Source organism: Terrabacter sp. 2RAF25, assembly GCF_052115265.1.
GTDB lineage: Bacteria > Actinomycetota > Actinomycetes > Actinomycetales > Dermatophilaceae > Terrabacter.
The window spans coordinates 1-57,671 of sequence record NZ_JBFRGJ010000003.1; the positions used below are offsets into that span (position 1 = coordinate 1).

Here is a 57,671-nt window from a genome sequence, read left to right on the forward strand (position 1 = left end):
CTACCTCGGACTGGACGTCCTGGCCCGCTCCCGCATGAACCTCGTCCCCACCACCGAACCCGAGATCGGAGCCGATGACCTACCCGCCCTCACCGCGTAACCATCACCAAGAATCACGCAGCGCTACACCACCACCGGGGACTTGACCCCGCGGACATGCTTTCCCGTCGAGTCCGCTGCCAAACGTCCAGCCTGCCCGTCGCCGTTCAGGCGTGAAGACAAGAACGTCTCGGCTGTGAGCCATCGCCCCGTTCCAGTACGCGAGCTCTTCGCCTTCTACGACGACTGCGCGCGTCAGCTGAGCAGCTGAGGCCACAGCGCCTGCGCCGGGGGTTGTCGCCGCGAGCCGTGGCGGCCCCAGGTACACGACTTCATCGCGGCATGACCGGGGCGCACAGTCGCCCTCAACGCGCACACGCAGCGGCAAGAGATGGTCAAGGCGTCAGAGCTTCGGATGAACGCCCGCGTCGCGGGTTTCGCCGGGCTGGGGCACGTCGCGGCCGCGGTAGCCACGCGACGTGTGACGGCGAATCCCGTCTGTTTGGTCCCATCGTCGCGACAGCGCGACGCTTCCAGCGATACCCACAACGGACAGCGCGATCGACGCAGGCGTGGGCAGGATCCGCATGAACCAGTCCGTTACGGCGAACACCACTACCGGACCCGTGAGAAGTACCCATACGGCCTCCCAAACGGGGTGCGCACTGCGGAACTTCAACACGCGGTGATGGTACTTCCCGTCTTGCCAGCTCGCCGCTAGGCCGCGGCTTCGACATCCGGTCATCGGCAGATCCGGTAATCATCGAGCGTCCCGAAGTGGCCTCCCGCGGAAAGGCGCGAGACCCGCGTCTTTCCGCCGCAAACCGCGCCCCTTGAGCAGATAGATCTGGACGTCGTTGGGGTCGTAGTCGCGCCATCAGTGGCGAGCTGTGGCTTCGTCCCTATGGGCACGCCCCGCATGGGGCTGGCCAGCTCCGCTTCCGTGAGCGGTTGAGGCGGCGGGCCGTTTTTGAGAAGCGTCGATCACAGCCTCGGCACTGGTCTATGGTCACGCAGGAAACACACAGATGCGACACAGGGGACACCCATGAAGAACGTCAACATTGGTATGAAACTCGCTCAGGCTAGCGTCGCGCTCGCCGTCTGTCTTGGCACGGCCGCCTGCGGTAACTCCGCGCCGGCCAGCTCCGGGCTTCCTACGTCAAGCACCACCGCAGCCGCCACCCCAGCAGTCACGTACTCGACGACTCCCGCCGCGGCGGCGACGACCGAGGACATCACGGCCCAGGAGGCGGTCGCTGTCAAGACGCCTATGCCTGTGAGCGGCAAGGCGCCAAAGCAGGCAGACGCAGACAAGCTCTTTCTGATCGCGGCCGAGGCGCACATGGGTCCAGCCGGTGACGACCAGTTCATGTCACTGCGGGACTCGATCTGCGAGAAGCTCAGAGATGATCCGACTCCTTCGCGATACGCCGAACTCGTCGACGCCGTCTCGGGAACGGGTAGCGACGCACTGCCCGCAGAGGCGATCAAGTCCCTGATAAACGGATCGGTCATGTCAGCGTGCTGGGACGCGCGAGCGGCATTGCCTCCGAAGGAGGCGGCCGGCCTCCAAGAGATCGCCGCAGGCGGCCCCTCGTCCTCCATTAGCGAGGGGTCGTGGGAGGTCGGAACGGACATCAAGCCGGGCAAGTACCGGACCGACGGACGCGTCACCAACTGCTACTGGGCGATCACCCGCGGTGGATCCAACGGACAAGACATCATCGCCAACGACAACGTCAGCGGTGGGCGTCCAACCGTCACCCTGAAGAAGGGCCAGCAGTTCGAGTCCAACCGATGCGGGGACTGGAGCCTCGTCAAGTAACGCTCCCAGCGGTAACAGCGTTTCGTCACCGACGGTCCGCCCTTCCTACCTATTCCGTTCGAGCTTCCCTGCAGTTGCCTGCCGGAGCGCAACCACGCGCCCGCGTGGCTTCCGGGATCCACGCGTCACCGGTAGCTCCGCCAGCACCATGAGTTGGGCGACCGAGGGTATCGACAGCATCCGCGGTGCGATCCGCACGAACCATGATCACGAGGTATCTACAAGTGAAGTTGCCGGACCGCCGCGTGGCAATCGCCGCCATATTCCTGCTGGCGCTATCTGCGTGCGACTCAGGGCAGAAACCCACCATGCCGAGCGTCGTCGGCCGTCAACTCGACGTCGCATTACAGGACATCAAACTCGCCGGCTTCCAAGGCGACGTCGATGTCTCTGGGGGCGGTGTGCTGGGTGTCATCGACAAGTCAAATTGGAAGGTTTGCAAGCAAGATCCCGAGCCCGGCAAGCCCGTCACCGTGACGCCTCAGGTTTCGGTCGACCGCTCCTGCGAGGCAAAGACCCCGGCGTCAGTTACGTCCTCTCCTAATGCTTCAGTGGAGCCGAGCCCTGAGATGTCTGACAGCGGCTCTACGCCGAGCGAGCCGGCCAGTGAGGTGCCGCTGACGGCGAAGACCAGCCCAGAGTTCAAGCAACTGCTTCGTCTCACGGACCAGTGCAGCCCGTCTATCGCCGCATTCGCCGAGAAGTACGCCGGCAAGCCTGTCGCGTTCGACGGAAGCATCGTCGCGATGAACAACCACGGTAGCCACAAGACCCGCTACGACATTCTCGTGAACGCCGGGGATTTCAGCGCGACCAAGGCCATCCCGGGTCCCAACTTCCAGTTCCGAGACGTCAACGTCACTGGCGACCTGAACCTCTCTGGGCCGAATGTTCCCGACGTCATTGGGGTAGGCGACAACCTTCACGTCGTCGCTCAGGTCGACACCTTCGAATCCAACTCTTGCCTGTTCCTCTTGGAACCTGTGTCCACAGGAATGCGGTAGCTACGATCTCCGGCCCAACACCGGGCCAGTTTGGTGGCCGGTGTCCACCCACCGCGGACACCGGGGCCGTAGTTGAGTCCATAGCGTTGGTGTACGACGATCACGGTGAGCGTGTCCTACAGATGTAGGTGCGGTCACCGCTGTGATCCTTCGAGTGATCTCTCACAACCGACTCGAAGAAGGACACCGCGATGACCGCGAACCCCATTATTGACCCCGACGTCTTCCTGCACGAGCAGCTGGCCCAGGCCAGCCCGGATCTGATGCGAGAGCTGCTCGGCACGTTCATCAACGCCCTGCTGTCCGCGCAGGCCGACAGCGTGTGCGGCGCCGAGTACGGCACCCGGTCCCCGGACCGCACGAACAGCAGGAACGGGTACCGCCGCCGGGACCTCGACGCCCGCGCCGGCACGATCGACGTCGCGATCCCGAAGCTGCGCGAGGGGACCTTCTTCCCGGACTGGCTCCTCGAGCGGCACCGCCGGGCGGAGGCAGCCCTGACCACGGTCGTCGCGACCTGCTACCTGCTCGGCGTCAGCACCCGCCGGATGGACAAGCTGGTGCGCACCCTGGGGATCACCGGCCTGTCCAAGTCGCAGGTGTCGGTGATGGCCAAGGACCTCGACGAGCAGGTCGCCGCGTTCCGCACCCGCCCCCTGCACGAGGGGCCGTACACGTTCGTCGCCGCCGGCGCGTTGACGATGAAGGTCCGCGAGGCCGGCATGGTCGTCACGGTCGCGGTCATGGTCGCGACCGGCGTCAACGCTGACGGCTACCGCGAGGTCCTCGGGATTCACACGGCGACAACCGAATCGAGCGCCGGACGGCTCGGCTTCTTCCGGGACCTGACCGCCCGCGGCCTGACCAGTGCCGGGCCGGTCGCGCTCGTCACCAGTGATGCGCACGCCGGCTTGGTCGAGGCGATCGGGGCGACCCTGCCAGATGCGTCGTGGCAGCGGTGTCGGATCCACTACGCCGCGAAGCTCATGTCCGTGATCCCGAAGTCGCAGTGGGGCTGGGTCCGGGCGCTGTTGCACTCGGTGTACGACCAGCCGGACGCCGAGTCCGTGAACGCGCAGTTCGACCGGGTCCTCGAGGGCTTGTACGAGAAGCTCCCGCAGGTCGCGGAGCACCTGGAGCTGGCCCACGCCGACATCCTCGCGTTCACCGTGTTCCCGAAGGAGATCTGGCGCCAGATCTGGTCGAACAACCCGAACGAGCGCCTCAACCGGGAGATCCGCCGCCGCACCGACGTCGTCGGGATCTTTCCCAATCGTGAGGCCGTGATCCGGCTCGTCGGGGCGGTCCTGGCCGAGCAGCACGACGAGTGGGCCGAACAACGCCGTTACCTCGGCCTCGACGCCCTGAAGAACGCCCGAGTCGTCCTGTCGGCCCGCACCACCCAGGACCAGCCCGAGGAGGTGAACACCGACCTGATCGCCGGCGCCATCACCGCCCAACCGAACGACCCCGACGGATCACCGTCGTACACCACCGATGCGGACTTGACCGGGAGTTCTCCCTACGGGAGCACCAGCTCGCAGTGGCCTGGCTAGCGAGCAACCTGGGCAAGTTGCACCGGCTCCACTTCTGGCGCGACGGGGTGCGGGCCCTTTGAGAGAGCAAGATGCGTTTTCCCAATTGCGCGGAAAGCCCATATATGCGAGACCGCCGCACCTACGATCTGCTCGGCGGCACGAGACTCTCCACCAGCGCCCTCCGGTGCTCTTCTTGTGAGTCTCGCACGTGGCTCGCAGCCCGCCATTGACCTGCATTAGGACGGAAGGGGAATCACGAATGTCGGTGAAGTCGGAGGTCGTCGAGGCGTTGCGCGAGGCCGAGCATGAGAACAGCCGGTCGTGGTCGCTGCACGCGGCAAACCTCGCCCACGGCATTGAGAAGTCTGGAATCCCGGCCCTTCTTGGCGACATCAAAGAGGGAATGGCCACCCAAGGTCAGACACTGCGCTCGATTGAGGCAGAGTCGCGCCACCAGGCCAGCCTCATCGAGCGAACCAACTCGTCCATCGTCGCCCTGGCGGCCGTCAACGCTGCTGGCTTCGACGCAATCTGTCGGCAGCTCGGGGAGACGAACCAGTTGCTGTCGGGCATCGAGCAAATGCTCGCCAACCCTCTTTCGACGGCCGCGGCCGAGCGCTATCGCCGGGGAATTCACGCGCTGTCACAGGAATGGTTCGAGCCGGCTCTGAAGGAACTCGACGCGGCCATCGCCCAAGACCCCTTCCAGGCCTTGTCGCACTTCGCGCGCGGTCTGGCGCTCGGCTCCCTCGGCCGGGATAGGGATTCCATCGCCGCATTCAGGGACGCCATCCTCTACACCGGCAAGGACCCTGCGCTCCTACCGGTGCTCGCGGGCGCTGCGATTCTCGCCGGCCAAGTGGCGGACAAGCTCGGGGATCGTGGCGAGGCGCTGCGTCTGCTCGCCGTAGCGAAGGAGAAGACTCCGAACTGCGCCGAGGCGTGGTTGGCCTCCGCTCGACTGACAGGTTCGAGGGACGAGCTGCTGCGAGCGTTGACGATCGCACCGGAGCTCGCCGTGGTCGCCGTAGCGGGAAAGGTCCCGGATGCGGTCACTGTCGCCGAGCAGGTGGCCGCCGAGGGGCCAGTCGCCTCCATGCGCGCTGCGGTAGAAACCCTGCGCCCGGTGGGCCTCACGTTGCACCTGCCCGCATCGAACCCCGAAGCATTGACCTTCCACCGCTCCTGGCGAGACCAGCATCACCATGAGGCAGCCCGTCTCGCCGAAGAGGCCATCACTCGTGAGCAGCAACTCCACGCCCAGGCAAGGCTTGCCGAGACGACCGCCAGCACCTTCAAGGCCGCTACGTCACACGGGGCAGCAAGGAGTCTCCTGCGTCGCGTCGCACTACTCCTGCTGAGCGCGCTGGTCCTGGCCGCAGTCATCCAGTGGATGATGACGCACTCCGCACCCGCAGACACCCTGACCGCGGCAGCGCTGATCCCAGGGGGTGTCGCCGTTGCTTCCGGCGTGGGCGTCCTCATCTTTGGACTGGCCACATTGAGCGCACTGATGTCCACGATCAGCGAGTCGCTCAACAACGGAAAGGCGCAACGACGGGGCCACAAGCACCATCAGGCCTTGACTGCGACCGCCACGTCAGTCGCGGCTGAATGGGCTACCGCCCGCGCCAAAGCGGATGCAGCAATCGTGGGACGCGACCTGGCACGAAAGTCCATCCCGTCTCGCCTGCACCCCCTGACCACCACTCGTTAGGGCTGAGCGCACCGGCCTCCAAATGCCCCAGATCCGCCGTGCTCGCCCGTCTATGCGGTCACCGTATGGGGAATGCCGTCCCCGAACCTGAAGAAACGGCAGAAGAACCTGCGTCACATCGCCGCAAACGGACCTCGAATCCCAACGGCTCCTTTCCACACACGGTCATGCTTCCGAGCCGGTCGGGAAACGGTCTGGAGGCGATCCAGTGCAAGTGAGAGACGGCCCCCACTGCGGTGTTCTCGGCTCGCGTCACGACGCTGTTCCACGATCGCGTTCCCAGGCGGCCCGAGCGGCGGCCCGTCAAGATCACGCCTGCACTCGGACCTGACGGTCGATGCCAGCGGTCTGGCGCGCGCTCGATCGAGGGCGCAAGGTGCCTCCGCACGGGCGAACGGCATGGCGGTGAGAGGGAGCCGCTGTGGTCACGCGCGCCCCGGAAGGCAAGCGCTGCGTCGTCGAGTATCAAGACTGATCTCCGGCCGGCTGGCACACACCGGCGTCCCTGGATGCTCGGCGGCGGCAGCGCGTCGTCGGCACGAAGACAGCGACGAACGTCGCGAATGGCGAGCACACTGGACGCACGCCACGACTAGGCAACGGGTGGGAGCCACAACATGTCTACTGACCGGACCCGACAGGTCATGAACGACTACTTCCACGCGCTGCGAACCGGACAGTTCAAGCAGTTCTTCGGGGAAACCATCACGTGGACCACCCTCGAGGACAACTCGTGCGTTACCGGCGCTGACGCCGTCGAGGCCGCGATCAACGGCCTTCACGCCCGCATGTCAGACATGCAAACGCGTCAGCTCCTCATCGTCGACAACCTGGTCTGCCTCGAGGGCAGCTCCGCCGGCATCCGTCCGGACGAAGACCGCATCTGCTACTGCGTGACATATGAGCTGGACGGCGACCGGATTATCGCGATACGCGCATACGGCGCACTGGCTGCCCTGATGCCCAAGAGCCCGCAGCCGCCGAGATCTTGAAGCCATACGCAAGAAGCCGCAACCACCAGCACCTCAGCCCCGCACAATCCGCCACCTACGCGACGATCAGGCGCGTCACACCGCCGCTTCCGGGGCTCGTCAGCGTTACCGGATCCGCCGATAATGGGGCGTTGCACAGAGGTGTCACAGGCATGGCCTCCGGGCTCCACGGCTACTCCCCAGCCGACGACCCGGCGGGAGGAACATCAAAAGGGCCAACGCCGCGTACGCCCATCCGGCGACGGTTCGGCAGGTGCTGAAAGACTCAGGCCATGCTCAGCACGACAAGGATCACCATGCCACCGAAGCAGAGTCCCAGAACCGACCGGACAAGGCCGAACCCGGCCCCGTCCAGCTCGGCTCACTCGCCGGTTTTCGACCGTCCGAGGCGTGGGCTATGAGTGCGGGCGGAGGTCGCAGACCTCAGACCCGCGGGCGGGGACGCGGCTCTCGGCGGTCCCAGGACCTTCCCGTGCTCCCGCGCGACGGCCTCCGGGTCGTTCCCCTGGGTGGCTTGGGTGAGATCGGCCGCAACATGACGGTCTTCGAGCACGCCGGGCGGCTGCTCATCGTCGACTGCGGCGTGCTGTTCCCTGAGGAGCACCAGCCAGGTGTCGACGTGATCCTGCCGGACTTCTCCTGGCTCCGGGACCGCCTCGACAAGGTGGACGCGATCGTGCTCACGCACGGCCACGAGGATCACATCGGCGCCGTGCCCTACCTGCTGCGCGAGCGGGCGGACATTCCGGTCGTCGGCTCGCGTCTCACGCTCGCCTTCCTCGAGGCGAAGCTCAAGGAGCACCGGATCACCCCCGTCACCGTCAAGGTCAGCGAGGATGACCGGCGCACCTTCGGTCCGTTCGACTGCGAGTTCATCGCCGTCAACCATTCGATCCCCGACGGGCTCGCCGTCGCGATCCGCACCACGGCGGGTCTCGTGCTGCACACGGGCGACTTCAAGATGGACCAGTTCCCGCTCGACGGTCGAGTCACCGACCTGCGTGCGTTCGCTCGCCTCGGCGAGGAAGGCGTCGACCTCTTTCTCGTCGACTCGACGAACGCGGAGGTCCCCGGCTTCACTGTGTCAGAGGGCGAGCTCTCCCCCGCGATCGAAGCCGTGTTTCGGACGACGCCAGGTCGGGTCATCGTGTCCAGTTTCGCCAGCCACGTGCACCGCATCCAGCAGGTGCTCGACGCGGCCCGCGACCACGGACGGAAGGTGGCCTTCGTCGGCCGGTCGATGGTGCGCAACATGGGCATCGCCGCGGACCTCGGCTACCTGGACATCCCGCAGGGCCTGGTCATCGACCTCAAGCAGCTCGAGCGCCGGCCTGCGAACCAGATCGCCCTGATCTGCACGGGATCGCAAGGTGAGCCGCTCGCCGCCCTGTCGCGGATGGCCAACCGCGACCACCCCATCCGCGTCACCGAGGGCGACACCGTCCTACTCGCCAGCTCCCTCATCCCCGGCAACGAGAACGCCATCTACCGCGTGATCAACGAACTCACTCGGTGGGGCGCGAACGTCGTGCACAAAGGCAACGCCAAGGTGCACGTGTCCGGCCACGCCAGCGCCGGCGAGCTCGCCTACTGCTACAACATCGTCCAACCCTCCAGCGTGCTGCCCGTGCACGGGGAGTGGCGCCACCTGCGGGCCAACGCCGACATCGCCATCCGGACAGGCGTCGACCCCAAACGCGCCCTCATCGCCCACGACGGCGCCGTCATCGACCTCGTCGATGGCCAGGCGACGATCACCGGCACCGTCCCAGCCGGGCTCGTCTACGTCGACGCCATGACCGTCGGTGGCGCAACCGAGGAGTCGCTCCACGTGCGCCGCACCCTGGCCGAGGAAGGAGTCATCACAGTCGTCTGCATCGTCGATCCCGACACCGGCAAACTCACCGAGGAGCCCGACTACCTCGCCCACGGATTCGAACACGCCCCAGGCGACTTCGCCAAGGCCACACCCGCCATCCAGAAGGCACTCACCACCGCCACCAAGGAAAACATCGAGGACATCGAGCAGATCGAGGAACTCGTCCGCCAGGCAATGTCCAACTGGGCCTACCGACAAACCCGCCGCAGCCCCCTGATCATCCCAGTCATCGTCGATGCCTGAGCCTGGGCGGAACGTGCCGCTCAGTCGACCTGCCGATGACTGCGCGCGCCCTCGATAGGATTTCGGAGCCATGACCGATGAGGCTGAGGGGGACAAATGGCGGTTGACGAGCACGAAGGGGTGACCTTCGAAACCACGGTTAGAGCATTTGGCAACAACACGGGCATCACGGTGCCCGACGAGGTCATCGAGCAACTCGGGCGTGGGAGGCGGCCTCCGGTCTTGGTCACCGTGAACGGCTATGAGTACCGCAGCACGGTCGCCGTCATGGGTGGTCAGTACCTCATCGGTCTCAGTGCTGCCGTTCGCGGGGCCACGGGGTTGGGAGGCGGCGACCCGATTTCGGTGAACCTGAAAGTCACGGACACTCCACGCGATGTGGACGTCCCCGCCGACTTCGCAGGTGCAATGGAGGGTCAGGAATCAGTCCGCCAGTTCTTCGACGGCCTCCCGAACAGCTTGCAGCGGTACCACATCGACAACATCAACGGGGCCAAGACGCCGGAGACTCGTCAGCGACGCATCGACAAGGCGGTCGGCCTCTTCGTCGCCGGAAAGAAACGATAAGGCAGGCAGCGCCCGCTTCTGAGGACAAGGTGAGCGAGGTCCTCTTCTCCGATCTGGCCGGCCTGCATCCCACGCCATCCTGGCATCCGGTAGGTCGCGTCACACCGCCGCCTGACGGGCCAGGGCATCTCACGCATACTCCGGGGCGAGCGCTTGCCGCTCAGGCGTTTTGGTGCGAGCAGGTTGCCGCCGAGGGCGCGATGGGACAAACGCTACAGGTGGTCCAGTGCGCGAACCCGAGCCTGCCTTATGCGTCGCCCCAATCGGACGGATGTGTCCGATTGGCCGGCCCGCGGCCGTGAGCGGGGGTAGCCTTCGAGATGGCCGGGCGCCATGGATCGATGCCGATGGACTGCTCTGGACCGGCCGAGATGACCGTGCCCGTGGTGGGGGAAGGGGGGTCAACAAGCGTTCTGGCGCACCGGCGACTCCTCTTTCCTACCGATCAGAGGTACGCCATGAACAAAACCCGATGGCTCGCGACAGTCGGTGCCGTGGCCGTGGCGGCAGGTTCGCTGCTGACCCTGGGGTCGACCGCCAGCTCCGCCCAACCCTTTGGGTTCCAGAGTCTCAACTCCGTGCAGAAGCGGCATGTATCCGGCCTGCTCTCGTCAGAGCTCGACGTGGGCAACGCGGCCCGCCTGCGCGGCGCCGGGCCGGTGCGCGGCACCCCCAGAGTGCCCCAGCAGCCGGGACCGAACGGCTGCAAGGCGGCGCGCGGATCCAACCTCAAGGTCAACGCCAACTGCCTGAACCTCACCGACGCCGATCTGTCCGGGCGCGGCCAGGCCCAGAACGAGACGTGGATCGCCGTCGACCCCCAAGACTCATCCCGGGTCGTGGCCAGCTACAACGACTACCGCCGGGGTGACGGGACCTGTGGAGTCTCCTACTCCAGCAACGCCGGACGCACGTGGGCTGACAGCACGACGCCCAACGGCTTCGTCCGCGGAGACTTCGTCGGCAGCGCCAGGGAGTATTGGCAGGCAGGTGGGGACACCAGTGTCGCGTGGGACACCAAGGGCAACGTGTACTTGTCCTGCCAGGCGTTCAACCGCGGCAACCCGGTCTCGCCCAACCCGGACCAATCGAGCGCGTTCTACGTATTCCGCTCGACGGGCACCGGAGGCGCGTCGTTCAACTTCACTGGCCGAGCCGTGGCGACGCACGACGACACCCCCGGCGCCGGAGACTTCCTCCTCGACAAGCAGCTCCTGACCGTGGACAACCACGCGAGAAGCAGATTCGCCGACCGGGTGTACGTCACTTGGACCACGTTCGCCGCCGACGGCACCGGCTACATCTACGAGGCCTACTCCAAGGACTACGGCGAGTCGTTCTCGGCTCCGGTGCTCGTCAGCAGCAACAGCAGCCACTGTGGCAACACCTTCGGGCTGCCCACGCCTCGCGGCAACTGCAACGAGAACCAGGACTCGCAGCCGTTCACCGGACCCGACGGCACCCTCTACGTCGTCTACAACAACTTCAACAACGTCGTGACCGGCGCCGACAACCGCAACCAGGTGCTGCTGGCCAGGTCGACGGACGGTGGCGCGAGCTTCGCGGCGCCCGTGAAGGTGTCCGACTACTACGAGCTACCCGACTGCGACACCTACCAGGGCGCCGGCTCGGACCCGGGTCGGTCCTGCGTCGTCGAGAAGGGTTCGAGCCACAACTCGATCTTCCGCGCGAGCAACTACCCGATCGGTGGCGTGGACCCGACCGACTCCCACCGGGTCGTCGTGACCTTCGGTTCGTACATCAACCGCAGCTCGAACGAGTCCCGAGGCTGCACCCCAGCCGGGTTCGCCGCCGACGGCATCAACACCTACATCGGCGTCAAGGCCGGCGGGTGCAACAACGACATCGTCTACAGCACCTCCACCGATGGTGGAGCACACTTCTCCGGGGGGTCGATCGACCCGCGCCTGCTGCCGGTCGTCACCGACACCAGGCGGCAGAGCAGAACCGACCAGTTCTGGCAGGGCACGGCATTCACCCCCCGCGGGGTTCTCGTCGCGAGCTACTACGACCGCTCGTACGGTTCCGACAACTCCACCGGTTACTCGGACATCACCGTTTCCGCAACCCACGACCGGGTCAGCTTCGCGCACCGACGAGTGACCTCGTCGTCCATGCCCCCACCGACCCAGTTCGGCGGGGTGTTCATCGGCGACTACGCGGGCGTGGCCGTGGCCCGCAGCACGGCATACCCGCTCTGGGCTGACACCCGGACCGTCGACGAGTTCCTCTGCCCCGGCACGGGCACCCCGACGACGCCGCCGACCGTCTGCACCGGTTCGGCGCCGAATGCACCGGTCGCGAACGACCAGGACATCTACGTGGCGGCGGTGCGCATCCCGTAGACGATCCGTTGGCCGCCCTCGGGTGCCGCCGTCCGTGACGGGGCGCTCCTGAGAACACACACCGGAACGGATAAGCCGCAGGTCAAGGGCTCTTGACCTGCGGTTTCGGGTGTTGTCCAGGGGCGGCGTCGAACCGCCCACCTTCCGACTTCAGCGCCGCGCATGGCCGCAGGTCAAGTCAACAGTCGGCTCCTCAAACCGGCAGACCAGCATGGCGATGCTCATGACAGCGGGATGGTGACGCAGCAAGGCGTTGCGGTCGCTACCCAAACCTTCACCAGCCGATGATCTCAACCCATTTGCGTCGGCGCAGTTGAACCTCATGCGGCGATCCGTGAGTCGGGAAGGGTGCGTCACAACGCCGCCAGACGACCTGGCCATCCGCTCCGAAGCCTCACGTTCTTCGAGGGCGCCTCGGCCGTCCGCTCTCGGGTCTAGAGTCGCCCACGTGATCGACGTTCGCGACCAGGAGCTGCCTGAGGAACGCTCCGTTTGGAGCGCTGAAGCGGCAGCCGTTTGTGCTTCCCTCGCCGTTCTTCTGCTTGTATTCGGCAGCTACCTCGTGCTGGTTGCAGTGCTAGCGGATGGCGCCGATTGGTTCGCACGAGCCGCCTCGGCGGTCGCAGGAATGTGGCTGGCTGGTCGCGCGTATCGACAGGTACTTCGAATGCGAGGCTTCGCGCCGAGCGGTCTCGGCGTTCCGGTCCGTAAAGACCAGGGGACGACTGGGCCCTGACCCTGCCTGCGACGTCCGCGCGCAGCATCGCCGGCCAACCGTTAGCGGATCGAGCGTCGGCGAGTCGACATCGCGGACTCCGGAGCTGCAGAGGTCTGGCGCGGCTTGGCGGGTCTCGCTGCTCAGTAGCCGGGGAAGACCTTCCGGAGCTCGTCCAGCGTGACGTTGCCGGTCACGGTCACGCCGGCGGCGTGTTCGGGGCCGAGCCGCCCACTGAGCAGCCGCACCACGGCCTCCTGCGGACCCTCGAACGTGGCCGTCGAACGATCGACGGAGTCGGTCACGTTGACCGCGTCGGTGATCTCGAGTGCGCCGCCGGGGATCGCGAGGCGGACCTCCCGTTCGATCGCGTCCGCCTTTGCGGAGAACCCCAGCAGGAAGGCCAACGGCCCGCGAAAGAGCTCGACGAGCAGTTCGGCAGATTCCGGGTCCACGGTCGCCGACGGGTCGACTCCAACGCGCACGTCCCACGCATGGTTGGCAACTTCATTGAGCCGCATGCCGAGTGCGACCAACAGCGGCACTGGTTCGGGAAGGAAACCCAGGTCGATCATCAAGCCATCGCGCTGCTCGGTGCTGAGCGCCTCGATGGTGTCGAGGTACGCCTCGTCGTGTTTGACGAACTCGGCCGCCTGGTCGGCCGGGGAAGACGCGTTCCACCGTGCCCAGATCGCCTGGTTGTCCTCAACCTCGACCCGCTCGCCCGCGGCTTTCGCGATCGGCTTGCGGCCGATTTCCGCACCGCTGCCGATGTGCGAGAGCGCGTCCGCGAGGCTCCACTCCGACGCCCCACTGGGGTCCCTCAGATCCTCCTCGGACAAGGTCGCCACCAGCGCGGCGAGGGCGTTGTGGTTGACGCGCAGCGCCGCGACGGTGCGCTCGACATGTGTGGTCATGCCCAACGCAACCGCTCACACCACCGCATTCTTCCCGCGTCACCCCTGTGGGCGTCGCCGCCGGATGTGGCTGCTGCTCGGAGTCCGACACGGCTGGGACTGGATGAACAGCACAGGTGCGGCCGTGCGGCAGCGACGCCCGCCATCTCCGCGATCACCTTGCGGCCCACAACGATTGGCTTCGACGCGCGCAAAGGCCGCCCATGCGCATTCCGCGAGTTAGCTCGGCGTGGGCTTCTTCGACCTGGACCGCGACCGTCGAATGGGCGGCGTTGCCATCAGGGGTGTGCCCAACAGGATCAGCGAGCAGTCATCTCGACGACGCCCAAATGTGCGGAGCCCTTGGAGCTCGATTCGATTGGGTCTTTGCGCTCAGGTTTTGGCTTCAGAGGCCTGAAAGGGGATGAGTCGGCCGATACGCCGGGTTCTGTTCCGCACCCCCGTTACCAAGGGTGCGGCGACGGCCATCCATCTGGGCCGGCCATTGCTGACCGGCTCTAGCGTCCTACCCGCGCACTCGACCGGGCCGGCCTCCTCGGCACCCGAGGGCACCGTGCGTACGCTGTCTGGACTTGCTCCGGGTGGGGTTTACCGAGCCGCTCCAGTCACCTGGAACGCTGGTGGTCTCTTACACCACCGTTTCACCCTTACCGGCTGCCGAAGCTGCCGGCGGTCTGTTCTCTGTGGCACTGTCCCGCGGGTCACCCCGGGTGGCTGTTGGCCACCACCCTGCCCTGTGGAGCCCGGACGTTCCTCGGCAGGGCCGAAGCCCTGACGCGACCGCCTGGCCGACTCATCCGCGGACCAGCATAGGCCCGGCGTCGGCGGGCTCCCAACGCCCCACCGTCGGCGGGTCGGATCACCCACCACCCAGACCGTCCTTGCTCAGACGACGCGCCGGAACGCGAGCAGTGCCACGTCGTCATGCCGGTCGGGGTCGGTGACCGCCTCGGCCAGCTCGTGGAGCACGTCGTCGAGGTCGGTGTCGTCGTCGACATGGCAGAGCAGCTCCTCGGCGGCGGTCTGCAGCCGTTTGAGTCCGATGTCGATGCTCTCGCCGCGACGCTCGACGAGCCCGTCGGTGTAGAGCAGCAGGAGGTCACCGACCGTGAAGGGCACCCGCGCCGCCGGCCGCTGCACGATGCCGATGCCGTGGACCGGCGACCCCTCCTCGACGACGTAGCGGCTGGCCCCGTCGTGGAGCAGGAGCGGCGGCGGGTGGCCGGCGACGACCGTCGAGAGCTTGCCGTGGGCCGGGTCGAAGAGGGCGTATGCCGCGGATGCCATCGGTGTGGGCGGCTGGCTCGCCATCAGGCGGTCCATCGCCATGGCCAACGCGCTCGGCTCGGAATCCTGGGTCACGAGCACCCTTGTGGCGGAACGCATTCGAGAGCCGGCCACGGCGGCATCGACCCCTCGACCCATGACGTCGCCGACAAAGGCGAAGACCCGGTCGTCACCGAGCGTGCTGACGTCGAAGTAGTCGCCACCGACATCGGTGCGACCAGCTTGCCGGTAGACCATGCCGACCTGCCAGCCGGGCACGTCCGGCAGGTCCTGGGGCAGCAGGGTCGCCTGGAGCACGGATGCCACGCGCCGCGTCTGCGAGTAGAGGTCGGCGTTGTCGATCGCGAGCCCGGCGCGCCGGGCGAGGTCCTCGGCAAACGCAACGTCACCGGCGGTGTATCGGCGTCCCGACTCGGCAGCGACGAAGGTGAGCACCCCGATGACGCGCTCGTTGGCGCGAAGTGGCACCGACATCGCACTCTGCAGCCCCAGCTCACGCGCGACACGCAGATGCTCGTCGTCACGTGCCGTGGCGACGAGCATCTCGTCGGTGATCTCCTCGACCAGCATGCTCTTGCCGGTGCGCGCGACGTGCGCCGCACCGCCCGGGCGGTCCGGGTCGGGAGGCCACCGGGTCTCGAGGTCCTTGGCCATCTGCACCTTGGCCGGGTCGACGTGAGCCACCGCGAGCGTGCGGAGCACACCGTCGTCGATCATCTGCACCGAGCACCAGTCGGCGTGCGTGGGCACCGCGAGGGAGGCGACCTGGCGCAGGGTCTGCCGGTAGTCCAACGACTCGGCGAGGGCCTGCGAGGCGTCAGCGAGGAACTCGAGCCGGGCGGCGCGGTCCGCGCTCTCGGCCTCGGCCCGCAACCGGAGCATCGTCTGGGCGCACATGTCGGTCAGGAACTGGAGCACCGAGAGCTCGTCCGAGTCCAGCTGGCCGCGTTCACCGTCGAACCGGAAGCCGACGGCGCCCACGGCCTCGCCGCTGGTCGGCGACACGAGCGGCAGCGCCACCGTGAACCGCTCCGCGGCGTCCTCGAGATCGGGGTAGCGCGCGATCAGCTCGGCGGCCGTCGTGACGACCACGGGCCGCCGGGTGCGGACGGCATCGGTGATCGGCATCGGCATGCGGATGTCGAAGGACGACCACTGGCTCACCAGGTCCGGGGTCAGGCCGTGGGTGCCGATGGTCCGCAGCCGGTGACGCCCTTCTCGTACGGCGAGCACGGCACGGGAGGCGCCCATCACCGACGAGGCCCGTTCCGTGATGGCCTCGGTGAGATCGTCGAGCGTGACGGCACTCGCCAGGTCGGCGGCCATCCGTCCGAGCCCCATGAGCCGGGTGGCGAGGGTCGACGACGCCTCGTTGTCGCCGTCCCGCGCCGTCGCGTCCATGGCGTCATCCTGACACCACAAGTGGCCTGAAGTCCCACAGATGCTCCATGAGTGGCACGATGGCAATGTGGGAGGGCCGAAGCAGACCGGCGAGAGCGGGCTCAGTCACGTCGAGTTCGGTCCGGAGGACCTCCGGCTGGTGCGTGAGACCGTGCGCGCGGTGGCAGAGCAGCACGTGCCGGAACGGGCCAGCGACGCGATGCTGGCCGTGCACGAGCTCGCCGTCAACAGCATCATCCACGGCGGTGGCCACGGGGTGCTGCTCATCGACCAGACCGCCGACTCGCTCGTCTTCACGGTCGAGGACTCCGACGGCACGTCCTCGGTGCCTCGGGTCCGCGAGCCCGCTGGGCAGGCGACGAGCGGGCGCGGCCTCCTGATCGCGCAACGCCTCAGCGACCGTCTGACGATCGAGTCACCACCCGGTCGCACCCGCGTACGCCTGCACCTGAGGCTCGCCCCGGTCGCGGCCGGGCACGCACAGCACGCCTGATCGGCGTTCGGCAGCCCGGAGCGGGCGTCCACTCACCTGCCGCCTCGCCGGCGACCCCTGGCTCGCTCAGGCGAGCGCGGCTCCGTCGTTGGGCGACGCCTCGCCGAGCTCGGTGCTGATGTCGAGCACCTGACCGAGGTTCATCAGCTCCATCAGCCGAAGCGTGACCCCCGCGCACACCAGCCGCAGGTGGCCGCCCGCATCGCTCACCCGGTGGTAGAGCCCGATCAGCGCGCCGAGGCCGGACGAGTCGAGGAAGGTCACCTCGCGCAGGTCGATCACGACCTCCGAGCCGGCCGTGGCCCTCAGCTCGTCGAACACCCGGCGCGCGTCCGAGACGGTGTAGGTGTCGAGCTCCCCCGTCACGTGCGCCACGAGCACGCTGCCCCTGTCATCGACCGTCACGTCCACGGGCTCCCCCTCCTCGAACGACCACCACCGCCCACGTTAGGCCCCGCGGCCCCGCGCGAGAAGCGCAATCGGTATGCCGTATGCGTGTGTGCGCAATGTGATGACCGTCACGCCCGGTCCCGGGCGTCAACGAATCGGCCGCCTCGTTCGTCATGCCTTGGAGACGACGACGTCATCACCCGAACGAACGCAACCACCCAGGAACATGACGCAACCGTTGACAGCAGACCTGCCCCAGGCACGAACCAGACCCATTGGCGACACCGAGCCCGACCTGCGGGCGAGCAGCACGGCAACCGTCCTGCCCGACCCCGAGAGCGAGACCTTGAGCGAGACCGGCCCCTTGGGCGGTGCCGAGAGCGGAACCGAGTCCAGGTCCAAGCTGCTCGACCTCTCCCTGACCCAGCTGCTCGGCGGGTCCATGGCGGCCGCCACCGCGGCCGCGCTCGGCTCACGTCTCGGTGTGGTCGGGACGATTGCCGGAGCCGCCGTCCTCAGCGTCGTGTCCGCGATCGCCGGGACGATCTACACCAACTCCATGGCGCGGGCCAGGGAGGTCGTGGTGCTGGTGCGCTCGCGACGCGACGTCGCCCTCGGACGCCCGGGACTCACCCTTCCCGCACGGGTCCGTCAGGGGTGGACGCGACCCGACCGCGCCACGGCACGCCGTGCCCTCGCCACCACCGGCGCGGTCTTCGCCCTGGCTGCGGCCTTCCTCGCCGGACTCCAGCTCGCCACCGGCGCGCCGGTCACCGGCACGAACCTGGGTGGGCGCACGGCCGCCGGCGTGGTGGTCGACGGGTCGGCTGACTCGGCCGGCGGCGCCGCCGGCAGCCGGAAGACGGATGCCGTCGGGCGGGGGTCTGCGAACAGCTCTGGCACCACTGCGGGCGACGCCCACGGCACGGGCGTCGACTCCCCGACCTCCACCACGGTGTCGGGCACGCCCACGACCGCGGTGGCTGACACCCCGCCGTCGGTGGCGACCACACCCGAGCCGCCTCAGGCGACCCAGCCGGCGTCAGGCGTCACGACGCCGGTGTCCCCCGCAGCCGGCGACCCCACGGGAAGTAGCACCGGCGCCGCCGCCGGCGCACCGACTCCCGGATCGACACCCACTCCCTGAGGCCCGGGCGACAGACGGCCGTCCCGAGCCCCTCGCCTCTCAGACGATGGAGAGAGTGATCGTGCCGGTGGAGATGTCGGCCGCGTCGATGCGCACCGAAACGCGGTCACCGGCTTTGGCCGAGCCCGACGCCCGAGCCACGACGGCGTGGTCGGCGAGCTGCACGACGGCGCCCTTGTCGTTCTCCTCGACGACGACCCCGTCGACCGTCTGCCCGACGAACGGGAGCAGCTCGGCTGCCTCGACCGCATCGGTGCAGGCCCGCTCGACGCCGTTGGTGCGCCGGTCCGACGTCGCCATGATCTCGGGCAATGTCGGCAGGGCCTCGCGCACCCAGCTCGGGACCTCCTGGCCGGCCGACAGCGCCTCGCAGACGACGAGGCCGAAGCGGTCGACGAGCCGGCGCAGCGGTGCGGTGACGTGGGCGTACGCGTTGGCGACGGCGGCGTGCATCGGCTGGTCGGGCACAGCGCCGTCGAACGGTGTGTAGCCGGCCCCCCGGAACAGCGTCGTCGCCTCGTGGATGAGCGCGAGGTGTCGCGGGTTGGTGCGGTCGAGCGTGCGCAGGAACTCGCCGTACGCCATGCCGTCGGGCCACGGCACCCCGGCCGCGCTCGCCTGTCGGTGGAAGCGCTTGAGGTCGCGCGGGTCCGGAGAGGGCATCGTGCGCAGGACGCCGATCCTGCCCTTCAGCATGAGGTCGGCGGCCGCCATGCCGGTGAGCAGCGAGATCTGCGCGTTCCAGTCCTCCGCCGCGAGGACCGGGCGGAAGGAGATGTGGAACGTGCCGTCCGGGCCCTCCTCGACCTCCTGCTCCGGCATCGGCAGGCTCGCTCCCCCGCGCTTGCGCTCAAGGGCGATCCGCTTCTCGCCGACCTCCTTGAGCAGCATCAGGCACTCCTCGGCGCTGCCGACGTCGACATCCTTCTGCACCTGCTCGTAGTCGTAACGACGCACGCTCCTGACCATCGCCCGCGACACCTCGACAGCCGTGCCCTCGCCGTCGGCCGCCAGCCGGATGTCCCAGACGAAGGCCGGGCGCGCCTGGTCGGGCAGCAGGCTCGCGGCCCCCTCGCTGAGCTCACCCGGGTGCAGCTGAACCCGCTTGTCGGGGCAGTAGACGGTCTGGCCACGACGACGGGTCTCGGCGTCGACCGCGCCCCCGACCTTGACGAACGCGGGCACGTCGGCGATGGCGTAGCGCACCCGGTAGCCGTCGCCGTCACGCTCGATGCACATGGCCTGGTCGAGGTCCATCGACGTGGGCGGGTCGATGGTGATGAACGGCACCGAGGTCTCGTCGCGCTCCGGCAGGTCGGCGTTCTCAGCGGCTGCCTGTGCCTCGGCGATCACCTCCGGAGGGAACTCCTCGGGCACCTCGAGCTCGCGGCGCACGGCCACGAACCGGTCTGCGAGCTGCCGTGCCACGTCGCCGGGCTGCGTCGCCGGGCGGAAGACGATGTGTCGCTGGGCCATGGCGCCACCCTACGCACCGAAGCGGCGCGCACTCCGCGCGTCGCTGGACGTTTTGGGACTTTGGACCCCGGCTTCCCTAGGCTGACCCCCGTGCTCATCCTGCTCCCGCCGTCCGAGGGCAAGACCAGGCCCCGGCGGGGGTCCTCGCTCGATCTCGGCTCCCTGTCCTTCCCCCAGCTGACGCCGTTGCGCGAGGCCGTCGTCGACACGGTGGCGAGGCTGAGTGGTGAGCCCGACGCCGCGCGCATGCTCGAGCTGAACCCCAACCTCGTCGACGACATCGCCGGCAACACGCGCCTGCACAGCGCCCCGACGGCCACGGCCGCCCGCGTCTACACCGGCGTGCTCTACCAGGCCCTCGACGTCGACTCGCTCGACGCGGCCTCCAAACGGCGGGCGAACCGCTGGATCGTCGTCGTCTCCGCCCTCTTCGGCGCGCTGCGTCTCGGTGACCGCGTGCCGGCCTACCGGGTCAACATCTGCAGCACCCTCCCCGACGTCGGCTACCTCACGCACGAGTGGCGTCGCGAGCTACCTGCCGCGCTCGACGCGGAGGTGAAGCCGCGTGAGCTCATCGTCGACTGTCGGTCGAGCACGTACGCCTCCGTGTGGCGTCCGCGTGACGAGCGGGCGGCCCGTTGGGTGCAGATCACCGTGCCTGGCGCCTCGCACATGGCCAAGCACACGCGTGGCCTGGTCACCCGCGAGCTGGTCCAGGCGGAGGCGCCCCGCAGTCCCGAAGCCCTGGCCGAGCGCCTGTCGGAACGCTTCGAGGTCGCCCTCGCCCAGCCACCGCGTCCCGGCAAGCCGTGGCAGCTCGCCACCACGCCGAAGACCTGACGTGCTGCTCGACCTCGCCCAGCTCGTCGAGCGGGTGGCCCCGATCCTCGTCTTCCTTGTCGCGATCACCCTGGTGGCCGAGATCTGCGACCTCGCCGGGCTCTTCGACGTCGCGGCCCACTACGCGGCCCGTGTGGCCAGGGGCCACGTCATCGTGCTCTGGCTGCTCGTCGTCGTGCTGGCCGTGGCTGCCACCACGGTGCTCAGTCTCGACACGACAGCCGTCCTGCTCACCCCGGTCGCCATCACCGTCGCGCGGCAGGTCGGCGCTGCTCCCCTGCCCTTCGCGATGACGACCCTGTGGCTGGCCAACACGGCCTCCCTGCTGCTGCCCGTGTCGAACCTGACGAACCTGCTGGCGCTGCACCCGCTCGCGGCGCTCGACGTGCACACGCTGGGCTTCATCAGGCTGATGGCGGTGCCCGCCGTGACCGCGGTCGTCGCCACCGTGGCCGTGCTCTGGCTGCTCCACCGCCGTGAGCTGGGCGGCGCCTACGACACGCCACCGTTGGCCGAGCCGCACGACCGGCTCCTCACCCAGGTGGCCGGCGTGGTCTGCGGCCTCCTGGCCGTCACGTTCGTCGCCGGCGTGCAGCCCGCGCTGGCCTCGGCGCCGGCTGCGGGCGTCCTCGTCGCTGCCACCTACTGGCGCGCCCCCGAGCTGCTCCGCCGCATCCGTATGCCGTGGCTGACCGTCATCGGCATCTGCGTGCTCTTCCTCGTCGTCGACGCCGCCCTGAGGTTCGGGCTCGAGGCATGGCTCCGCACCGTCGTGGGCGCGGGCACCTCCGTCGGCGACCTCTTGCGCGTCAGCGGGCTGGGCGCCCTCACGGCCAACGGCATCAACAACCTGCCCGCCTACCTGGCCCTGGAGCCGACCGTGGCCGACTCCCCCACCCGTTTGGCGGCGCTGCTCGTCGGCGTCAACACGGGCCCGATCATCACCATGTGGGGCTCGGTGGCCACGCTTCTCTGGGCCCAGCGGTGTCGCTCGGCCGGACTCGAGGTCCCGGCCCGCCGCATCGCCGGCACCGGAGCGTTGTGCGCCGTCGTGGTCGTGGCCGCGACAACCCTCGCCCTCGCCGCGACGACCTGACCGAGCACCCCGGCATACGCCCTCGGACGTGCCTCGAGTGCTCACTTCCCGACGGCGAACGCGTTCGGCCGGCTCCGTCGATCAGCCGAGCGCACGGCTCAGGTCGTCGACGAGGTCGCGGACGTCCTCGAGCCCGACCGACACGCGCAGCACGCCGTCGGTGATGCCGACCGCAGCGCGTGCCTCCGGTGCGAGCCGGCGGTGCGTCGTCGTGGCCGGGTGCGTGATGAGCGACTTGGAGTCGCCCAGGTTGTTCGAGATGTCGATGACCTGAAGGGCGTTCATCAGCGCGAAGGCCTCGTCCTTGCCCCCGTCGAGCTCGAAGGTCACGACCGTGCCGCCGCCGAGCATCTGCCGCTTGGCGAGGTCGTGCTGCGGGTGGGACTCGAGGAACGGGTGCACGACGCGCGTGACCTTCGGGTGCGACTCGAGGAAGCGGGCGACCTCGAGGGCCGAGTCGGCCATCCGCTCCACCCGTAGCGACATCGTCTCGAGGCCCTTGACGAGCACCCAGGCGTTGAACGGCGACATCGACGGCCCGGTGTGGCGCATGAGGTTCTGCACCGGCCCGTCGATGAACTCCTTCGGCCCGAGCACCGCGCCGCCGAGGGTGCGCCCCTGGCCGTCGATGTGCTTCGTCGCGGAGTAGACGACGATGTCGGCCCCGAAGTCGAGCGGTTTGGAGAAGACCGGCGTCCCGAAGACGTTGTCGACGACGACCTTCGCGCCGGCGCCGTGCGCGAGCTCGGTGACGGCCGCGATGTCGACGAGCTCCTGCATCGGGTTGCTCGGCGTCTCGAAGAACACGGCCGTCGTCGGCTCGGAGAGGGCCTCGCGCCACTGGTCGAGGTCGGCGCCGTCGACGAAGACGGTCTCGACGCCCCAGCGCGGCAGGATCTCGTCGAGGATGACGAAGCACGACCCGAAGAGCGCCCGCGACGACACGACGCGGTCGCCCTTGCCGAGCAGCGCGGCGAGCGCGACGAAGACCGCGGACATGCCCGAACCGGTCGCGAAGCAGGCCTCGGCGCCCTCGATCTGGCGCAGCCGTTCCTCGAACATCGTCACCGTGGGGTTGCCGTAGCGCGAGTAGACGAAGCGGTCGACGTCTCCCTTGAACGCCGCCTCGGCGTCCTCGGCCGTGTCGTAGACGAAGCCGGAGGTCAGGTAGAGAGCCTCGGATGTCTCCTCGAAACCACTGCGGGACAAGCCCCCTCGCACCGCGAGGGTGTCGGGCCGCCAGTTCTCGGTCACGTCGTCACTCATCCCTGCACCCACGGCAGGCCCGTGACCTTCCAGCCCGAGACGGCACGGTGGCGCTGGGCGTCGTGCGGCCCCTCGAAGCCCTCGAGCACGTTGCGAGACTCGGTCCAGCCGGCCGCGGTCGCGGCCTCGGCGGCGCTCACCGAGCGCACTCCCGAGCGGCAGAGGAAGTAGACGGACTGCTCCTTGCCGATGCCGGCCGCGGCCAGCTCGTCGACGAAGGCGTCGTTGACCCGGCCGTCGGGGAAGGACTGCCACTCGACGAGGACGACCTCCTTGCCGATCGGGCCGAGGTCGGGCAGCCCGACGTACGACCACTCGGCTCTCGTGCGGACGTCGACGAGCACCGCGCCGGGCTCGTCGCGCAGGGCCGTCCAGGCCTGCTCGGGGGTCACGTCACCGGCGTAGCTCATGGGACCGAATATCGCACAGCGTCCGTCAGGCGAGATGGTCGGTCCGATTGGTGAAAGCCACCGACGCGGACCCGTCCTCCCAGACCTCGACGGCGGTGAGGCTGCCCGCTGCGGTCGCGAGGGCCCAGAAGCGGTCGACGGGCGTGCCGAGCACCTCGGCGAGCACCGAGAGGATGCCCCGTCGGCTCGTCACGGCGACCGCCGTGCCACCTGAGGCGACGAGGCTGCGGTATGCCGTCACGACCCTGGCGTCCGCCCCGTCGCCGGGTGCGCGTCCCGACCAGTCCCCAGACAACCCGGCATCGGCGTCGACGGCGGAAGCGATGTCGCGAACGACTCGAGCCGAATGGTCGTCGTCGGCGCCGACGACGACGGCGCCCGGGCCCACGAGGCGCCTCACGGCAGCGACGATCGCCCGGGTCGGCCCGTCGTCGAGCGGCGTCTGCACGAGCAGCAGGCGCAGCGGACGCACGCCGGCCGGCGCTGCAACCGGACCGTCCGTCGAGCCCGCTTCGCTCGCCGGCTCGGTGGCGGCGGCATCGGCTCCTTCGCGGGCATCACCCGTGAGGACACGGTGCACGCTCTTGCCGTCCATCGCCTCGTTGCTCAGGGCGTCGGCGTCCTTGTTCTTCTCCCGGGGGATCCACTCGAAGTCGACGCTGCCGCCGTTGTCGGTGATCTCGGCACACAGGTCGCGGGCCTCGAGGGCGAGGCGTCGCATGTCCTCGTGCTTGATCTTCCAGCGCCCCGACATCTGCTCGACGACGAGCTTGGAGTCCATCCTGACCCGCACGTCCGCGCCCGCATCGATGTCGAGCACCGCCCGCAGCCCGGCGATGAGACCGGAGTACTCGGCGACGTTGTTGCTCTGCTTGCCGAGCGGCTCGGCGAGCTCGACGAGCACGGCGCCCGTGGCCGGGTCGCGCACCAGCGCGCCGTAGCCGGCGACCCCGGGGTTGCCGCGTGAGCCGCCGTCCGCCTCGACGACGAGCCGGCGGCCCGTCCCACGAGACGCTGGGCTCACCTGCGGCTCACAGGCCGGACTCGCCCGTGCGGATCATGATGCGACGGCACTCCTCGCACCGCACCACCTCGTCCTGGGGGGCGCGCCGGATGCGGTCGAGGTCGACGTTGCCGAGCTCGAGTCGGCAGCCGCCGCACCGGCGGTGGCGCAGCTCGGCAGCCGCGAGACCACCGCTGCTTGCGCGGATCTTCTCGTAGAGGGCGGCGAGGTCGTCACCGACGCCGGCCACGATGTTCGCCCGGCCGGACCCGACCTGGACCGCCTCGGCGTCGAGCTTCTCGAGCGCGGCCGCACGCTCGGTCTCGAGCGACTCGACCTTCTGGACGAGCTCGGCACGGCGCGCCTCGAGCTCGGCGACCCTGGCCGTGAGCGACTCGGAGCGCTCCATCACCTCGATCTCGACGTCCTCGAGCTCGGACTGGCGGCGGGCCAGTGAGGCCAGCTCGTGCTGGAGAGCCTGCAGGTCCTTGGCGCTGCCCTGGCCGGCGTCGAGGCGTGACTGGTTGCGGGCCGCGCGGTCGCGGACGAGCTGGACGTCCTGGTCGGACTTCGTCAGCTCGCGCTGCACGTCGCCGGCCGCCGTGCGGGCGTTGACGATCTCCGTCTCGAGCGTGGACAGCTCACGGCGCGCCGCCTCGACCGCCGGGGTCTGCGGCAGCCTCGCCTTGGCGTGGGTGATCTGGTCGAGGCGCGTGTCGATGGCCTGCAGGTCGAGCAGGCGCCACTGACGGGACGGGTCGGCTTTCAGGACACACCTCCGGGTTCGGGGGCCGCCCGGTGCTCCCGGGCGGCGTTGGCACCGACGACGAAGGTCCACGGCTCGGTGCGGATGGCTGAGACTCTGGCCTCGACCCTAGTCGCTCGGGCGCCGTGCTCCAGCGCGGCGAGGAGCCGGTCACGGCCGTTGGCGAGCCAGAGCGACTCGGTGGCCCAGTGCCCGGCGTCGACGAGGAACGGGCGACCCCCGCGGGCCTCCTCGCGAGCCTCGAGCACGGGATGGTGGCGCAGGTCCGCGGTGACGTAGACGTCGGCGCCACTGGCGCGGACGTCGTCGAACCGGTCGTCGCCGGAGCCGCCCATGACCGCCACGACCGACACCTCTGCGGCCGGGTCGCCGCTGACGCGGATGCCGCCCGCGGTCGCGGGGAGTGCTGCCGCGAGCCGGTCTGCGAACTGCGCCAGGCTCGTCGGCGCAGCCAGCACCCCGACCCTGCCGATGGCCTGGGCGCCCTCGGTCGAGAGCGGTCGCTGGTCGGTGAGCCCGAGCGCGTCGGCGAGGACGGTGGAGACGCCGGGGTCGGCGACGTCGGCGTTGGTGTGCCCCACCCACAGCGCGACGCCGGCTCGCACGAGCGCGGTCACCGAAGCGCCCTTGGCGCTGGTCGTCGCGACCGAGTGGACCCCTCGCAGCAGCAACGGGTGGTGGGTCACCAGCAGGTCGGCGCCCCAGCCGGCCGCCTCGTCGATGACGGCGAGGGTCGGGTCGAGCGCGAAGAGGATGCTGCGTACGGGCTGGTCGGGGTCACCCGACACGAGACCGACGCGATCCCAGTCGGCTGCGCTCTCGAGCGGGTAGAGGGACTCCAGCGCCGCGACGACGTCGCGCAGCCGGAGGGGTCCCTCGAGGTCTAGGGCTGGGTCGTCCACGTGGGCCCGGCCGGGCTCGAACCGACGACACCCGCGGTGTAAACGCGGTGCTCTACCAACTGAGCTACAGGCCCTCACGCACCAGCAGGTGACCTGTGGACGTCACCGGCGGGCGGCGGTCAGCCTACGGCATCGGGTGCGGTCGCGCGGAGCGCCGCGAGCGCCTGTCGGTATGCCGTGAAGTCGCGTCCGTGACCGATGCCTCGCACCTCGGTCCAGACGATGTGGCCGGTGCGGTCGACGAGGAAGGTCCCACGCGTCGCGTAGCCCTCCTCGTCGTCGAGCACGCCGTAGCGCCGGGCCACCTCGCCGTGCGGCCAGAAGTCCGACAGCAGCGGGAAGAAGTGCCCCTCGGCGTCGGCCCACGCGCGCAGCGTGTACATCGAGTCGCACGAGATGGCGAACACCTGGATGTCGCCGTCCTGGAAGTCCTCGAGCCCGTCGCGGATCTCGCGCAGCTCGCCGCGACAGATGCCCGAGAAGGCCGCCGGGTAGAACACGACGACGGCGTTCTTGACGTCGCGCACCGCGGACAGGCTGACGTCGACGCCGTACTGGTCGACGAGGGTGAAATCGGGTGCGAGCTCGCCGACCCCCAGCGGGGCGGCCGCGTGGACCGACTCAGTCGGGTGCGCGTTCATCATGCAGCCAGTCTGTCACCAGACGTGCGGCGGCCCGAATCGTCGTCAGCGCCTCGGGCCCTTCGGCGGCATGAGGCGGGTCGCCGCCCACTCCTTGGCGACGTTCACCTGGCCACCCGTGACGAGGCCGGCTGTCGAGGCGGCCTCCTCGACCTCGCTCGCGTCGACGTGACCGGGACGGCCGGCCTTCGGCGTGAGCAGCACGATGAAGCCCTTGTCGAAGAGCTTGGTCAGCCCGTCGACCATGAGGTCGACGAGGTCGTCGTCGCCGTCCCGGTACCAGAGCAGCACCCCGTCCGCGCCGTCGTTGAAGTCCTCGTCCTCGAGCTCGCTGCCGATGACGTCCTCGATGCCGAACCGCAGCTGATCGTCGACGTCGTCGTCATGGCCGAACTCCTGGATGATCTGCCCGTTGGCAAACCCGAGCTTGCTGAATGACGCCGCTCCCGCGGTCTCGCTCACTGTCACCGGTCCTCTCGGTCACGGCCCACGCGCCTTGGTGCCGTGGTCGGTCGCATCTGTCTTACCAGTGACACCACGATCGCGGCATCACGGCCACGACATCCAGTGCACTGGATCGACGCTACCGCGCGAGCGCGGTCCGGCGTCGGCACAACGCCCAGTCCGCACCGACGGAGCCGGGCGCGGCCGCCCTCACCCGCGCCCCGGCTCGCGGAGCGAGCGCCACGGCGTACCACCGAGTAGGGCCCGGTGGGGCCGAGTGACCCGTCCCATCGCTGGACCCGGGTGTGACGGTCACCACGGATTGGTAGAGGATGGGCGGAGCAGCGGCGTGGCCGACCGGTCACGCGCGCGGCGGACGCGACGAGAAAGGACCCACGACGTGGCATCCGAGGCCGGCCCGATCCTCAACGGCATCCCCAGTCAGCTCCCGGACATCGACCCGGACGAGACGCAGGAGTGGATCGACTCCCTCGACGCCGTCCTCGACGAGAAGGGCCGCACCCGAGCGCGCTACATCATGCTCAAGCTCATCGAGCGGGCGCGCCAGCAGCAGGTCGGCGTGCCGTCGCTGACGGCGACCGACTACATCAACACGATCCCGCCGGAGCGCGAGGCCTGGTTCCCGGGTGACGAGGACGTCGAGCGCGAGATGCGCCGCTACATCCGCTGGAACGCGGCGATCATGGTGCACCGCGCACAGCGCCCCGGCATCGGCGTCGGCGGGCACATCTCGACCTACGCGAGCGCCGCGACGCTCTACGAGGTGGGCATGAACCACTTCTTCCGCGGCAAGGACCACGAGGGCGGCGGCGACCAGGTCTACTTCCAGGGCCACGCCTCTCCCGGCATGTACGCGCGCAGCTTCCTCGAGGGCCACCTGACCGAGGCCGACCTCGACGGGTTCCGCCAGGAGAAGAGCCACCTGGTCGACGGCAAGGTCAAGGCCGTGCCGTCCTACCCGCACCCGCGGCTGCTCCCCGACTACTGGGAGTTCCCGACGGTGTCGATGGGCATCGGCCCGATGAACGCGATCTACCAGGCGCAGTTCAACAATTACCTCCACAACCGCGGCATCAAGGACACCAGCCAGCAGGACGTCTGGGCCTTCCTCGGCGACGGCGAGATGGACGAGCCCGAGTCACGCGGCCTGCTCCAGCTCGCGGCCAACGAGGAGCTCGACAACCTCAACTTCGTCATCAACTGCAACCTGCAGCGGCTCGACGGACCGGTGCGCGGCAACGGCAAGATCATCCAGGAGCTCGAGGCGTTCTTCCGCGGCGCCGGCTGGAACGTCATCAAGGTCGTCTGGGGCCGTGGCTGGGACCCGCTGCTAGCGGCCGACCGCGACGGCGCGCTCGTGCACATCATGAACCAGACGAGCGACGGCGACTACCAGACCTTCCGCGCCAACGACGGCAAGTACGTCCGCGACCACTTCTTCGCCCGCGACCCGCGCACGGCCAAGATGGTGGAGAGCTGGAGCGACGACCAGGTCTGGTGGGACCTCAAGCGCGGCGGCCACGACTACCGCAAGGTCTACGCGGCGTACAAGGCGGCGCGCGAGCACACGGGCCAGCCGACCGTCATCCTCGCCAAGACCATCAAGGGCTACGGCCTCGGGTCGCACTTCGCCGGCCGCAACGCCACGCACCAGATGAAGAAGATGACGCTGGACGACCTCAAGGCCTTCCGCGACAGCCTGCGCATCCCGATCACCGACGAGCAGCTCGAGGCCAACCCCTACCAGCCGCCGTACTACCACCCGGGCCCCGACAACGACGTCATCAAGTACTCCGTCGACCGGCGCACCAAGCTCGGCGGCACGCTGCCGAGCCGACGGGTCGCCTACGAGCCCGTCAAGCTGCCGGGCGACGAGGCGTACGCCCAGGTGAAGAAGGGCTCGGGCAAGCAGGAGGTCGCCACGACGATGGCGTTCGTCCGCCTGCTCAAGGACCTGCTGCGCGACAAGGAGTTCGGCAAGCGGATCGTGCCGATCATCCCCGACGAGGCGCGCACGTTCGGCATGGACGCGTTCTTCCCGACGATCAAGATCTACAACCCGAACGGGCAGAACTACACGCCGGTCGACGCCGAGCTGATGCTCGCCTACCGCGAGAACGAGCAGGGCCAGATCCTGCACCTCGGCATCAACGAGGCGGGCTCGCTCGCAGCGTTCACCGCGGCCGGCACGTCCTACGCGACGCACGGCCAGCCGATGATCCCGATCTACGTCTTCTACTCGATGTTCGGCTTCCAGCGCACGGGCGACTCGATCTGGGCGGCCGCCGACCAGATGAGCCGCGGATTCCTCATCGGGGCAACGGCCGGTCGCACCACGCTGACCGGCGAGGGCCTGCAGCACGCCGACGGCCACAGCCCGCTGCTGGCGTCGACCAACCCCGCCGTCGTGCACTACGACCCGGCGTACGCCTACGAGATCGCCCACATCATGCAGGCCGGTCTCGACCGGATGTACGGCGAGGGCCATACGGCCGCCGAGTCCAACGTCATCTACTACCTCACGGTCTACAACGAGCCGATCCAGCAGCCGGCCGAGCCCGAGAACGTCGATGTCGAGGGCATCCTCAAGGGCATGTACCGCCTCAAGGCCGCCGACACGCAGGGCTGGACCCACGAGGCACCGCGCGCACAGCTGCTGGGTTCGGGCGTCGGGCTCCCCTGGGCGCTCGAGGCGCAGCAGCTGCTCGCCGACGACTGGGGCGTGGCCGCCGACGTGTGGTCCGTGACCTCGTGGAACGAGCTGCGACGCGACGGCCTGGCCGCCGACGAGCAGGAGTTCCTGCACCCCGACGGCGACAAGCGCGTGCCGTGGGTCACCCAGTGCCTCGAGGGCACCGAGGGTCCCGTGGTCGGTGTGTCCGACTACATGCGGGCCGTGCAGGACCAGATCCGCGAGTGGGTCCCCGGCACGTACGCCACGCTGGGTGCCGACGGGTTCGGCTTCTCCGACACCCGCCCCGCCGCGCGTCGCTTCTTCCACATCGACGGTCCGTCCGTCGCGGTGCGCACGCTCCAGCTGCTCGCAAAGGAGGGCAAGGTGCCCGCCGACGTGCCCGCCAAGGCCGCCGCGAAGTACCAGCTCGACGACGTCACCGCCGGCACGTCCGGCAACGCGGGCGGCGAGAGCTGATCCGCTGACGTATGCCGTCTGGCCCGGGTCCCGTGCGGGGTCCGGGCCACACGCGTACGCCCCGGGTGGCGATCGGGAGGACGTGTCCGGGGGGCCAAGGGCCGAGCGCCGCGTCGGTGTTGCTCCACACGCAACAGTGGCGTAGCGGTCGACCGGGATCGCCCCTGAGCCCATTGGATAACTATGCGCTGCTGTGCATATACTTACATCCATGTCCAAGGTCCTCACCTCGCTCCCCGTCGGCGAACGCGTCGGCATCGCCTTCTCCGGCGGCCTCGACACCTCCGTGGCTGTTGCCTGGATGCGCGAGAAGGGCGCGGTGCCCTGCACCTACACGGCCGATCTCGGTCAGTACGACGAGCCCGACATCGACTCCGTCCCGGGCCGCGCAGGGCAGTACGGCGCCGAGCTCAGCCGGCTCGTCGACTGCAAGACGGCGCTCGTCGAGGAGGGGCTCTCGGCCATCGCGTGCGGGGCGTTCCACATCCGCAGCGGCGGCAAGACCTACTTCAACACCACTCCCCTGGGCCGCGTCGTCACCGGCACCCTGCTCGTGCGCGCCATGCAGGACGACGGAGTCTCGATCTGGGGCGACGGCTCGACCTTCAAGGGCAACGACATCGAGCGGTTCTACCGCTACGGCCTGTTGGCCAACCCGAGCCTGCGCATCTACAAGCCCTGGCTCGACGCCGACTTCGTCACCGAGCTCGGTGGCCGCCACGAGATGTCCGAGTGGCTCACGGCGCGCGACCTGCCCTACCGCGCCTCCGCCGAGAAGGCGTACTCCACCGACGCGAACATCTGGGGCGCCACCCACGAGGCGAAGACCCTCGAGTTCCTCAACGAGTCCATGGAGGTCGTCGAGCCGATCATGGGCGTCCGCTTCTGGGACTCCTCCGTCGCCATCGAGACCGAGGACGTCACGGTGCGCTGGGAGCGCGGACGCCCGGTCGCGATCAACGGCCAGACGATCCCCGACGCCGTCGCGCTCGTCGACGAGGCGAACCGCATCGGCGGCCGTCACGGGCTCGGCATGAGCGACCAGATCGAGAACCGCATCATCGAGGCCAAGTCGCGCGGCATCTACGAGGCCCCAGCCATGGCCCTCCTCCACCTCACGTACGAGCGGCTCCTCAACGCGATCCACAACGAGGACACGATCGCCAACTACCACGCCGAGGGGCGCAAGCTGGGCCGCCTTCTCTACGAAGGCCGCTGGCTCGACCCGCAGGCGCTCATGGTGCGTGAGTCCATCCAGCGCTGGATCGCCTCGGCCGTCACGGGCGAGGTCACGATCCGCCTGCGCCGCGGCGACGACTGGTCGATCATCAACACCGCCGGTCCCGCCTTCAGCTACCACCCCGAGAAGCTCTCGATGGAGCGCACCGAGGACGCGGCGTTCGGCCCCGTCGACCGCATCGGCCAGCTGACGATGCGCAACCTCGACATCGCCGACTCGCGCGCCAAGCTCGAACTGTATGCCGCCCAGGGCCTCCTCGGCGCCGAGGCGCACGAGCTCGTGGGCGAGCTGGCCCCCGGTGGAGCGGCCGCGATCTCGGCCAACCCCGCGGCCGCCGACGTCGACGACCAGGACGACGCACTCGACCGTGCCGCCATGGAGTTCGGCACCGACTGACGAGTGACGGCAGGAAGACTCGCCTCCGCCGTCTGCGGCAGACTGCGACACCGGACACCGGCTCCGAGCCGCGCTCGTGCAGCCGAAGTTGTGAACGGCATACAAACTCGGGGCATCCCGCCGCATAGGGTGTCCCTGTGGGCGGAGCGTCACGACAGCAGCCGAGCGAGCAGACCTCGCGCGCCGTCGAGCGCAGCGCCGGCGAGCTCGCGACGCTCGCCTCGCGTCGCATGGAGGAGCACCTGGCGTGGTATCGCCGGCTCTCCGCGGAGGAGCGCTCACACGTCGGGCTCGTCGCGCAGGCCGGCATCTCGCAGTTCATCGAGTGGTTCCACCAGGAGGAGAAGCAGTCCCCCTCGGCCATCTCGATCTTCGCCAACGCGCCGCAGGAGCTGACCCGCTCCGTCAGCCTGCGCCAGACCCTCGACCTCGTACGCACCGTCGTCGACGTCGTCGAGTCGAGGGTCGAGAGCCTCGCCGGCCCCGGGGACGAGCAGCTGCTCCGCGAGTCGGTGCTCCGCTTCTCGCGCGAGATCGCCTTTGCCGCCGCCGAGGTGTACGCCGGCGCGGCCGAGGCCCGCGGCGCGTGGGACGCGCGGCTCGAGGCCCTCGTCGTCGACGCAGTGCTGCGCGGCGAGGCCGACGACTCCATGCAGTCGCGGGCGAGCGCCCTCGGGTGGGGCGACGTCGCCGACGTGACCTTCGTCGTGGGCAGCACCCCCGCGACGCCGATCGGGGCCGTCCCCGCCGTCGACGACCTTCGCCGCTCCGCGCGCCAGCACGGCGTCGAGGCCTTGGCGATCGTCCAGCGCTCCAGGCTCATCGCGATCCTGGGTGGCACGCGCGAGGCCTCGCGCGTCGTCGAGCAGGTCGCCGACTGCTTCGGCCCCGGACCCATCGTGCTCGGACCCACCGTGCCCCACCTCTTCGCCGCGGGCCGCTCGGCCCGGGCCGCCCTGAGCGGACTCTCGGCCGCCGCCGCGTGGCCGAGCGCTCCCCGCATCCTCGACGCCGACGCGGTGCTCCCCGAGCGGGCCCTGGCCGGAGACCCACCCGCGCGCCGCGTCCTCGTCGACCGGATCCACCGTCCGCTGACGGGCAAGGGCTACACCCCCCTGCTGCAGACGGCGACGGCGTACCTCGAGAGCGGCGGGTCGCTCGAGGCCACGGCCCGCGTGCTGTTCGTCCACCCGAACACGGTGCGCTACCGCCTCGGCCGCATCTCCGAGGTCACCGGCTACGACCTCACGACCCCGCGCGAGGCGTGGGCGGTGCGCATCGCCCTCGCCCTTGGCCGGCTGGCGGGCGCTCCATCGGCCGCGCCGATCGCGGGAACCCCCTCGCGTATGCCGTCGGACGGGTCCGAGACCGTCTCACCCTCGGTCCTGCAGCGCGGCCACAGGCCTGTCGCCCCGAACCTCGTTTTGGAGGAATCCTCCAAAGTATCCCCGCCGACTTCGTGACATTCGGTGGCGAGGTCCTCACCGGTAACCGGGAAAGGTTGACCACGTGCTAGCGATCGTCTGCCCTGGACAGGGCTCCCAGACCCCCGGCTTCCTCGCCCCGTGGCTCGAGCTCGACGGCGTGCGCGACCAGCTGACCGCCCTCGGGCAGGCCGCCGGACTCGACCTCGTGGCCCACGGCACCGAGTCCGACGCCGACACGATCAAGGACACCGCCGTCGCGCAGCCGCTCATCGTCGCGGCCGGCCTCGTGACGGCATCAGCCCTTTTTCCCTCACGCGAGGACCTGACGGCCACCGGCGCAGTCCTCGCGGGGCACTCCGTGGGCGAGCTGACGGCCACGGCGCTTGCCGGTGTCGTCACCGACGAGCAGGCCCTCTCGCTCGTCGCGACGCGCGGACGGGCGATGGCCGAGGCCAGCGCCGTCACGCCCACCGGCATGGCCGCCGTGCTCGGTGGTGACCCCGACGAGGTGCTCGCGACGCTGGAGACCCACGGCCTGACGCCCGCCAACATCAACGGCGCCGGGCAGGTCGTGGCCGCCGGCACCCTCGAACAGGTCGAAGCGCTTCGGGGCGCGCCGCCCGCCAAGGCACGGGTCATCCCGCTCCAGGTCGCCGGCGCCTTCCACACCCGCCACATGGCCCCCGCCGTCGAAGCCCTCGCCGGCGCCGCAGCCGACATCGTCCCGGCGGCGCCCGCGCTGCGCCTGCTCTCCAACGCCGACGGCGCCACCGTCGCCGACGGGCCCGACACCCTCGACCGCCTCGTGCGCCAGGTGAGCAACCCGGTGCGCTGGGACCGCTGCATGGAGACCATGCTCGCGCTCGGTGTCACCGGCCTGCTCGAGCTCGCGCCCGCTGGCACCCTCGTGGGCCTCGCCAAGCGGGCGATGCCCGGCGTCGAGACCCTGGCCGTAAAGACCCCCGACGACCTCGAGGCGGCCCGCACCCTCGTCGAGACCCACCGTTCATGACCGCGCCCACTGCGAGCACCCGCGCCACTGGCGCGGCGACCCCATCAGGGGCAGGCTCGTGGTGACGGCCCGCACCGGCGGCGACCCCGTCGGCCGCGGCGCCCGACAGCGCCAGCTCCCGATCCACTGACCCCTCACTCCCGAGAAGGCCTCACGTGACCTCCCCCAGCACCGCTCCCCAACCCAAGGGCACCGGCAGCCTCGTCGACAACGGCGCCTCGCGCCACTCGCGGATCATGGGGGTCGGTGCCTACCGCCCGGCCCGCGTCGTCATGAACTCCGAGATCGTCGACAAGATCGACTCGAGCGACGAGTGGATCCGCGAGCGGTCCGGCATCATCAGCCGCCACTTCGCGGCCGCCGACGAGAGCGTCATCGACATGTCCGAGCACGCCGCCCGGCAGGCCCTCGAGCACGCCGGCGTCTCGCCCGAGCAGATCGGCTTCGTGCTCGTCGCCACCGTCACACACCCCTACCAGACCCCGGCCGCCGCACCCGAGCTCGCCTCGCGCCTGGGCTCGACCGCGCCTGCTCTCGACATCTCTGCGGCGTGCGCCGGCTACTGCTACGGCGTCGCCATGGCAAGCGACATGGTCAAGGCCGGGTCCGCCGACTACGTGCTCGTCGTCGGCGTCGAGAAGCTGAGCGACTTCACCGACCCGTACGACCGCGGCAGCGCCTTCATCTTCGGCGACGGCGCGGGTGCCTGCGTCGTCGGCCCGAGCGACACCCCCGGCATCGGCCCGACCGTGTGGGGCTCCGACGGCACCCAGCGCGACGCGATCACGCAGAAGCAGGCGTGGACCGACGTGCGCGAGTCCTGGCAGGCGGCGCAGGCCGACAAGAACGTCTGGCCCGCCATCGGCATGGCCGGGCAGACCGTGTTCCGGTGGGCCGTGTGGGGCATGGCCCCCGTGGCGCAGCAGGCCATCGACAAGGCCGGCATCAAGGCCGACGACCTCGACGCCTTCATCCCCCACCAGGCGAACATCCGCATCATCGACGCGATGGTCAAGCAGCTCAAGCTGCCCGCCGACATCCCCGTGGCCCGCGACATCGTCACGACCGCCAACACCTCGGCGGCCTCGATCCCGATCGCGACCACCCGGATGCTCGCCGAGCAGGAGATCCCGAGCGGCGGCCTCGCACTGCAGATCGGCTTCGGCGCCGGTCTCGTGTATGCCGCCCAGGTCGTCGTGCTGCCCTGAGTCCACAGCAGGCAGCCACACGCTCCCGCAGGTCCCGACGGGTCATTCGGGCCAGGCACGACATCCGACACGGATGGCAGACGAAGGCACCACCGACAACCAACAAGGAGCAGACAGATGGCTCAGTCCGAGCAGGAGATCCTCGAGGGTCTTGCAGAGATCGTCAACGAGGAGACCGGCCTCGACACCGCGTCCGTCGAGATGGATAAGTCCTTCACCGAGGACCTCGACATCGACTCCCTCTCGATGATGACGATCGTCGTCAACGCCGAGGAGAAGTTCGGCGTCCGCATCCCCGACAGCGAGGTCAAGAACCTCAAGACCGTCCGCGACGCCGTCACGTACATCGGCGGCGCGCAGTCCTGATCACCCGATCAGACGGCTTCCGTATGCCGTCCGGCTCGGCGGGCAGCGCCCCCCGCCGGACGGCATACGGGACCCACCACCACCCGTAGCACCAGCCAGCACCACCCCTCAGCCAGCACGCAGCACGACCCCCGACTCAGAGGAGCACGTCACCATGACGTCCAATCGCGACCGACGTGTCGTGGTCACCGGTCTCGGCGCCACGACGCCCCTGGGCGGAACCGCGCCCGAGACCTGGGAGGCCCTGCTCGCCGGCCGTTCCGGCGCCCGCCCGATGGACTTCGACTGGGTCTCCAAGTACGAGCTCCCGGTCACCTTCGCGGCGACGATCGCCACCAAGCCCGAGGAGGTCCTGGCCAAGGTCGAGACCCGCCGCCTCGACCCGTCGAGCCAGTACGCCCTCATCGCCGCCCGCGAGGCGTGGGCCGACGCGGGCAAGCCCGACGTCGACCCCGAGCGCCTCGGCGCCGCCATCGGCTCGGGCATCGGTGGTGTCTGGACGCTCCTCGACCAGTGGGACAACCTGCGTGAGAAGGGTCCGCGCCGCGTCTACCCGCTCGCCGTGCCGATGCTGATGCCCAACGGCCCGGCCGCGGCCGTGTCGCTCGACCTCGGTGCCCGGGCCGGCGCCCACACGACCGTCAGCGCCTGCGCGTCCGGCGCCGAGAGCATGGGCTACGCGATCGACATGATCCGCACGGGCCGTGCCGACGTCGTCGTCGCGGGTGGCACCGAGGCCGCCGTGCACGCCCTGCCGATCGCCGGGTTCGCCGCGATGCAGGCGCTCTCGACCCGCAACGACGAGCCCGAGAAGGCCTCGCGCCCCTACGACACCGGCCGTGACGGCTTCGTGCTCGGTGAGGGTGCGGCCGTCATCGTGCTCGAGTCCGAGGAGCACGCCCGCGCTCGCGGCGCCCGCATCTACGCCGAGCTCGCGAGCGTCGGCATGTCGGCCGACGCCCACCACATCACCGCGCCGGAGCCGAACGGCTCGGGCGCTTCACGAGCGATGCTGTATGCCGTGGAGCGGGCCGACCTCTCGCCCACCGACATCATCCACATCAACGCGCACGCGACCTCCACGCCGGTCGGCGACGTCGCCGAGTACAACGCGATCAAGCGTGCCTTCGGCGACCACACCGAGAACCTGTCGGTCACGGCGACGAAGTCGATGACCGGTCACCTGCTCGGAGCGGCCGGAGCGCTCGAGGCCGTCATCACCATCCAGTCGATCCACCACCGGCTCGTGCCGGCCACGATCAACCTGGACGACCAGGACCCCGAGATCCCGCTCAACGTCGTCACCGGTGAGGCCCAGAAGCTGCCCGACGGCGACATCGCGGCCCTCAACAACTCGTTCGGCTTCGGCGGTCACAACGTCGCCCTGGCGATCCGCAGCATCTGACCGAAACCTCTGCAGCGCAGAAGCCCCTCGTCCGTGGAACACACGGACGAGGGGCTTCTGCGTGAACCGACCTCAGCCCTTCACGCAGAGCAGCGTCGTGAGGCGCGCGACGACGGCCACGAGCGGGCTCGGGCCGGCCGTCTGGGCCGCGATGACCGACTCGAGGTCCTTGTAGGCCGCGGGGATCTCGTCGATCACCCCGGCATCCTTGCGGCACTCGATCCCGGCGGTCTGGGCCCGCAGGTCCTCGACCGTGAACTGCCGCTTCGCCGCGTTGCGCGACATCCGCCGCCCGGCGCCGTGGCTCGCCGAGTTGAAGGACTCGGCGTTGCCGAGGCCCCTCACGACGTACGAGCCCGTGCCCATCGAGCCGGGGATCAGGCCGAGGTCGCCGGCCCCGGCCCGGATCGCGCCCTTGCGGGTGACGACCACGTCGACTCCCTCGTACGTCTCCTCGGAGACGTAGTTGTGGTGGCAGCGCACCGGCTCGTCGAACACGACCCGCGGGAAGTGACGGCGGACGACCTCGCGGATCGTCGCCATCATGATCTCGCGATTGAGCAGCGCGTACTCCTGCGCCCAGTAGAGGTCGTGTAGGTACGCCGTCATCTCACCGGTGCCGGCGAGGAAGACGGCCAGGTCGCGGTCGGGAAGCCCGAGGTTGTGCTCGAGCGTCTTCGCCGTGGCGATGTGCCGCTCCGCGAGCTCCTTGCCGATGTTGCGCGAGCCCGAGTGCAGCATCAGCCACAGGTGACCGTCGTCGCCCTCACACACTTCCGAGAAGTGGTTCCCAGATCCGAGCGAACCGCACTGTGCTGCAGCGCGTCCCGCTCGGTCGGCGACCTTCGGCGCACGCAGCTCGGCGAACCGGCCCATGAGCCTGTCGAACCGGGCAGCCAGGCCCGCCTCGCGCGACAGCACCGGCGCCGTCCCGTCGTGCGCGTTCCAGCCGACAGGCAGCACGGCCTCTATCGCGGCGCGCAGCGGTCCTAGGTCGTCGGGCAGGTCGGCGGCCGTCAGGTTGGTGCGCACGCCAGTCATGCCGCAGCCGATGTCGACCCCGACCGCGGCCGGCGAGACGGCGTCACGCATCGCGATGACGGACCCGACGGTCGCGCCCTTCCCGAGGTGGACGTCCGGCATGACGCGCACACCGTGGACCCACGGCAGTCTGCTGATGTTGCGCAGCTGCTCGAGGGCGGCGTGCTCGACCTGGGCCGGGTCGGCCCACATCAGGGTGGAGGCCTGCGCGCCCGGGAGCGCGACAGGGAAGGTGGTCATGACTCTGATCCTTTCGTCACGCCGGCGGCGCTCGCCGGCCGGCTGTTGTCGGCCCGGGGCACACCCGGGGGCAAGGTCGGCCGCCGTCCCGGGTTGCCGCGTGGCCGGCTCGCTGGGGGCCGGCCACGCGGCACACCTGGTCAGGCGGAGCGGGCCTTGTGTGCCTCGGGGCGCACGTTGCCGGGCAGCTCGGTGGTGGGGCGCCCCTTCGCGAGCAGCTGACCGCCCCAGATGCCCCACTCGAGCCGGTCCCTCCCGACCGCGAGGCACGCCTCGGCGAGCGGGCACCCGCGGCAGACCGCCTGCGCTGTCTGCACGTCGGCCTCGGTCGCCGGCCAGAACAGCTCAGGGTCCTCGGCGGCGCAGTGGGGGACGGCGTCACCGAGCTCGAACGGGTGCTCGGTGGCGGCGCGGAAGATCCACGGCTCGACGCCGTTCGACACCGCGGCCGTCGGTCGGAGCCCGACCTGACCGAGGGACTGGGTGCGAATGCTGGTGCGGTGCCTGGTCATCGGTGGGCTCCTTCCGGGGCTACGTGACGGGAACGGGATCTCTGGCGGTGAAGAGGACGGTGCGGGTGGAGGCGGCGCCGGACTCGCGGGCGAAGTGCAGCGCCGCCCTGGTCGGGACGTACGGCTCCCAACGCAGCGGCATACCGGCCTCGTCGGGGGTGCGGTCGCCCTTGCGCGTGTTGCACGACTCGCACGCGGCCACGGCGTTGGCCCACGAGGTCGCGCCTCCGCGTGACCTCGGCCGGACGTGGTCCATCGTCGTGGCGGTGAACCGACCGCAGTACGCGCACTGCCCGCGGTCACGGAGCAGGACACCCTCGCGTGAGTAGGTCGCCCGGGTGCGCGAGTAGAGCCACTTCTGCTCGACGTAGCGCACGAGCCGGACGACGAGCGGCACCTGGTACGGGCCGAACCGCGCCGTCTCGTGGACCTCGACCGGCGTTGCGACGCCGCGCCAGATCATGCCCACGGCGTGCCGCACCGAGACGCGGTGCAGGAGTGTCTCGTCGGCGTTCCACACCTCGACCAGCGTCATGACCGACCACTCCTCTCTCGTCTCGTCCGGCCGGATCTGCTTGGGATACAACGAAAAGAGCCGCCGACCGGGGTCATCCCGGTGGGCGGCTCGGTGGACGGAGCACGTCAGGCTCGGTGCGCGTCAGCGAGGTCGCAGTGGGGATGCCGTCGGACGGCCCACGGGTGCCGGATGCGGCACTCCCCTGGGAACGGGTAGGCCGCATCGACGAGGCGCAGGCTGCGCTTCGCGTCGGTGCTGGTTCCCGTTGCCATGTCGGCCTCTCGGTGCTGTCGTGGATGGGCGTGGATGCCGGGGTCGCGAAGGATCCCCGGGCGGCCCGGTTGATGATGACAGGTCGGCGGCTGTGCGGGCCACTCGTTTTACCTTCGTTGGGGGCGTCCGGCCTCCCGATCCCCTCGCCGGCCTGTAGGCGTGTGACGGCCGCCGGGACGCGACGAGGGCCCGGGAGCACGAACCGCCCGGGCCCTCGTCGCCCTGTGGACGCGCTGGAGGACGCGACTCACGGGGTGCCGGCCAACTCAGCCGACCTTGTGCAACCACCTGACGGGCGCGCCGTCGCCCGCGTACCGGAAAGCCTCGAGCTCCTCGTCCCACGGGACGCCGAGCAGCAGGTCGATCTCGTCCTGGAGCTCCTCGACGTCGCCTCGGGCACGCAGGACCGCCTCGCGCAGCCGCTCCTCGGACACGACGGCATCTCCGGAGGCGGACGTCATGGCGTGGTGGATGCCGAGCCGCGGCGTGTAGGACCACCGGGCGCCGTCACAGCCGGGCGACGGGTCCTCGGTCACCTCGTAGCGAAGTCCGTCCCAGCCGCGCAGCGCACTGGCCAGCTCGGCGCCGGTGCCCGACGCTCCGGTCCACGACAGCTCGGCGCGGACGAGCCGGGGAGCAGCGGGCTGCGGGATCCAGTCGAGCGTCACCCGCTGGTCGAGGACGGCCTCGATCGCCCACGTGATGTGGGGGCACAGCGCTGCCGGGGCTCCGTGCACGAACAGAACCCCACGTGTCGTGGTGCGTGGCATCGCGACAGGCATCCGAACCTCCTGAAGTTGCAGGGACGTCTTCCCCAACGCCTGCTACTTCGAGACCGGACGATCTCTCGTGCTACCCGAACAGCGTGCTCGGCTGCGAGCACTCGCTCATTGTGCACCATGAGACACACGGGCACCAGCAGTTGCACGACCGAAATGTCCGGTCAGGACGCGCGCGGCACACCCGGAAAGAGGTAGACGTCGTCGCCGCGAACCTCCACGCGGTGAGTGCGGACCGGCTTGGTCGCGGGCAGGCACATGGGCTGACCGTCGGCCAGGCAGAAGCGGGTCGCGTGCAGCGGGCACTCCACCTCACCGGCCTCGATCCAGCCCTCGGCGAGCGATGCGTCCTCGTGCGAGCACGTGTCGTCGAGCGCGTAGTAGGTGCCGTCGTCGTCACGGAAGAGCGAGATCGGCTCAGTCGTCGACGTCACGTCGGTGTCGAGCACGAGCGCCTCGCCCGGTTCGACGTCGTCGACCGCGGCCACGCGGATGCCGTCACTCATGCGTTCGTCCTGGGGAACTCGGGGTGCAGGGGTCGTCCGCGAGCCTAGAGGGTGCACTGCGAGCCACGTCGCCCGGTGCCGGTGGGCCGAAGCCGGCGTGAGACGGGAACGCGCTCGTGGCTAGACTCCGTGCGACCTCGTCGGGCCGTCGCCGACCCCCGGGGTCCCGGGGCAGTAGCTCAGCCGGTCAGAGCAGCGGACTCATAATCCGTCGGTCCAGGGTTCAAGCCCCTGCTGCCCCACCACACGTTTTTGGCGCACGCCAACCGGCATCGGCGGCATGTGGACGCCGCCCCTTCAGGCTTCCACGGGGTCTCGGCGGCACATCTCGGGGCGAGCACATCCAGCATGACCGGATCATGAGCGGCGATGCGCACCCCGTCCTGCGGCACGAGGGCGACGCCGGCGCATCCCGCCCCCTCGGCGAGGCGGGATGCGGGATCGTGCCGTTCAGGCGGCGGCTACGGTCACCGCCCCGCGACGAGGTTGGACCGGGCCGACAGGGCGCCGCCGCCCACCGCGTTGATGGCCTGCACGGTGAACCGGTAGCTGCCGACCGCCGGCAGGGTCATCGCAAGCGTCCTGGTAGTGGCTGGCCGAACGGTGGAGACGGTCGTGGACAACACCGTTCCCGTGGAGCTCATCCGCAGCGCGCGGACTCGGTATCCGGTGATTGCCGAGCCGCCCGTGCTGGCCGGCGCGGACCATCTCGCGGTGGCCGTGATCGTGCTACCAGCGACCCCCGCGACCGCAGTGCCGATCACCGGCGCGCCCGGTGTGGTCGCCGGCGTCACGTTCGCCGCGGCCGAGTACGCCCCGGCGCCGCCCGCGCTCACGGCGCGGACCTGGACGCTGTACGTCGTGCCGTTGCTCAGGCCGGTCACCACGAGGCTGCGGGCGGTGGCGGCGGCAGCGCGCAGGGCGCCTACCTGGACGCCGACCCGGGTGATCCTGACCTGGTAGCCCGTGACCGCGCCTCCGGTGGTCGGGGCGGCCCAGCGGACGGTTGCGCTGACGTTGCCACGGGTCGCCGTCACGCCCGTCGTGGATCCCGGAAGGGCCGGAGCCCTGGGGACGACGGCGTTGGACACCCCAGCGGGACTCGAGCCGACGGCGCTGACGGCCTTCACCTGAAGGGTGTAGGTCGTTCCGTTGGTCAGGCCGGAAACGGTGGCCGCCCGTGCCGTTGCAGCCACACTGAGCGCCGTGCCGACCGGCGACGCGCCGTTGAAGGCCTGCACGGTGTAGCCGGTGATGGGCGAGGTGCCCGGGCTGGCCGGTGCCGTCCAGGTGACGTTGGCGGACCCGTTGCCCGCGCTGGCGGCCACTCCGGTGGGAGCGCCGGGCGGGTTCTGCGGCGCGGCCGGCGTCACCGTGTTGCTCCGCTTGACCAGACCGGCCCCGGCCGGGTTCGTGGCCGAGACGTCGAAGGCATACTGCGCGCCGTTGGTCAGTCCGGTCATCGTCGCGGTGGTCCCCGCGGTCACGATGACGTCAGCCGGCTGGGCGCCGGTCAGGGTCACCGCGCTCACCCGGTACGAGGTGATTGCTGCGCCGCCGTCGCTGGTCGGCGCCGTCCAGGTGATCGTCGCCCGGGCGTCGCCCGCCGAGGCGACGACGGTTGCCGGGGCCGAGGGTGGGAGCGCGGAGTTGATCACGTACGCGTTCGTCGACACGGCGCTGGAGTTGCCTGCCGGGTCGACCGCGATGGCGTTGAGCGTCTGGCTCGCCGTGACCGAGATCTGGCCGCCGTAGCCGGCGGAGGCCGAGGTGGGCGTGCTGCCGTCCACCGTGGTGTACATCGGCAGGTTCTCGGGGTTGGACAAGGTGATGGCCTGGGCCGTGGTGTACGTGCCGGCGGGGGGCGTCGCCACCGGGGCCCCCGGCGCGACCGTGTCCTTGATGAGGGTCTTCGAGGCGCCGGTGATCACACTGCCTCCGGCGAGGGTGTAGCTGCCGGCTGCCGTGAGCGGGCCATCCACGAGGGTGCCCCTGAGGGCAGCGGGCAGGGTGACCGACCACGTCTGGGCGCCGGCCGCCGGTGCGGGGGTCGCGGCGGGCGCCGTGACCACGGTGCCGGCCGCGTCGGTCAGCGTGACGGTGACCGAGGTCGCGTCCTGCGCGGTGCCCGAGAGCACCAGGTCGCCCGCGTTCGTCGCGACGTTGAGCGACGCTGGTGTGCTGCTGGTGACGGCATAGCTCGACTGCGGAGCGGAACAGCCCGCCGCCGGGCCACCGACCGCGCCGTACTCGTAGATCGTGCTCTCCACCGGGGAGCCGAGCGCGTTCACGGCCGCGGGCGCGCGTCCGAGCCACAGGTTCCGGGACTCACCGGCGTTGACGGCGATGTTCTGGTCGTGGGCGTCGAGGCCGGTCCACGTGGCGGTCCAGCTCGTTGACCCGGGGGCGTCATAGACGGGGGTGGCCCGGATGGAGCGCTTGCCGTTGGCGTCGAAGGTGAGGTTCTTGGCGATGACCCGTGCCTCGAACGAGCCGGCGGCCAGCTGGGCGCCCGTCGCGTCGGCGGCCATTCCCTTCATGACGATGGCCCCACCGACGTTGGTGGCCGGCTGGGTCACCGTGACGTTGGCGGTCGGCGTCTCATCGGCCACCCCGTTCTGGTCGGTGACCCGGACGACGTCCCCGGGCAGGATGTCTGGCGTGACCGCCGACCAGCACGGCACCCCGAGGTGGTTGAGGTCGATCATCCCGTCGAAGGCCGGCGTCGCGGGGTCGTCCTTGGGGATCACCCCGGTCGAGGTGCCGATGACGACACCGTTGCGGACGACCTCGAACGTGAGCACGTCGCTCGCCGCGTAGCCGTCGGCGTGGATGAAGTCGCGCTGCGGGAAGACGATGATGCTGTGCCCGTTGGCGGGCGGACTGTTGACCACGATGGCGGCCGCCGCGGCGCCGGCAGGGCTGAGAGCGACGCCGACCGCGCTGATGGCGACCGAGCACGCAAGACCAAGATGCAGTCCGGCACGTCGGCTGCCGCCCGACCCGCGCGGTGTGAACAAGGCAATGGACATGGAACGGCCTCCTCAAGCCAGCCACCTGAAGACGTCGGCGCGCCCGTCGGAGATTCGACGATGATGTGGGTCCGACGGTGCACTCGAGACCTCGGAGAAACCTTGTGCTTGTGCGGCACGACCCCTTCGGGCCGGGACGTTGGACCCTGTGCCGGGGGTTCTCCTCCGCAGACCATGAGAACAGGTCGCGCCAGCCGGCACGGCCGACGAGCTCGGACGGAGCAGTCTCATGAACGTACTCAAGGGCTCGGCGGTCGTCGCCGGGTTGGCGGCGTCCTTCATCCTCACGGTCACGCCGCAGGCAACCGCAGAGAAGCCCTCGCGGCTCTTCGGCACGACCGGTGCGTGCAACAACGCCTCACCGGGAGGCCCCTGCACACAGCGCAGTACCCTCGTCGAGCTCGATCCGCGGACGGGCGCCCTGGTGAGGGAGATCGGGCCCGTCGGCTACACCGTGAACGGGTTGGCCTGGGACCGCCGCTCCAAGCGGCTCTACGCCTCGACGGCGATCGGGGACGTCACCTTCCACGGCCTCATCACCATCGACCCCCAGACAGGAGCCGGCACACCCGTCAACGCCCTGGTGCGCAACTTCGGGCTTGCGGGACCTGCCTCCCCGATCCACTCGATCACTCTCGACTCTCGCGGGAACATGTCCGCCTGGTACGACGAGTTCCCGCCGCCACTGACGGTGACCGACACCTATGTCACCATCGACCCTCACACCGGCATCGCCAGCGAGCACCCGGACACGGGGATCAACACGTCGCAGAACGGGCTCTCGTTCGACGACGACGACCGGCTGTGGAACATCGACGCACCCTCGTCCAAGAGCATCGGCGCCCCACCGACGCAGACGGCCTACCAGCTGCGACCGACCGACGGGACGGTCCTGCGGGGCGTGCCCATCACGACACCGACCCCGGCGGCGCTCGGCGACTTCAGCCCCGACACGGGCCTCTACTACGGGCTCGAGTTCGAACCGTTCTCAGCAACGAAGGCAACCTTCATCGAAGCCGTCAACGTCAGGACCGGGACGCTGACAACGCTGGGTCAGACCGTGGACGACCTGCACACCCTGGCGTTCGCCAAGAAGGTGAAGTAGCCCACCGACTACGGCTCGTTGCCGTGCCGCGTCGCGACGGCGAACGAGGTGGGTCCCGCCGACTCCCCCGGCAGAACCCACCTCGTCTCCACCCCCACCGGTCCCCCGACCGGCCATGCACCCGACGCGGCCCCCCGCGGTCGGTTTTCCCCTTGACCACCACGGTGCCTGCAGCACTGCAAGTTCCATGACATTTTGGACGTGTCGTTTGCGCAAGGTTCGCGCAAGCACACGGTGGGTCGACCCCCAGGAGAGCGGACATTGCAGTCACCAGCCACATCCGTCACAGAATGCCCGCGCAATTCCGCGGGAATCCCCCGGCGCCGAGGCGGTCCACCTATGGTTGACGAGACCGGTCGTTCGGACGGGGGGTCGTCCGCGTGAGCTTCCGGTTGCGGGGGTCCGGTTCGCCGGGAAGATGGTCCAGACAGCAGCAGAATTTGCCTCCAGGGGGGTGGCCCAGTGGTGCGTGACGTCGACGGGAGCAGGGGTCCGTTCGTCCTGAACATCAGGATGAGCCGTCGAGCCGTGCCCTTTGCCACGATGCTGCTGCTCTTCGCACTGCTCCCCTTCCTCGCAGGCAGCTCGCCCCAGCCGCGCGCCTCCGTGGTGCTCGCCGCCGGCGAACCCGCTGTGCAGAGCGCCGTCGGCGTGGTCGGTGAAGTGCGCGATCAGGTCTCCGAGCTGGCCGCCGGCGGCACGCCGACCGCCGCCATGGCGCCCGTCGACTCCGCGTTCGCCAGCGCGGTCGGCGGTGGCCTCTTCATGTTCCCCGCGATCAGCCTGGCTCCGGCCACGGCAGAGGCGATCGCGGCTCCGATCGCCGGCGGGCCGCTCTTCATCCACCCCGTCCCGGGTGGCGAGACGTCGCCCTTCGGTCCGCGCATGCACCCCGTGCTGGGTCGCCCCATGTTCCACACGGGCATCGACCTCGCCGCGACCTGCGGGACCCCGATCCACGCGGCCGCTGACGGCACCGTCATCTACGCCCGGGTCTCCAACTCATGGGGTGGCCGCACGATCATCGAGCACACTCCGACGCTCAAGACGGCCTACGGCCACCAGTCGAAGTTCCTCGTGACCGAGGGCGAGCAGGTCAAGCAGGGCCAGGTCATCGGGCTCGTCGGCACGACCGGCTGGTCCACCGGGTGCCACCTGCACTTCGACGTCATCGTCAACGACCGCTACGTCGACCCGGCCCCCTACCTCGGCTTCCCGCCGTCAGCGACCTCGTCCGTCCCGTATGCCGTCGTCCCGCACCTGGTCATCGACCAGGGTGGCCGTGTCGTCAAGACCGTCGAGGACGGCGACGTGCCGATCCCCGAGGCATCGGTCGTCCCGTCCACGCCGGCCGCCACCATCACGCCGCCCCCCACGTCCTCGCCGAGCCAGACGCCGCCGCCGGCCGCGACATCCCACCCGACGCAGACGTCGACGCCTCCGCCGACCACGACGACGCCTCCGCCGACCACGACGACGCCTCCGCCGACCACGACGACGCCTCCGCCGACCACGACGACGCCTCCGCCGACGACCACGACGCCTCCGCCGACGACCACGACTCCTCCGCCGACGACCACCACCCCGCCGCCCGGCACCACGACACCGCCGCCCGGCACCACCGCGCCACCAGCGACGACCACGCCGCCCGACACGACCACGCCACCGGCCACCACGACGACGCCGCCGGCCACGACCGACCCGGCCACCACGACGACCACGCCGGCCGCGCCCGTGGACCCGCCGGCGGCCACGACGCCTCCAGCTGACCCGCCGCCCACACCGGCCCCCGCGCCCGCAGACCCGGCACCCGCACCCGCGGCTCCCGCACCTGCAGACCCCGTGCCGGCGCCTGCACCCGCACCGCCGCCCGCCGTTGCGCCGTCGGTGGCACGCGTCGCCCCCGTCGACCCCGCGCCGGCACCGGCCCCGAGCGACCCGCCTCCGGTGACGACCCAGGCTGCGGCACCCGCGCCCGATCCCACGACCGGCGCCGTGCCCACCGCACCCCCGGCCCCGACGGGCACCGTAGCCTGACCCGCACGCGCGTCACAGCGGCCGCGGAACCCGTCCGGTCCGCCCGCGCCGAGCGCCCCGAAGTCCTCACGATTCGAGCACGCTCGGCGCGCTGGGATGCCGCTCGCCCTCGCGAGCCGATAGGTTTTCGGGATGGACGACGTGAGAACCGACGCCGCGGCGACGAGCGATCGGACCCCCGACGAGCCCCGTGACCCGATGGTCGTCATCGAGGGCGTCAACAAGCACTTCGGCGACCTGCACGTGCTGCGCGACATCAACCTGACCGTCGGCAAGGGCGAGGTCGTCGTCGTGCTCGGGCCGTCCGGCTCGGGCAAGTCGACGTTGTGCCGGGCCATCAACCGTCTCGAGACCATCGAGGCCGGCTCCATCTCGATCGACGGCAAGGCGCTGCCCGAGGAGGGAAAGCCACTGGCGCAGCTGCGCGCCGACGTCGGCATGGTGTTCCAGTCGTTCAACCTCTTCTCGCACAAGACGATCCGCGACAACGTGACGCTCGGGCCGATCAAGGTGCGCAAGAAGTCCAAGTCCGAGGCCGACACCCTCGCCGGCGACCTGCTCAAGCGGGTCGGCGTCGAGGCCCAGGCCGACAAGTACCCCGCCCAGCTCTCGGGTGGTCAGCAGCAGCGCGTGGCCATCGCGCGCTCGCTCGCGATGGGACCCAAGGTCATGCTCTTCGACGAGCCGACGTCGGCCCTCGACCCCGAGATGGTCAACGAGGTGCTCGACGTCATGGTCGGCCTCGCCAAGGAGGGCATGACGATGATCGTCGTGACCCACGAGATGGGCTTCGCGCGCAAGGCCGCCGACCGGGTCGTGTTCATGGCCGACGGCCAGATCGTCGAGGTCGGTACCCCGCAGGAGTTCTTCACCAACCCGAAGAGCGAGCGTGCCAAGGACTTCCTCGGCAAGATCCTCACCCACTGAACCAGCTGACGACTGCGGCACGCAGGACCGCGTGCCGTGAGCAACCACCAGGGAGGAACCCAATGAAGGCACGACGACTCGCAGCCGTCGCGGCGGCCGCGACGCTGGCCCTCACGCTCGCCGCGTGTGGATCCGGTCAGCCCAGCGGCGGCAGCGGAGGCACCGGCGGAGGCGGAGGCGGCGGTGGCGGCCTCAAGATCGGCATCAAGTTCGACCAGCCCGGCATGGGCCTGAAGAAGGGCAACGAGTACAGCGGTTTCGACGTCGACGTCGCCAAGTACGTCGCCAAGGCGCTCGGCACGTCCGAGGACAACATCACGTGGGTGCAGGCGCCGAGCGCCCAGCGTGAGACGCTCATCCAGACCGGTCAGGTGGACTTCGTCGTCGCGACGTACTCCATCACCGACGCCCGCAAGCAGAAGGTCAGCTTCGCCGGCCCCTACTTCATCGCCGGCCAGGACCTCCTGGTCCGCGCCGACGACGCGACCATCACGGGTCCGGACGCCCTCGCCGGCAAGAAGCTCTGCTCGGTCACCGGCTCGACCTCCGCCCAGAAGGTCAAGGACAAGTACCCCGGCGTCCAGCTCCAGGAGTTCGGCACCTACTCCGAGTGCCTGCCTGCACTGCAGACCGGTGGCGTCGACGCCCTGACCACCGACGACACCATCCTCGCCGGCTACGCCGCCCAGGAGCAGTACAAGGGCAAGTTCAAGGTCGTCGGCAAGCCGTTCTCCACGGAGAACTACGGCATCGGCCTGAAGAAGGGCGACACCGCCCAGTGCACCAAGATCTCCGACGCCATCAAGAAGATGATCAGCGACGGTTCGTGGCAGAAGGCGCTCGACGCCAACCTGGGGCCGGCCGGCTACAAGCCGGGCACGGGCAACCCGCCCACCCCCGCCGCCTGCTCCTGATCGCTCGCCTCGCTCGGGCCGCGGCGCCACTCGGCACCGCGGCCCCTGCGGGCCAGATCCCTTGTGCGTGAAGGAGGGACATGTTCGACATCCTCGAGAAGTACGACATCCTCGCCGCCTTCTGGATGACCATCAAGCTGACGTTCTTCTCGGCGATCGGTGCCCTCGTCATCGGCACGGTCCTGTCGATCATGCGCGTCTCGCCGGTCGCCGTGCTGCGCCGGCTCGGCGCGTTCTACGTCAACGTCGTCCGCAACACCCCGTTGACCCTCATCGTCTTCTTCTCCCTCGCGGGCGTGGGCATCGTGCTGCAGATCAACCTGGTCGACCCGAGCTCGTCGACCTCGTTGCGCGACAACGCGATCCGGTGGGCGATGGTGGCCCTCGCGGTCTACCACGCGGCGTTCGTCTGCGAGGCACTGCGAAGTGGCTTCAACACGGTTCCGCTCGGCCAGGCCGAGGCGGCTCGATCGATCGGCCTGACGTTCGGCCAGAGCCTTCGCGAGGTGATCCTCCCGCAGGCGTTCCGGGGCGCCATCGCACCGCTCGGCTCGGTCCTCATCGCCCTCACCAAGAACACCACCGTGGCCTCGGTCATCGGCGTCGCGGAGGCATCAGCCCTGATGAAGACCATCATCGAGAACGAGACGGCGAGCGTCGCCGTCTTCCTGGTGTTCGCCCTCGGCTTCGTCATCCTGACGCTGCCCGTCGGCCTCCTCTTCACGTCGCTGTCGCGACGCCTGGCGGTGAAGCGATGAGCACCCAGAACGTCCTGTTCGACGCGCCCGGCCCCAGGGCACGCCGCAGGCACGCGATCCTCACGGCATTCGGCTTCGTCCTCTTCGCGGCGACCCTCGCTGCCGTGCTGGTGAAGTTCAACGCCCAAGGTCAGCTGACGGGTGCTCTCTGGCAGCCACTGATCGACCCCGAGGTCTGGACGGCCTACGTCGTCCCCGGCCTGATCAACACGATCAAGGCGGCCGCCGTCTCGATCGTGTCGGCGATGGCCTTCGGCATCCTCTTCGGCATGGGCCGTCTCTCGCAGAACGGCCCCATCCGGTGGGTCAGCGGCATCGTCGTCGAGTTCTTCCGCGCCGTCCCCGTGCTGCTGATGATGTACTTCCTGTTCCAGCTGTTCGCGTTCAACAACATCTTCGTGGCCAGCCTGAACTCGTTCATGGCGGTCGTGATCGCCCTGACGCTGTACAACGGCTCGGTCATCGCCGAGCTCGTGCGCTCCGGCGTCTACGGGCTGCCCAAGGGCCAGTCCGAGGCCGGCCTGTCGATCGGGCTGACGGCGTCGCAGACGCTCCGTTCGATCCAGCTGCCGCAGGCCCTGACGGCGATGCTGCCGGCGCTCATCAGCCAGGTCGTCGTCATCCTCAAGGACAGCGCCCTCGGTGCCGCCATCACCTATCCCGAGCTGCTCCAGAGCATGCGCGACATGGGCACGGCGTACGCCACGGTCATCCCGGCATACATCCTGGCTGCCGTCGTCTTCATCGCGATCAACTTCGGGTTGACGGTGGTGGCAGGACGCATCGAACGTCGCCTCAACCGGCGCGGTCGCGGCCCCCGCAAGGCGGGTCCGGCCACCGGCGTGGCCGGACCCGGCACGGTCGACGCCCCGACCGACGGTCTGGGCGGCCGCGGCGTGCACACCGGGGACGCCACGAGCGCGGCCCGGTGACCTGGACGCCTCCCTGAAGTCTGGGTTGCCGTCCGGACCCGGACGGCAACCCACACGGAGAAAGGGGCCCCGACACCAGTGGTGTCGGGGCCCTTTCGTGCGGTGCTCCCCCGATTGGACTCGAACCAATAACCTGCCGGTTAACAGCCGGCTGCTCTGCCAATTGAGCTACAGGGGAATGCTGCTGCGCAACCATAGCAAAGCATCTGCGGCGACAAGAAATCGGGATCGGCGGGTCGCGCGGGGCCCCTGCGGAGCAGCTTCCCGAAGCGCTCCTGGGCGCCTCAGAGACCCACTTCGGAGCGCAGCCGGGCGAGCCGTTCAGCCGCCTCGGCCGCCACGCGTGGGTCGCTCAGGTCGACGCCCTTGCCGGGGATCGTCTGCTCGACCAGCTCGCCGGTGGCGAGGTCCTGCCGGATGACGACCCTCACGGTGCGCCGGTTCGGGGCGCGGAACTCGTCGGAGAGCACGACACTCGCCTGGAGGCGCTCGCGCAACGTCTGCTGCACCAGCGACGGTTCGTGCAGACGCCACTGTGCAGCCGGTGCCCGGTCGGCCCAGGTCACCGTGAGGAGCGAGCTCTCGCCCTGCCAGGTGCCGGTCTCGGCCTCGTGCCAGGGCCTGCGCCAGGACAGCACGCCGTCGGCGCCGACGAACGCGAGATGGTGCGTCGTGGCGACGACGTGCCCGTCGGTCAGGTCGTCGCGAGCCCACGCGAGCACCGACTCGGCGCCGTCGAGCGGCACAGCTGAGCGCACGTCGGCGGGCAGCGGCGGCCGGCGGCGTCTCTCGAACAGTGGCATCAGCCCATCCCTGCCTTGATCGCGGCGAGCTCGCGCTGGAGCGTCTGCAGCTGGACACCGAGCTCCCTCGTGCGCTCGGGCTCGGGCGTCTCGGCGTGGTCGAGGCGCCGCATCTCGCTCATCGCGTCGGCGATGCGACGAGTGAGGGCGATCGTGCGGACGCGGTCGAACAGCTCGTCGACGTAGCGTGAGGTCGGCAGTCCGGTGTTGGGGTCCATGCGGGTGGGCAGCGTGTCGACGGCCAGCTCGCTCACGAGGCCCGCGACGGCCGACGCGGCGGCCTCCGTGACGGCGGAGGTCCAGGCCCGCGCGTTCGCCTTCTCGCCGTCGTGGTGCGCGATGCGCACACCGTCGAAGACCGCACGGTGAGCCGGCGCCGAGAAGGCGTCGGGCGTCAGCAGGTCGATGGCGCCGGCCTTGAAGACCGTGGGGAACTGCAGCAGCACCTGGAGCAGCTGCCGCTCGGCCAGCACCACCGGGTCGCGCCGGTCGGGCGCCGGCATGCCGGGACCGGCCTCCCCCACCGCCGGCTCGACGGCCTCGTCGCGACCGCCACGCTCGGTCTGCGCCCTGGGGACGTCGTCGACCTTGATCTTGCCGGCTCGTGCCACCTCCGAGGCGACCTGCTCGACGTCGAGACCGAGCATGCCCGAGACCTCGCGGGCGTACTCCGGCTGGAGCGAGCGGTCGCGGATGGAGGCGACGATCGGGGCGACGGCCCGGACGGCCTGGATGCGGCCCTCAGCCGTGCCGAGGTCGAAGCGCTTGATCGTGGTGCGCGCGGCGAACTCGAACATGGGCACGGCGTCCTCGATAAGCGCCTGCACGGCCGGGTCGCCCCCGGCCTGGCGCAGCTCGCACGGGTCCTTGCCCGACTTCTCGACGGCGACGAAGGACTGCGAGGTCCACTTCTCGTCGTCGGCGAACGCCCGCATCGCGGCCTTCTGGCCGGCGGCGTCGCCGTCGAAGGTGAAGATCACCTTCGCGGGGGCCAGGCCCGCCTCGTCGCGCATGAGGCGGCGCAGCAGCTTGATGTGCTCGGCGCCGAAGGCCGTGCCGCACGTCGCCACGGCGGTGTCGACCCCGGCGAGGTGGCAGGCCATCACGTCGGTGTAGCCCTCGACGACGACGGCCTGTCGCCCCTGCGAGATCTTCTTCTTCGCGAGGTCGAGGCCGTAGAGCACCGTCGACTTCTTGTAGATCGGCGTCTCGGAGGTGTTGAGGTACTTCGCCTCGATGCGGTCGTCGTCGAAGATGCGCCGCGCTCCGAACCCCACGGTGTCGCCCGTGATGTCGCGGATCGGCCACACCAGCCGGCCGCGGAACCTGTCGTAGAGGCCACGGGCGCCGCGTCCGGCGAGGCCGCCGGTCACGAGCTCGTCGTCGGTGAAGCCCTTGGCGCGCAGGTGACGCACGAGGTCCTCGCCGCCGCGCGGTGCGAAGCCGATGCCGAACTGCTTGACGTGGGCGCCGTTGAAGTCGCGGGCGCGCAGGAAGTCGCGTCCCTGACGGGCCGGACCTCTGTCGTTGAGCAGGAGGTCGGTGTAGTACTCCTCGGCGACGCGGTGGGCCTCGATGAGCCGGCTGCGGCGCCCGAGACCGTCCTCGCGCGGACGCTGCCCGTCCTCGTAGCGCAGCTCCATGCCGAGCTTCTGCGCGAGCCGCTCGACGGCCTCGGAGAAGGTCAGGTGGTCGACCTTCTGCACGAAGGAGATGACGTCGCCACCCTCCTGGCAGCCGAAGCAGTGCCAGGCACCCACGGCGGGGCGGATGTTGAACGAGGGCGTCTTCTCGTCGTGGAAGGGGCAGAGTCCCTTGAGCGAACCGGGGCCGGCGGAGCGCAGTGTCACGTGCTCGCGCACGACGTCCTCGATGGACGACCGCGCCTTGACCGCCGCGATGTCCTCGCTGTTGATCAGCCCCGCCATCTGCCTCCTGTCGCTGCCCGTGATCCTAGTTCGTCACCACACCGGTGCTGTCAGCGGCACCACTGGCTGTCGAGGGCGAGGGCTCGCACGTCGGTCAGCGAGGCGACCTGGTCGACGACGACGCGCAGCCGCTCGCCGTCGTCAGCCGCCGCGTCGTGGTCGACGCGGAAGGCTGCGTCGAGGCGCTCGTGGGGCCGGACTGCATACGCCTCCACGAGGTCGCGCACGACGTCACGCTGCCCCGACATCACCGAGAGGCGTTCGTCGGTGGTCATGACGAAGTGGTTGGCGATGGCCTTGAGCACGGAGCACTCGGCCCGGGTGTCGTCGGGCACCACCAGGTCGGCCTCGAACCTGCACAGCTGCCCCGGTCCGTGCCGCTCCCGGGTCGCCTTCTCGACGACCGACACGAAGTGCCCGATGAGTCGGCTCGTCATGTCCTTGAGCCGCGCGAGGTCGCCGCGCGAGCCGTCGTATGCCGTGGGCAGCGCCTCCGAGGCCATCAGACGCTCCAGCGCCGCACCGAGGGCATCGGCCCCGAGGTCGGGCGCGTAGGTGCGGCCCGCAACCTCGATGACGTCGGTCAGGTCGCGGGACTCGAGGATGCGCGGGTCGATCCAGCCGGACGCGATGGCGTCCTCGACGTCGTGGACGGAGTACGCGACGTCGTCGGACCAGTCCATGACCTCGGCCTCGAGGCAGCGGCGACGCGCAACGGCATCGGCGCGGATCCACTCGAAGACAGGGAGATCCGAGGGATACACACCGAACTTGCCTGTCGCATAAGGCCCGTCGCCGCGCGCCCACGGGTACTTCGTGGTGGCGTCAAGGCTCGCCCGGGTGAGGTTGAGGCCGGCCGGGGTGCCGTCAGGGTGCGCGCGCTTCGCCTCGAGGCGGGTCAGGATGCGCAGGGTCTGCGCGTTGCCCTCGAACCCGCCTATGCCAGAGGCGATCTCGTCGAGCACGGTCTCACCGTTGTGGCCGAAGGGCGGGTGTCCCAGGTCGTGGGCCAAACACGCGGTGTCGACGACGTCCGCGTTGCAGCCGAGGGCCGCACCGAACTCACGCCCGATCTGCGCAACCTCGAGCGAGTGCGTCAGGCGGTTGCGCACGAAGTCGTCGTGGCCGGGGGCGAGCACCTGCGTCTTGGCCGCGAGCCGCCGCAGCGCCGACGAGTGCACCACCCTGGCCCGGTCACGGGCGAAGTCGTCGCGGTCGGCACGCTTCTGGGCAGGGTCCTCCGCCAGCCAGCGTTCCCGGTCCCGCCCCTCGTAGCCCACACCGGAACTCTATGCGGCACGGACTCACACGAAGGGGCGCCGCACCCGACGGGGCGTCGCCGTCCGGCTGCGGCGCGAGGGCGCATACTGAGCCATGGAGCCGCTCAGGCTTCCGAACTCAGGAGCGCGCCATGGGCGACAAGTCACCGAAGTCCCACATGTCCACGAAGGCCAGATCGCTCAAGGAGAAGCGTGCCGACAAGCACGCCAAGTCCGCGGCCAAGGACCACACCGAGATCATCCCCCCGAAGGCCAAGCGCTGATCCCCACCCGACCCTGACGTCGGCTCAGCCGAGCTCGGCCTGCACCCGCCGCACCCAGGCCGGCTCGGTGCCGTAGCGCTGCGTCTTGATGAGGCGCAGGTTGGCGCAGTCCTCGACGAGCTCGGCCATCCGCTTGTCACGCGTCGCCTCCTGCTTGGCCGTCACCACCCAGTTGGTGGCGATCTTGCGGTACGACGGCGTCGCGGCGTCCCAGAAGGCCGAGGCCCGTGGGTCGGCGCGCAGCAGCTGCTCGTACTCGGGAGGCCAGGTGCGCTCGCGGTTCTCGTACGCATAGACACCGGAGCGGTCCTCGCGGCGCTTCTCGAAGGCGGCCACCCCGGCCGGGTGCATCCGCCCGGCAGCCGTGAGCTCGGCGACGGCGTTGATGTTGATCGTGCTCCAGTTGCTGCCGGCCTTGCGCGGGGTCCACCGCTGGCGCACGGCGTCCTCGTCGATGCGCTGCGCCACCGAGTCGATCCACCCGAAGCAGAGCGCCTCGCGCACGGCCTCGGCCCACTGCAGGCCGCGCGGCTCGACGTGCTTCTTGCTGAGCCCCATCCACAGCTCGGTGGCGCTGTCGTGGTTGGCCTCGAGCCAGGCCCGGAAGTCGTCGGCGTCGTCGAAGAAGGTCGCCGGCCGCTCGGCGGATCCACCCTGTCGCATGCCCCGATCCTGCCAGCCGACGCCGACGCTGAGAGGATCGCACGTGTGACCGACGTGACCGACGTGACCGACGTGACCGACCGCATCCTCCTCGCCGCCCGCAACAACGCCCTGTGGTGCGACGCCGTCGCGCGCTCGCACGGCGTCGCCTGCACGACGGACGCCGACGCCTGGACGGCCGCCACCAGGACTCCGCCGTACTACCCCGACGCCGTCACCCTCTCCCCCACGGTCGGCGAGTACGACGTGCTGGCACGCGTCGATGACTCCGACGGCTGCTCGGTCAAGGACTCGTGGTCACGCCTCGACCTGTCGATCGAGGACTTCGCCCGGCTCGTCGTCGGCGAGTGGGTCTGGCTCGACCCCTCCAGCCGCGTCACCGCTCCCGCAGACGAGGCGTGGCGGCGCGTCACGACGCCCGAGGCGATGGCCGCGTGGGTGCGCGCGTGGGCGAGCGACCCCGAGGCGGAGGCGATCCTGCTCCCGTCGCTGATCGAGGTTCCGGGGGTGCACGTCCTCTCCGCCCACGCCTCCGACGACCCGGACGCGCCGGTCGTCTCCGGCGCGATCGTCAACGTCACGGGCGACGTCGCGGGCATCGGCAACGTCTTCTCCGACGACCCGGACGAGGAGCGCGCCTGGGCCGCCGCCGCGGCTGCCGCACGGACCGTCGCGGACGGCATACCCCTCGTCGGCTGGGAGGCCGGTTCGAGCGTCGACGCGGCAGCGGCCGTCGGGTGCGAGCGGCTCGGCCCGCTCAGCGTCTGGCTGAAGTGAGCGTCAGCCGCCGCTGACCGACAGCTCGGCCTCCGCGATGGTGCGCCGGTGCTCCTCCGAGAGCTCGCGCGACTCGAGCCAGCGGTCGGGCAGAGCCACCGTGCGCGACGAGCCGGCGCGACCACGCTGGCCCTCGGCGGCCTCGCCGGGCCACGGGGCGTCGGGGTCGAGCGTCGCGAGCAGGGCGTCGAGGGCGGCCATCGAGTCGACGAGGGCGAGCGAGTTGCGGACCGTCGACCCGGCCGGGAATCCCTTGAGGTACCAGGCGATGTGCTTGCGGATGTCGCGGCAGGCGCGCTCCTCCTCGCCGTAGAAGTCGATGAGGTACTCCGTGTGCGTCCGCAGCGTGGCCGCGACCTCCCCGAGGGTCGGGGTGACCCGTGCCGAGGTGCCGGCGAAGGCGGCGGCGAGATCGGTGAAGAGCCACGGTCGGCCGAGACAGCCGCGTCCGACGACGACGCCGTCGCACCCGGTCTCGTGGACCATCCGGACGGCGTCCTCGGCCGACCAGATGTCGCCGTTGCCGAGCACGGGCACCGAGGTCACGGTCTCCTTGAGCTGCTTGATCGCGGCCCAGTCGGCCGTGCCCGAGTAGGCCTGCGACGCGGTGCGCCCGTGCAGCGCGACCGCCGCCACGCCCTCCGCCTCCGCAGTGAGCCCGGCGTCGAGGAAGGTCAGGTGCTCGTCGTCGATGCCCTTGCGCATCTTCACGGTGACGGGGATGTCGCGCCTACCGCCCTCCTCGACGACCGCGCCGACGATCGCCTTGAAGAGGTCCTTCTTCCACGGCA

General features: G+C 69.8%; 50 protein-coding genes, 3 tRNA genes, 1 other RNA gene and 1 pseudogene (1 of these 55 running past the window's edge). 28 read left to right on the forward strand and 27 right to left on the reverse strand.

What is annotated here, in order from left to right:
• Positions 1 to 442: 442 nt before the first annotated feature.
• Positions 443 to 721, reverse strand: coding sequence for a hypothetical protein (locus AB4091_RS08960; RefSeq protein WP_442291404.1), 279 nt, complete (start codon positions 719 to 721; stop codon positions 443 to 445).
• A gap of 366 nt (positions 722 to 1,087) precedes the next feature.
• Between AB4091_RS08960 and AB4091_RS08965 the strand changes: the two genes are divergently transcribed.
• From AB4091_RS08965 to AB4091_RS09000, 8 genes and pseudogenes are all read left to right on the forward strand, one after another.
• On the forward strand, positions 1,088 to 1,867 hold the full coding sequence (locus AB4091_RS08965) for a hypothetical protein (protein ID WP_442291405.1): 780 nt from the start codon (positions 1,088 to 1,090) through the stop codon (positions 1,865 to 1,867).
• A 245-nt stretch (positions 1,868 to 2,112) separates the two neighbouring features.
• Positions 2,113 to 2,871: a DUF4839 domain-containing protein gene (locus AB4091_RS08970; RefSeq protein WP_442291406.1), complete on the forward strand. Its 759-nt coding sequence runs from the start codon at positions 2,113 to 2,115 to the stop codon at positions 2,869 to 2,871.
• A gap of 191 nt (positions 2,872 to 3,062) precedes the next feature.
• Positions 3,063 to 4,304: pseudogene (locus AB4091_RS08975) on the forward strand (IS256 family transposase); the annotation flags it as partial.
• A gap of 364 nt (positions 4,305 to 4,668) precedes the next feature.
• Complete coding sequence (locus AB4091_RS08980; RefSeq protein WP_442291407.1) at positions 4,669 to 6,126, forward strand: hypothetical protein; 1,458 nt, start codon at positions 4,669 to 4,671, stop codon at positions 6,124 to 6,126.
• A 644-nt stretch (positions 6,127 to 6,770) separates the two neighbouring features.
• A complete protein-coding gene (locus tag AB4091_RS08985) occupies positions 6,771 to 7,118 on the forward strand; it encodes a hypothetical protein (protein ID WP_442291408.1) in 348 nt (115 codons plus the stop codon).
• 397 nt (positions 7,119 to 7,515) lie between these two features.
• The gene (locus AB4091_RS08990; protein ID WP_442291409.1) at positions 7,516 to 9,240 is read left to right on the forward strand and encodes a ribonuclease J; all 1,725 of its coding nucleotides are present in this window, start codon (positions 7,516 to 7,518) and stop codon (positions 9,238 to 9,240) included.
• A gap of 96 nt (positions 9,241 to 9,336) precedes the next feature.
• The gene (locus tag AB4091_RS08995) at positions 9,337 to 9,807 is read left to right on the forward strand and encodes a YdeI/OmpD-associated family protein (RefSeq protein WP_442291410.1); all 471 of its coding nucleotides are present in this window, start codon (positions 9,337 to 9,339) and stop codon (positions 9,805 to 9,807) included.
• A 458-nt stretch (positions 9,808 to 10,265) separates the two neighbouring features.
• Positions 10,266 to 12,173, forward strand: coding sequence for a hypothetical protein (locus AB4091_RS09000; protein ID WP_442291411.1), 1,908 nt, complete (start codon positions 10,266 to 10,268; stop codon positions 12,171 to 12,173).
• Between the two features lie 858 nt (positions 12,174 to 13,031).
• Here AB4091_RS09000 and AB4091_RS09005 read toward each other — a convergent pair.
• From AB4091_RS09005 to AB4091_RS09015, 3 genes are all read right to left on the reverse strand, one after another.
• Entirely contained in the window at positions 13,032 to 13,805 is a 774-nt protein-coding gene (locus tag AB4091_RS09005) for a maleylpyruvate isomerase family mycothiol-dependent enzyme (RefSeq protein ID WP_442291412.1), read from the reverse strand.
• 400 nt (positions 13,806 to 14,205) lie between these two features.
• Positions 14,206 to 14,601, reverse strand: an RNA gene (gene rnpB, locus AB4091_RS09010) — RNase P RNA component class A.
• Positions 14,602 to 14,690: 89 nt separating this feature from the next.
• On the reverse strand, positions 14,691 to 16,493 hold the full coding sequence (locus tag AB4091_RS09015; protein ID WP_442291413.1) for a SpoIIE family protein phosphatase: 1,803 nt from the start codon (positions 16,491 to 16,493) through the stop codon (positions 14,691 to 14,693).
• A 67-nt stretch (positions 16,494 to 16,560) separates the two neighbouring features.
• Here AB4091_RS09015 and AB4091_RS09020 point away from each other — a divergent pair, with 67 nt between their 5' ends.
• Positions 16,561 to 16,986, forward strand: a complete 426-nt coding sequence (locus tag AB4091_RS09020; RefSeq protein WP_442291414.1) for an ATP-binding protein — start codon at positions 16,561 to 16,563, stop codon at positions 16,984 to 16,986.
• Between the two features lie 66 nt (positions 16,987 to 17,052).
• On the opposite strand, the gene AB4091_RS09025 is transcribed toward AB4091_RS09020, so the two are convergent.
• Positions 17,053 to 17,391, reverse strand: coding sequence for an STAS domain-containing protein (locus AB4091_RS09025; protein WP_442291415.1), 339 nt, complete (start codon positions 17,389 to 17,391; stop codon positions 17,053 to 17,055).
• Positions 17,392 to 17,602: 211 nt separating this feature from the next.
• Between AB4091_RS09025 and AB4091_RS09030 the strand changes: the two genes are divergently transcribed.
• Positions 17,603 to 18,523, forward strand: a complete 921-nt coding sequence (locus tag AB4091_RS09030) for a hypothetical protein (protein ID WP_442291416.1) — start codon at positions 17,603 to 17,605, stop codon at positions 18,521 to 18,523.
• 39 nt (positions 18,524 to 18,562) lie between these two features.
• On the opposite strand, the gene AB4091_RS09035 is transcribed toward AB4091_RS09030, so the two are convergent.
• Complete coding sequence (locus tag AB4091_RS09035) at positions 18,563 to 19,999, reverse strand: RNB domain-containing ribonuclease (RefSeq protein ID WP_442291417.1); 1,437 nt, start codon at positions 19,997 to 19,999, stop codon at positions 18,563 to 18,565.
• A 90-nt stretch (positions 20,000 to 20,089) separates the two neighbouring features.
• Between AB4091_RS09035 and AB4091_RS09040 the strand changes: the two genes are divergently transcribed.
• Complete coding sequence (locus AB4091_RS09040) at positions 20,090 to 20,839, forward strand: YaaA family protein (RefSeq protein ID WP_442291418.1); 750 nt, start codon at positions 20,090 to 20,092, stop codon at positions 20,837 to 20,839.
• Position 20,840: 1 nt separating this feature from the next.
• Positions 20,841 to 21,935, forward strand: a complete 1,095-nt coding sequence (locus AB4091_RS09045) for an SLC13 family permease (RefSeq protein WP_442291419.1) — start codon at positions 20,841 to 20,843, stop codon at positions 21,933 to 21,935.
• An 81-nt stretch (positions 21,936 to 22,016) separates the two neighbouring features.
• Here AB4091_RS09045 and AB4091_RS09050 read toward each other — a convergent pair whose 3' ends face one another.
• The 8 genes from AB4091_RS09050 to AB4091_RS09085 all read right to left on the reverse strand — a co-directional run bounded on the left by AB4091_RS09050 (position 22,017) and on the right by AB4091_RS09085 (position 27,385).
• Positions 22,017 to 23,201, reverse strand: a complete 1,185-nt coding sequence (locus AB4091_RS09050) for an O-succinylhomoserine sulfhydrylase (protein ID WP_442291420.1) — start codon at positions 23,199 to 23,201, stop codon at positions 22,017 to 22,019.
• Positions 23,198 to 23,611, reverse strand: coding sequence for a rhodanese-like domain-containing protein (locus tag AB4091_RS09055; protein ID WP_442291421.1), 414 nt, complete (start codon positions 23,609 to 23,611; stop codon positions 23,198 to 23,200). Before AB4091_RS09055 ends, AB4091_RS09050 begins: the two co-directional genes overlap by 4 nt.
• A 25-nt stretch (positions 23,612 to 23,636) precedes the next feature.
• On the reverse strand, positions 23,637 to 24,635 hold the full coding sequence (locus tag AB4091_RS09060) for a reverse transcriptase-like protein (RefSeq protein ID WP_442291422.1): 999 nt from the start codon (positions 24,633 to 24,635) through the stop codon (positions 23,637 to 23,639).
• Between the two features lie 7 nt (positions 24,636 to 24,642).
• The gene (locus tag AB4091_RS09065; protein ID WP_442291423.1) at positions 24,643 to 25,452 is read right to left on the reverse strand and encodes a zinc ribbon domain-containing protein; all 810 of its coding nucleotides are present in this window, start codon (positions 25,450 to 25,452) and stop codon (positions 24,643 to 24,645) included.
• On the reverse strand, positions 25,380 to 26,282 hold the full coding sequence (locus tag AB4091_RS09070) for a Nif3-like dinuclear metal center hexameric protein (protein ID WP_442291424.1): 903 nt from the start codon (positions 26,280 to 26,282) through the stop codon (positions 25,380 to 25,382). Before AB4091_RS09070 ends, AB4091_RS09065 begins: the two co-directional genes overlap by 73 nt.
• Before the next feature lies 1 nt (position 26,283).
• Positions 26,284 to 26,356, reverse strand: a tRNA-Val gene (locus AB4091_RS09075).
• Positions 26,357 to 26,401: 45 nt separating this feature from the next.
• Entirely contained in the window at positions 26,402 to 26,926 is a 525-nt protein-coding gene (locus AB4091_RS09080; protein ID WP_442291425.1) for a peroxiredoxin, read from the reverse strand.
• Positions 26,927 to 26,968: 42 nt separating this feature from the next.
• Entirely contained in the window at positions 26,969 to 27,385 is a 417-nt protein-coding gene (locus tag AB4091_RS09085) for a DUF3052 domain-containing protein (RefSeq protein WP_442291426.1), read from the reverse strand.
• 382 nt (positions 27,386 to 27,767) lie between these two features.
• On the opposite strand from AB4091_RS09085, the gene aceE reads away from it, so the two are divergent.
• From aceE to fabF, 7 genes are all read left to right on the forward strand, one after another.
• On the forward strand, positions 27,768 to 30,539 hold the full coding sequence (aceE, locus tag AB4091_RS09090; RefSeq protein ID WP_442291427.1) for a pyruvate dehydrogenase (acetyl-transferring), homodimeric type: 2,772 nt from the start codon (positions 27,768 to 27,770) through the stop codon (positions 30,537 to 30,539).
• 211 nt (positions 30,540 to 30,750) lie between these two features.
• Positions 30,751 to 32,175, forward strand: a complete 1,425-nt coding sequence (argG, locus tag AB4091_RS09095) for an argininosuccinate synthase (RefSeq protein ID WP_442291428.1) — start codon at positions 30,751 to 30,753, stop codon at positions 32,173 to 32,175.
• Positions 32,176 to 32,312: 137 nt separating this feature from the next.
• Complete coding sequence (locus tag AB4091_RS09100; protein WP_442291429.1) at positions 32,313 to 33,638, forward strand: PucR family transcriptional regulator; 1,326 nt, start codon at positions 32,313 to 32,315, stop codon at positions 33,636 to 33,638.
• Positions 33,639 to 33,684: 46 nt separating this feature from the next.
• Positions 33,685 to 34,614, forward strand: a complete 930-nt coding sequence (locus AB4091_RS09105; protein ID WP_442291430.1) for an ACP S-malonyltransferase — start codon at positions 33,685 to 33,687, stop codon at positions 34,612 to 34,614.
• A 155-nt stretch (positions 34,615 to 34,769) separates the two neighbouring features.
• Positions 34,770 to 35,822 (forward strand): beta-ketoacyl-ACP synthase III, encoded by a 1,053-nt coding sequence (locus AB4091_RS09110; RefSeq protein ID WP_442291431.1) that lies wholly within the window; start codon positions 34,770 to 34,772, stop codon positions 35,820 to 35,822.
• 117 nt (positions 35,823 to 35,939) lie between these two features.
• Complete coding sequence (locus AB4091_RS09115) at positions 35,940 to 36,188, forward strand: acyl carrier protein (protein ID WP_385905824.1); 249 nt, start codon at positions 35,940 to 35,942, stop codon at positions 36,186 to 36,188.
• 154 nt (positions 36,189 to 36,342) lie between these two features.
• Entirely contained in the window at positions 36,343 to 37,593 is a 1,251-nt protein-coding gene (gene fabF, locus AB4091_RS09120) for a beta-ketoacyl-ACP synthase II (RefSeq protein WP_442291432.1), read from the forward strand.
• Between the two features lie 72 nt (positions 37,594 to 37,665).
• On the opposite strand, the gene AB4091_RS09125 is transcribed toward fabF, so the two are convergent.
• The 6 genes from AB4091_RS09125 to AB4091_RS09150 all read right to left on the reverse strand — a co-directional run bounded on the left by AB4091_RS09125 (position 37,666) and on the right by AB4091_RS09150 (position 41,461).
• A complete protein-coding gene (locus AB4091_RS09125) occupies positions 37,666 to 38,874 on the reverse strand; it encodes an RtcB family protein (RefSeq protein ID WP_442291433.1) in 1,209 nt (402 codons plus the stop codon).
• 140 nt (positions 38,875 to 39,014) lie between these two features.
• Positions 39,015 to 39,386, reverse strand: a complete 372-nt coding sequence (locus tag AB4091_RS09130; protein ID WP_442291434.1) for a WhiB family transcriptional regulator — start codon at positions 39,384 to 39,386, stop codon at positions 39,015 to 39,017.
• A 19-nt stretch (positions 39,387 to 39,405) separates the two neighbouring features.
• The gene (locus tag AB4091_RS09135; RefSeq protein ID WP_442291435.1) at positions 39,406 to 39,921 is read right to left on the reverse strand and encodes an HNH endonuclease; all 516 of its coding nucleotides are present in this window, start codon (positions 39,919 to 39,921) and stop codon (positions 39,406 to 39,408) included.
• 107 nt (positions 39,922 to 40,028) lie between these two features.
• Positions 40,029 to 40,175: a hypothetical protein gene (locus AB4091_RS09140; RefSeq protein ID WP_442291436.1), complete on the reverse strand. Its 147-nt coding sequence runs from the start codon at positions 40,173 to 40,175 to the stop codon at positions 40,029 to 40,031.
• Positions 40,176 to 40,442: 267 nt separating this feature from the next.
• Positions 40,443 to 40,958 (reverse strand): DUF3145 domain-containing protein, encoded by a 516-nt coding sequence (locus AB4091_RS09145; RefSeq protein WP_442291437.1) that lies wholly within the window; start codon positions 40,956 to 40,958, stop codon positions 40,443 to 40,445.
• A 161-nt stretch (positions 40,959 to 41,119) separates the two neighbouring features.
• Positions 41,120 to 41,461 (reverse strand): bifunctional 3-phenylpropionate/cinnamic acid dioxygenase ferredoxin subunit, encoded by a 342-nt coding sequence (locus AB4091_RS09150; protein ID WP_442291438.1) that lies wholly within the window; start codon positions 41,459 to 41,461, stop codon positions 41,120 to 41,122.
• Between the two features lie 168 nt (positions 41,462 to 41,629).
• Here AB4091_RS09150 and AB4091_RS09155 point away from each other — a divergent pair.
• Positions 41,630 to 41,706, forward strand: a tRNA-Ile gene (locus AB4091_RS09155).
• A gap of 222 nt (positions 41,707 to 41,928) precedes the next feature.
• On the opposite strand, the gene AB4091_RS09160 is transcribed toward AB4091_RS09155, so the two are convergent.
• A complete protein-coding gene (locus AB4091_RS09160; RefSeq protein ID WP_442291439.1) occupies positions 41,929 to 44,493 on the reverse strand; it encodes a fibronectin type III domain-containing protein in 2,565 nt (854 codons plus the stop codon).
• 229 nt (positions 44,494 to 44,722) lie between these two features.
• On the opposite strand from AB4091_RS09160, the gene AB4091_RS09165 reads away from it, so the two are divergent.
• The 6 genes from AB4091_RS09165 (at position 44,723) to AB4091_RS09190 (ending at position 51,166) form a co-directional block, all read left to right on the forward strand.
• On the forward strand, positions 44,723 to 45,598 hold the full coding sequence (locus tag AB4091_RS09165; protein ID WP_442291440.1) for a hypothetical protein: 876 nt from the start codon (positions 44,723 to 44,725) through the stop codon (positions 45,596 to 45,598).
• 513 nt (positions 45,599 to 46,111) lie between these two features.
• The gene (locus AB4091_RS09170; protein WP_442291441.1) at positions 46,112 to 47,635 is read left to right on the forward strand and encodes a M23 family metallopeptidase; all 1,524 of its coding nucleotides are present in this window, start codon (positions 46,112 to 46,114) and stop codon (positions 47,633 to 47,635) included.
• 198 nt (positions 47,636 to 47,833) lie between these two features.
• The gene (locus tag AB4091_RS09175) at positions 47,834 to 48,562 is read left to right on the forward strand and encodes an amino acid ABC transporter ATP-binding protein (RefSeq protein ID WP_442291936.1); all 729 of its coding nucleotides are present in this window, start codon (positions 47,834 to 47,836) and stop codon (positions 48,560 to 48,562) included.
• Between the two features lie 62 nt (positions 48,563 to 48,624).
• Positions 48,625 to 49,476 carry a glutamate ABC transporter substrate-binding protein gene (locus AB4091_RS09180; protein ID WP_442291442.1) on the forward strand — a complete coding sequence of 284 codons (852 nt, stop codon included), beginning with the start codon at positions 48,625 to 48,627 and terminating at the stop codon, positions 49,474 to 49,476.
• An 80-nt stretch (positions 49,477 to 49,556) separates the two neighbouring features.
• Complete coding sequence (locus AB4091_RS09185) at positions 49,557 to 50,234, forward strand: amino acid ABC transporter permease (protein ID WP_442291443.1); 678 nt, start codon at positions 49,557 to 49,559, stop codon at positions 50,232 to 50,234.
• On the forward strand, positions 50,231 to 51,166 hold the full coding sequence (locus AB4091_RS09190) for an amino acid ABC transporter permease (protein WP_442291444.1): 936 nt from the start codon (positions 50,231 to 50,233) through the stop codon (positions 51,164 to 51,166). Before AB4091_RS09185 ends, AB4091_RS09190 begins: the two co-directional genes overlap by 4 nt.
• Before the next feature lie 105 nt (positions 51,167 to 51,271).
• On the opposite strand, the gene AB4091_RS09195 is transcribed toward AB4091_RS09190, so the two are convergent.
• The 4 genes from AB4091_RS09195 to AB4091_RS09210 form a co-directional block, all read right to left on the reverse strand.
• Positions 51,272 to 51,344: transfer RNA gene (locus AB4091_RS09195), tRNA-Asn, on the reverse strand.
• A gap of 106 nt (positions 51,345 to 51,450) precedes the next feature.
• Entirely contained in the window at positions 51,451 to 51,969 is a 519-nt protein-coding gene (locus AB4091_RS09200) for a hypothetical protein (RefSeq protein WP_442291445.1), read from the reverse strand.
• Complete coding sequence (gene dnaG, locus AB4091_RS09205; protein ID WP_442291446.1) at positions 51,969 to 53,897, reverse strand: DNA primase; 1,929 nt, start codon at positions 53,895 to 53,897, stop codon at positions 51,969 to 51,971. The genes AB4091_RS09200 and dnaG overlap by 1 nt, the downstream gene beginning before the upstream one ends.
• A gap of 50 nt (positions 53,898 to 53,947) precedes the next feature.
• Positions 53,948 to 55,177: a deoxyguanosinetriphosphate triphosphohydrolase gene (locus tag AB4091_RS09210; protein ID WP_442291447.1), complete on the reverse strand. Its 1,230-nt coding sequence runs from the start codon at positions 55,175 to 55,177 to the stop codon at positions 53,948 to 53,950.
• Between the two features lie 131 nt (positions 55,178 to 55,308).
• Here AB4091_RS09210 and AB4091_RS09215 point away from each other — a divergent pair, with 131 nt between their 5' ends.
• Complete coding sequence (locus tag AB4091_RS09215; RefSeq protein ID WP_020142547.1) at positions 55,309 to 55,440, forward strand: hypothetical protein; 132 nt, start codon at positions 55,309 to 55,311, stop codon at positions 55,438 to 55,440.
• Between the two features lie 24 nt (positions 55,441 to 55,464).
• Here the strand turns inward: AB4091_RS09215 and AB4091_RS09220 are convergent, their stop codons facing one another.
• Positions 55,465 to 56,103 (reverse strand): YdeI/OmpD-associated family protein, encoded by a 639-nt coding sequence (locus AB4091_RS09220; RefSeq protein ID WP_442291448.1) that lies wholly within the window; start codon positions 56,101 to 56,103, stop codon positions 55,465 to 55,467.
• Between the two features lie 45 nt (positions 56,104 to 56,148).
• On the opposite strand from AB4091_RS09220, the gene AB4091_RS09225 reads away from it, so the two are divergent.
• Positions 56,149 to 56,880, forward strand: coding sequence for a hypothetical protein (locus tag AB4091_RS09225; protein WP_442291449.1), 732 nt, complete (start codon positions 56,149 to 56,151; stop codon positions 56,878 to 56,880).
• Positions 56,881 to 56,883: 3 nt separating this feature from the next.
• Here the strand turns inward: AB4091_RS09225 and dusB are convergent, their stop codons facing one another.
• Positions 56,884 to 57,671 carry the 3' portion of a tRNA dihydrouridine synthase DusB gene (dusB, locus tag AB4091_RS09230; protein ID WP_442291450.1) on the reverse strand. 439 nt of this gene lie beyond the right edge of the window, so 788 of the gene's 1,227 nt are visible here — the last part of the coding sequence; its start codon lies off the right edge, out of view; the stop codon is at positions 56,884 to 56,886.

Coding starts and splice junctions, on each gene's coding strand:
- AB4091_RS09055 (WP_442291421.1), bottom strand. CDS start 23,611: ATGAGCTACGCCGGTGACGTGACCCCCGAGCAGGCCTGGACGGCCCTG.
- AB4091_RS09180 (WP_442291442.1), top strand. CDS start 48,625: ATGAAGGCACGACGACTCGCAGCCGTCGCGGCGGCCGCGACGCTGGCC.
- AB4091_RS09015 (WP_442291413.1), bottom strand. CDS start 16,493: ATGGACGCGACGGCGCGGGACGGCGACAACGAGGCGTCGTCGACCCTC.
- AB4091_RS09150 (WP_442291438.1), bottom strand. CDS start 41,461: ATGAGTGACGGCATCCGCGTGGCCGCGGTCGACGACGTCGAACCGGGC.
- AB4091_RS09080 (WP_442291425.1), bottom strand. CDS start 26,926: ATGATGAACGCGCACCCGACTGAGTCGGTCCACGCGGCCGCCCCGCTG.
- dnaG (WP_442291446.1), bottom strand. CDS start 53,897: ATGGCGGGGCTGATCAACAGCGAGGACATCGCGGCGGTCAAGGCGCGG.
- AB4091_RS09035 (WP_442291417.1), bottom strand. CDS start 19,999: ATGGCCCAGCGACACATCGTCTTCCGCCCGGCGACGCAGCCCGGCGAC.
- AB4091_RS09160 (WP_442291439.1), bottom strand. CDS start 44,493: ATGTCCATTGCCTTGTTCACACCGCGCGGGTCGGGCGGCAGCCGACGT.
- AB4091_RS08985 (WP_442291408.1), top strand. CDS start 6,771: ATGAACGACTACTTCCACGCGCTGCGAACCGGACAGTTCAAGCAGTTC.
- AB4091_RS08995 (WP_442291410.1), top strand. CDS start 9,337: ATGGCGGTTGACGAGCACGAAGGGGTGACCTTCGAAACCACGGTTAGA.
- AB4091_RS09050 (WP_442291420.1), bottom strand. CDS start 23,201: ATGAGTGACGACGTGACCGAGAACTGGCGGCCCGACACCCTCGCGGTG.
- AB4091_RS09130 (WP_442291434.1), bottom strand. CDS start 39,386: ATGACCAGGCACCGCACCAGCATTCGCACCCAGTCCCTCGGTCAGGTC.
- AB4091_RS09215 (WP_020142547.1), top strand. CDS start 55,309: ATGGGCGACAAGTCACCGAAGTCCCACATGTCCACGAAGGCCAGATCG.
- AB4091_RS09175 (WP_442291936.1), top strand. CDS start 47,834: ATGGTCGTCATCGAGGGCGTCAACAAGCACTTCGGCGACCTGCACGTG.
- AB4091_RS09220 (WP_442291448.1), bottom strand. CDS start 56,103: ATGCGACAGGGTGGATCCGCCGAGCGGCCGGCGACCTTCTTCGACGAC.
- AB4091_RS09145 (WP_442291437.1), bottom strand. CDS start 40,958: ATGCCTGTCGCGATGCCACGCACCACGACACGTGGGGTTCTGTTCGTG.
- AB4091_RS09170 (WP_442291441.1), top strand. CDS start 46,112: ATGAGCCGTCGAGCCGTGCCCTTTGCCACGATGCTGCTGCTCTTCGCA.
- AB4091_RS09125 (WP_442291433.1), bottom strand. CDS start 38,874: ATGACCACCTTCCCTGTCGCGCTCCCGGGCGCGCAGGCCTCCACCCTG.
- AB4091_RS09005 (WP_442291412.1), bottom strand. CDS start 13,805: ATGACCACACATGTCGAGCGCACCGTCGCGGCGCTGCGCGTCAACCAC.
- AB4091_RS09115 (WP_385905824.1), top strand. CDS start 35,940: ATGGCTCAGTCCGAGCAGGAGATCCTCGAGGGTCTTGCAGAGATCGTC.
- AB4091_RS09190 (WP_442291444.1), top strand. CDS start 50,231: ATGAGCACCCAGAACGTCCTGTTCGACGCGCCCGGCCCCAGGGCACGC.
- AB4091_RS09200 (WP_442291445.1), bottom strand. CDS start 51,969: ATGCCACTGTTCGAGAGACGCCGCCGGCCGCCGCTGCCCGCCGACGTG.
- AB4091_RS08990 (WP_442291409.1), top strand. CDS start 7,516: ATGAGTGCGGGCGGAGGTCGCAGACCTCAGACCCGCGGGCGGGGACGC.
- AB4091_RS09185 (WP_442291443.1), top strand. CDS start 49,557: ATGTTCGACATCCTCGAGAAGTACGACATCCTCGCCGCCTTCTGGATG.
- argG (WP_442291428.1), top strand. CDS start 30,751: ATGTCCAAGGTCCTCACCTCGCTCCCCGTCGGCGAACGCGTCGGCATC.
- AB4091_RS08980 (WP_442291407.1), top strand. CDS start 4,669: ATGTCGGTGAAGTCGGAGGTCGTCGAGGCGTTGCGCGAGGCCGAGCAT.
- AB4091_RS09165 (WP_442291440.1), top strand. CDS start 44,723: ATGAACGTACTCAAGGGCTCGGCGGTCGTCGCCGGGTTGGCGGCGTCC.
- AB4091_RS09140 (WP_442291436.1), bottom strand. CDS start 40,175: ATGGCAACGGGAACCAGCACCGACGCGAAGCGCAGCCTGCGCCTCGTC.
- AB4091_RS09000 (WP_442291411.1), top strand. CDS start 10,266: ATGAACAAAACCCGATGGCTCGCGACAGTCGGTGCCGTGGCCGTGGCG.
- AB4091_RS08965 (WP_442291405.1), top strand. CDS start 1,088: ATGAAGAACGTCAACATTGGTATGAAACTCGCTCAGGCTAGCGTCGCG.
- AB4091_RS09135 (WP_442291435.1), bottom strand. CDS start 39,921: ATGACGCTGGTCGAGGTGTGGAACGCCGACGAGACACTCCTGCACCGC.
- fabF (WP_442291432.1), top strand. CDS start 36,343: ATGACGTCCAATCGCGACCGACGTGTCGTGGTCACCGGTCTCGGCGCC.
- AB4091_RS09030 (WP_442291416.1), top strand. CDS start 17,603: ATGACGCAACCGTTGACAGCAGACCTGCCCCAGGCACGAACCAGACCC.